Origin of the sequence: Pseudoalteromonas neustonica (assembly GCF_001653135.1) — a bacterium.
Lineage (GTDB): Bacteria > Pseudomonadota > Gammaproteobacteria > Enterobacterales > Alteromonadaceae > Pseudoalteromonas > Pseudoalteromonas neustonica.
The window spans coordinates 1-57671 of sequence record NZ_BDDS01000024.1 but is presented as its reverse complement, the minus strand read 5'-3'; the positions used below and the strand labels follow the sequence as shown (position 1 = coordinate 57671).

The following is a 57671-nucleotide window of genomic DNA, read 5'->3' as shown; positions in this document are numbered from 1 at the left end:
ATGCCTGCACTATTACGCTCAACACCGTCTTTATAAAGCGCGGGTTGTGTTTGCGCCACGGTGTATCCATTGGCATCTGAGGCAAATAAATCAGCGAACGTGTATTCACCTTGCGCGTTTGTTTGCGCGGTAAAGTTAATGTCTGAACCGAAGATATCCTTACCCGTTAAGGTAATATCGACATTCGTTAATAACGTGTCGTTATCAGCAATCGTGCCATCTTGGTTTTCATCAAAATACACACGCCCTGAAATAGTTGTTGTATCTGGGTTTTGCTCTGTGAAGTCAACAAGCTGATTGTTTGTAGAAAGCGCAACGGTAACCGTATCTGTTAGATCAGAGCCTGCAATCATGCCTGTATTGTTACGCTCAACACCATCTTTATAAAGCGCGGGCTGGGTTTGCGTTACGGTATAACCGTTGGCATCTGAGGCAAATAAATCAGCGAACGTGTATTCACCTTGCGCGCTTGTTTGCGTTGTCAGGTTAATGTCAGTCCCGAAGATATCTTTACCTATTAAGGTAATCGCTACGCCAGCAAGTAACTTATCGTTATCAGCAATGGTGCCATCTTGGTTTGCATCAAAATACACACGCCCTGAAATAGTCGCTGTATCTGGATTTTGCTCTGTAAAGTCAACTAGCTGATTGCTTGTTGAAAGCACAACGGTAACCGTATCCGTTAGATCAGAGCCTGCAATAGCACCCGAGCTATTACGCTCAACACCGTCTTTATAAAGCGCGGGTTGTGTTTGCGTTACGGTGTAACCATTAGTATCTGAGGCAAATAAATCAGCGAACGTGTATTCACCCTGCTCATTCGTTTGTGCGGTAAAGTTAATGTCAGTCCCGAAGATGTCTTTACCTATTAAGGTAATCGCTACGCCAGTAAGTAACTTATCGTTACCGGCAAGTGTACCGTCTTGGTTTTCATCGAAATACACACGCCCTGACACGCTTGCTGTATCTGGGTTTTGCTCTGTGAAGTCAACTAGCTGATTGCTTGTTGAAAGCGCAACGGTAACCGTATCTGTTACATCAGAGCCTGCAATCATGCCTGCATTGTTACGCTCAACACCGTCTTTATAAAGCGCAGGTTGCGTCTGCGTTACTGTGTATCCATTGGCATCTGAGGCAAATAAATCAGCGAACGTGTATTCACCTTGCGCATTTGTTTGCGCGGTAAAGTTAATGTCTGAACCGAAGATATCCTTACCCGTTAAGGTAATATCGACATTCGTTAATAACGTGTCGTTATCTGCAATGGTGCCATCTTGGTTTTCATCAAAATACACACGCCCTGAAATAGTCGCTGTATCGGGATTTTGCTCAGTAAAATCGACTAACTCATTATTGTTAGCCACTAACTGAACTGTGACCGAATCAGTTGTTTCAGAGCCTGCAATAGCACCCGAGCTATTACGCTCGACACCATCTTTATAAAACGCGGGTTGAGTTTGCGTGACGTTATAACCGCTGGCATCTGAGGCAAATAAATCAGCGAAAACATATTCACCCTGCTCATTCGTTTGCGTTGTCAGGTTAATGTCAGTCCCGAAGATATTTTTACCCGTTAAGGTAATATCGACATTCGCTAATAACGTGTCGTTATCTGCAAGTGTGCCGTCTTGGTTTTCATCAAAATACACACGCCCTGAAATAGTCGCTGTATCTGGATTTTGCTCTGTGAAGTCAACTAGCTGGTTGCTTGCAGTCAAATTAACAATAACCGTATCTGTTAAATCAGAGCCTGCTATAGCACCCGAGCTGTTACGCTCTACACCGTCTTTATAAAGCGCAGGTTGCGTCTGCGTTACTGTGTAACCATTGGTATCTGAGGCAAATAAATCAGCGAACGTGTATTCACCTTGCGCGTTTGTTTGCGTTGTCAGGTTAATGTCAGTCCCGAAGATGTCTTTACCTATTAAGGTAATGTCTACATTGGCTAGTAACTTGTCGTTATCAGCAATGGTGCCATCTTGGTTTGCATCAAAATACACACGCCCTGAAATAGTCGCTGTATCTGGGTTTTGCTCAGTAAAATCGACTAACTCATTATTGTTAGCCACTAACTGAACTGTGACCGAATCAGTTGTTTCAGAGCCTGCAATAGCACCCGAGCTATTACGCTCGACACCATCTTTATAAAACGCGGGTTGAGTTTGCGTGACGTTATAACCGCTGGCATCTGAGGCAAATAAATCAGCGAAAACATATTCACCCTGCTCATTCGTTTGCGTTGTCAGGTTAATGTCAGTCCCGAAGATATTTTTACCCGTTAAGGTAATATCGACATTCGCTAATAACGTGTCGTTATCTGCAAGTGTGCCGTCTTGGTTTTCATCAAAATACACACGCCCTGAAATAGTCGCTGTGTCTGGATTTTGCTCTGTGAAGTCAACAAGCTGGTTGTTTGTAGAAAGCGCAACGGTAACCGTATCTGTTACATCAGAGTCTGCAATCATGCCTGCACTATTACGCTCAACACCATCTTTATAAAGCGCGGGTTGAGTTTGCGTGACGTTATAACCGTTGGCATCTGAGGCAAATAAATCAGCGAACGTGTATTCACCTTGCGCATTCGTTTGCGTTGTCAGGTTAATGTCAGTCCCGAAGATGTCTTTACCTATTAAGGTAATGTCTACATTGGCTAGTAACTTGTCATTATCTGTAATGGTGCCGTCTTGGTTTGCATCAAAATACACACGCCCAGACACGCTTGCTGTGTCTGGGTTTTGCTCTGTAAAATCATACGTTTTTGTAGTGCTATCTGTGATAATGATTTTGCTGATCTCATCCGTTGTATCAGAATCTTTGATCGCACCGTCACTATTTCTCTCTACACCATCTTTATACAAAGCAGGATGTACTTGCGTTAATGTGTAACCTGTTACGTCTGATGTAAGTACATTTTCAAAACGATAGTTACCTTGCGCATCTGTGGTGGTGGTTAGGGAAACACTCGCCCCTCTTGCATCTTTACCAGTGAGGTTGATAGCAACGTTTTTCAGCAATTTATCATTGGTATCGATTACACCATTTTGTTCAATATCAAGGTAAACCATTCCTTGAATAATCGCAGAAAGCAGCGTCGGAACCTCAGCAAAGTTTCTTTGTAAAAAACGTTGATTATTATTCAAACGCCCTAGAGTAATCATGTCTGTTGTGCGGCTATTTTCAAGTACCGCACCATCTTCACTTTCTAAGCCATCACTAAAATCAACGGGTTGAACTGGTTGCCTTAACGTGTAGATACCAGCACGTAAGCCATTAAATGAATAAAGACCTTGCTTATTACTTAGCGTGTTTAAAGAAACGTCTAAACCGGCTTCATCTGTACCAACTAATTCAAATTCAACACCTTCAAGACCTACTACCTCTGTAACCTCTTGCACGCCATTGTCATTTAAATCAGACCAAACAAGGCCAGCAACTTCACTCGAACCGATCTCAGCAAATAAGTGATTATCTGAGTTTCCTTGGCCTGAAATAGTAATACCTGCGATAATATCTGACTGCTCACTGTTAACAATCAACACACCTGCACGACTATCTTTACCATCTTTAAAGTTGATCAGTTCGCTTTGATCTACTTGCGACAACTGATAAACACCCGGTTCAAGATCAATGAAAGTAAACTCACCGCTGGCTGTCGTTTTTACTGTTTGAGTACCTATAATAGAGTTATCACTACGTACACCTGAAAGCGCAATAGTAATACCGCTAAGCCCTGCATCAGTTGCAGCTTGTTGAACACCATCGTTATTTAAGTCAAAAAACACTTTACCTGATAACGCTGAATCAACGGCTCTAACTGTCTCTGTATCTTCGTTATTAGTTTTATCAATATCAAAACCTTTTGTCTCAACCCAAGCATGGTTAGTTATTAGCTTAGAAGTCGGAATTTCAACTACTTTCACAGGGATTGTAACTCGCACAGAGTCACCCAAAGCAATTTCATCAACTAGGCATATTACGCGTTGTTTAGATACTGATTCGCCGCTTTTTACAGCGTTATCAACCAAGCACAGGCCATTTTCGACTGTTGGTGTACCGTTAACTTCTACCTCTGTTGGTAAAAAGTCATAAATAACATTTTCAGCACTGTCACCTGGACCCGCATTAAATACATCAATATAAAAATCAAATTCACTACCAAGCGCTACACTCGCTTGAGATGCCGTTTTTGTTAACGCTAAATCAACGGCTACGCGAATTGATGTTTGCTCTCTCTCCTCGTTATTACCCAAGACAGGATCGCGCTCATTTGAATAAATAACTGCGTTTGTTGCACTTACTTCACCTGCTGTACTTGGACGAGATAAGACTTTAAAAAACAAATAACGGGTATATATGTTTTCTGTACTACCATTGGGGTTTTCTTTTAACTCAAGCGGCTCAAGATTATTATTTTCATTTTCTGGGCCATCACATTTTATTGTGTACTTTTGAGTAATAACCGCATTAATACTGTCACAACGTGCTGTTTGCGCCGTACATGATTTATCATTACTGCTGTCACATAAAAATTGGATACGCCTATTCGCACCGGATGGAGTCATGTTAAAGTCATAACGCACACCGCTGGCTACTGACAAATCACCTTTATTATCAAATAAATACTCTAGATCAACCTTATAAACTACAACATTATCAAGTGATACGGGGAAATCACGAGGAGACGGCACCCATGCAATTGGATCTAGCACATCATTATTTTCTATTTTTAAATTTGCATCTCGTGCTTCAACAAGTAGTTCTGCTGTTTGAGTATTGTTAGATGAGTTAAGGTCTTGCGCCATATTATCTGCATAAATGGTGCTAATACTTGGTAATCTCCAATCCTGTCCGCTAATATCACTTTTTGGTATAAAACGTAAAGTCACTGTTTGTACTTCATTACTTGCAAGTACACCTATTTCGCATCGTAACTGTAAGGTAACGTCATTAAAGACACACACATTACGCTGACCCAGGCGCGAAAAATTACTGCTTAAAAACTGTATTTTACGGCTAATATTTGGTTTAAATTGATGCTCTAAGACAACCCCATTGGCTTCACTCGACGCGGGATTATGGATCTCAATAGTCAATAATGATTCATCACCTGTTAAAACTGGATTAGCAGCATAAGTTACTGCGTTAACCGCCACATCAAACCTAGGCTGTAAGGTCGTTGTTACCGCTGATTGGTTATTACTAGGATCTGTATCTGCAAACGAAGACGAGCTTACATTTACCCTGTTTGTAAGCTGATTATTAACCGTTGTAAATGGACGACTTGCTGTTATATCAAGCTCAACAAAATCACCTACTTGAAAAATTTCACCCGATGCCAATACGCATTTAATAGTGGATACCGTTTGCTCATATAAGCCACTATCGCTTCGTGAACAAGTAAATTGACTATTGCGATTACTAGTGATTGTAGTAGGGAAATCTATCGTGGTGGCAATTACACCTTTTCTCGCGATAAAAGTACCCGCAAAAGTATCAGTGATCACTAATGTATTAGCGCCATCGCCAATAATTGTGCTACCAGATAGATGTTCTGCTTTTATTGTATATGTAATTAAACGTTGATCGGCACTGAGTTGAGCTGCTTTTGTTACTTTTAAATCAGCACTTAACACTGAATTAATTGTCGCTGATGCCCGTGCAATACCAGGGAACCCACCCTCATCAATCAATGTTGCATTATTAGTTAACCCCCCTAAACCTACGGCACGAGTCGTTATAACCAACAAAGGTGCAACGCCAGATAGCCCCTCTACTGGATTGGGGGTATATAAACAACTTACCTTACCTCCAGTACCGTCACTCAACGCTTCAGAGAGTGAGCATTGCCAATCTGTACCATATTGATTATTAGCAATAAATTGCTCACCTTGAGGTAACACATCATCAACCCTGATAGTACCTCCCGCTGCTCTTTCGCCATTATTTGCAACGGTGAATTCATTTAATATTTCAGCATTTTGTGTCACTAACTGAGTATTATCTGTTAAGCGAGACTTTTTAACTTTCGTTAAACTTAATCTAACAGGATTACTAGGTTGAAACCCCCATCCTTCATATGTAAATGAATTTGCGTTAGTCAAACCATCATATGTGACTGATGCGGTATTCCTTGGCATTGCTTCACTGAATGGCGTTTTCGCTGGGATTATTACACTTATCGCATCCCTACTTGCCATGCTAGCGCTTTCACAAACAACTTGGGTATTCCCACTTACAGTACAGGACCAGTCTGAGGCGCTCGCACTCCCTCGGTTTACAGTAACAGGTCCAGCAATGGTGTAACCGTTTATTAATGTGTCAGAAATAACTACATTATTAGCCGCACCTAAACCTACATTACTTACGCTAATAATAAAGTTAAAGACTTTGCCCATCTCATTTTTATTATTCCAAGCTAAGTCTGACGTTTTTGTAATTCGAACATCGGCCTCAGAAGATAAAATTGTAAAACTAGCTGAATTAGATATTGGTGAACCTGTATCAAGGGTAAGTGTAGCGGTATTCGTATAAGGACCAGCCTGCTTTGCCTTTGTTTTTAGGGTGATTTTAACTTCTTGATCTTTCTTAAAAGATCCATTTACTGGTAAACACGTTACCGTTGGCGACTTAAAAGTACAGTTGAAGTCACTAGATACAGCACTGACAAAATCAAGGCCTGTTGGTAAGTCATCAGAGATTCGAGTAATTTGTACTTCATCACCATTGTTAATCGCGCTCAGATTAAAAGTGATCTCATCACCGATTTTAAATTGTGTAGCTCTTCCCTCTAGCGTTTTTGAAAAACTAACAAGATTAGTTTGATTACCTTGTTGCGCAGTAAACGTATGTGTAATCGTATTATTATTGGTATTTCTATCTATCGTAGATGATTCAACACTCAAAGTAGACTGATAAGCAGCAGCAATCGATGGAGTCGTTGCTGAAATAGTAAATGGAACGCTCGCATTACTCGCCAACTCACTTGTTGAACTACATCTCATTTCATTTTGGTTATTAAATGCAGAACAATTCCAATTAGGGATTTGTACAGCAGCAATATCTGTCACGCCAGCCGGTAGCCTAATAGTAAATGCAGGGTTAACCGCCTTATTTGGGCCATTATTAACAACGTTTACTCTGTAACTAAAACTATCACTGACAGTTAACCATCGCGATTCGTATCCGTCTTTATGGTATGACACAATTGACCCAGTCAAATCTGCATGCTCACTGACGCTGGTATTGACTGCTCGCTGGTTATTTTCAGGCTTGATTTCTGCGGTCAAACTCTTAACGCTTGATGTAGCAGTTACCGTGCCGCTACCTACTCCTGAAAGTCGAGCATGAATTTCAAGATTTTGGCGTTCATTAGGTTCAAGCTCATCTTTTAAACAGCGAATCGTTTGCGTGCCAGAACACGCCCAACCTTTTTGGGCATTAACAGACTGATTAACCCAACGTGCTGTACTAGGTAAAACATGGGTAAACTCAACCCCTTTAGCTATATCCGGGCCATTATTCTGTATCGTGATTTGGTATTTGTAGTTCTCATCCACATACACAGTGGTAGGTAACGAAACTAAATTTGTTATGGCAACATCTACACCTGCAACAATAGATGTATTTTGCGTTTCGCTGTTATTTAAGAGTTTGCCAGCATCTTCATTACTAGCTTCGATACGAACTTGAGAATCAACGATATTACCGGTCTGCGCTGATGTCTTTATCGTCAAAAGCAAGCTTTTACGTTTATCTGTAATCGATGTGCCATCAATAGTCGCCCAATTACAGATGACTTCTCTAGTCGTCAAAGTATAAGAACATGCAGTAACGTCATTTACGCTAACAAATGTGGTGCTATTGGGTAGAGGGAATATTAATTTAACGTTAGTTGCAACGGTTTGCTCTGCATTTTCAAAGTCAACCTGATACCGTATATCAGCCCCCCTTGGGACTGTGGTATCAATATCTTTAAAAGTAGATATTTGTAAATCCGCAGAATATGCAAACATTGAATTAGCAAATATAAGAAATGCCAACGCCGAGTATATTATTTTTTGTAACGCTATTTTTAATAACACTAAAGCAACCTGTACCCTAAACAACCACAAAGGAAAGGTCGAAGATTGTACACATTAACGGAACTCAAATCCAGTTTAATACAACTTTATACGTAGTTTTCTAATAACGAACTTAGTTTTACTTTGTTTAGATTGATACAAATGAAATTACATAGTCGATTGTGATTACTTAGTGGACTAGTCTAAGGCTGGCAAATATTAATTTAACTATACTAAGAATCGAAAGGAGGGGTATATTTAGTATTTAACCTGAACTCTGGTTAAGATATTTATACCCAAATTACTTCAAGATGCAGAATTCAATATCTATAAAAAACAGTCTGAAACACCTCTAATGGAATAATCCAAAAACAGCCTTACGGTTGGATTTAGATGTAAATTTTATGGAACAAAAAAGCTTTGTAAATAACGTTATAACCAGCCTTTTTGTTTGGCTATACGCGCTGCATCTACTCGGTTTATGGCATTTAATTTAGCAATAGCGTCCGATAAGTAATTACGTACCGTGCCTTCACTTAAATATAATTTTTCGGCGATGTCACTTGTTTTCAACCCGTCTCCAGCAAGTTTTAATGCTTTTCGCTCCTTATCAGATAACGGATCACTGTCTTCAAGTGCATTTAAAGCAAGCTCAGAATCAATTACTTTTTGCCCTGCCATCACTTTTTTTAATGTGGCAATTAAGCTATCACTGGGTGCTTCTTTTAGCACAAATCCTTTAACACCAGCGGCCATAGAGCGGCGAATATACCCAGCGCGAGAAAACGTGGTCATGATCACCACTTTTATTTCAGGGCATTTATCACGTAACTGTTCAGCAAGTTCAATACCTGTCATTATTGGCATTTCAATATCACTGAGTACAATATCTGGTTTCAACTGAGGGATTTCTTGCATTGCAATTTGCCCATTCGCGGCTTGACCTATGACCTCAATGCTTATATCTAAGCTAAGTAATGCAGCGACAGCACCAAGAACCAACCCTTGATCTTCAACTAAATAAACTTTAATCATAACGTCACCTCATACTCTCTAACCAAAGGTAGAATAATATTCAAACTAAAACATTCCCCAGTTTCTATATTAATTAAACCACCAAGCTGTGATGCTCGCTCCTTAATACCATTGAGGCCATTGCCCTTGTTTACTTTTTCACACAGGTCATAATTTACAATATTAATTTCTAACTGCTCCTCGCTTTGCTTTATGTATATAGCACAACGTTTATTTTTACTATGGCGTAGAAGGTTGGTCACCGCTTCTTTGATTATCAAACTAGCAATACCCTCAACTTTAACTGGTAACTTATTTATATCTATATGTAAATCAACATCAAAACCTTGCTCTTTTAAACGCTCCATCAATGTAGCTACCTGATTGCTTATATTTAGTTGCTTTAAATCACTCACCGCACTTCTTACATCACTTAATAATTGCCTTGCAAGCTCAGCAACTTGTTCAATTTCGCTATTTGCTTGGGGATACCGCTGAGCTTGATTGAGCTTACTGGCAAGTTCAGCTTTTAGCGCGATAGAAGATAGTGAATGACCTAAAATATCATGTAAATCTCGGGCAATTCGTTCTCGCTCAGCAATAGCGGCAAGCTGCTCTAGCTGCTTCGCGCTTTCTTGTTCTCGCTGCTTGTAAGTACGCTCTTTTTGCCCTGCAAAACCAAAGGTAAATAACGCGACACTTAAAATAATTGCAACGCCTAGAAAATATTCAGGGCCATGTAAATCAATTATATAGGCACTGCATATAACACCAACAATGACAGATAAACCCGCAGCTAAGCGAGACGTTTTTGTAAAACAAAACCCGGCAATATAAGCTGTAAATCCAAAAAGTGTAGATGTGCCAGATGTAAAAAAACTGGCTCCGACACATGCCGTAAGCATAGCGATAAACAAGGCAGTGACGTTAGTGTTCGCACAATTAATTGCCTTAATATACAAAACTATAAATGCGCAATAAAAAAGCAATGTTGCCGTAATATTCAATACACTTAATTGCTCAAAATTAAAAAATGTGGGTAATAGATAAAAACCTGTAAATAATAGTGGCCCCCAATTCCAAAACTGTTTGATTCTACTTTGCAAAGCCAAGCTTGTATGTGTACTCATAAATGTCCTTTATAATCCCTAAAACCGCACCACATAATATTACTTAACCTGAACTCGGGTTAAGATATTTACTAACGTATTGATTTAATATTATAAAAACTTACTCAACTCTCCAGTCGGAGATTTTCAGGGATAACAAGGCGAATTTACGCGTCAATAGCTGGTCTATTGCAAGTAAATTCAACGTAGTTAGCGTTGAAAATAGCCACTGGAGATAGATTTATTATCCCGAGTTTAGGTTACTTACAGGTTTTATACGGTGTGAATTTTTAACCCAATAATACCTATCAATATTAGCCCTATACATCCTAACTGAATCAACGATATTGACTCCTTTAGCCACAACACACTAACAATACTTACACCCACAGCACCTATTCCAACCCACATTGTATAACTTATGCCTAAGGGCAGTGACTTTAAAGCAAAGGACAAAAACGCAAAGCTTGCCCACATCGCTGCAAATGTAATAATACTGGGCCATAATTTGGTAAAACCGTTTGATTGTTTCATGGCTAAAGCCCAAACAACTTCGAAAAGACCAGCAATAAATAAACTAAACCATGCTGCATTATTCATAGACCCCCCTTGTATACATTACAAAAATCTGACGCTTTAACTATCGCTATTAATACACAGCGAATATAGTGTAAATTGTCATGAAATAACCTGACATTTGTCACTAAAACAAAAAAGGAGTTATATGCAGCCCCAACAACAAAGCTTGATCTATTTACATATTGCGGTTCTATTGTTTGGAGGCACTGCACTCTTTGCTCAACTTATCAACCTTAACGCATTAGACATTACGGTTTACCGCGCTGCGATTGCTGGCGTTGCCATTTTGTTATTATTGCTGTGGCAAAAAAAAGCCATCAAACTAAATGCAACTAAAGATTATGCTATTGCCCTTTTTTTAGGTGTTGCCGTCGGGCTACATTGGGTTACCTATTTTGCAGGAATGCAAATGGCAGGTATCGCGATAGGTATGATTGCATTTTTCACTTACCCAGTGATTACCGTCTTTATTGAACCTTTTTTCAATCAATGCAAACCAAAATTAACCGACCTACTCAGCGCCTGCGTAGTTATTTTTGGTATTTATTTACTTATTCCTGATGCTGATATGGGGGGGGATATAACACAAGGAGTCTTAACAGGTGTTGTATCTGCGTTTTTCTTTGCAATTAGAAATATCATACATAAGCGTTATTTTAGTCAATATGGCGGGCCACAAACCATGTTTTACCAAACATGTGTAGCGAGCATTTTATTGTGTGCTTTTATAGAAGTGCCAGTGATAGAAATACCATCTTATGATTTAGGGTTATTATTAGTAGCTGGGGTAATCTTTACAGCGACCCCACATTCATTATTTGCAGCCAGCCTGCAATACTTATCAGCTTCAACAGCAGGGCTGATCTCGTGCTTGCAGCCTTTATATGGCACATTTTTAGCTTTTCTATTATTACATGAACAACCTTCATTGCTGACCTTGCTCGGCGGAGCTTTAGTGATCAGCGCGGCGTTTTGCGAAACATGGTCTGTTACACGGAAACACACATTATGATAAAAGTTTTTGCCCACCGTGGCGCCAGCGGGAGCTACCCTGAAAATACCAAAAGTGCTATTCAAGCAGCTGTTGAAATAGACGTCGATGGCATTGAAATTGATGTACAAAGTTGTCTTGATGACTATTTGATTATTCACGATACCTGGCTCGATCGAACCACTGACGGCAATGGTAAAGTAAATAAATTAACTCGCGAACAAATACAAAAATTTGATGCCGGTAACGGTCAACAGGTACCTACATTACAACAGGTAATTGATTGGGTTAACAATAAAACGCTACTCAATTTTGAGTTAAAACACACCTTTTCTCTCGATAAATTTGTTGATCTTATTGAAGGTAGTATTGCCGCAAATAAACTGTCTCAAGACAATATATTAGTCTCTTCGTTTGATCATCATCAACTCATGTGGCTTAAACAAAAATTGCCTTGGATAAAAATAGGCGCTCTAACAGCCTCAATCCCTATTAATTACGCTGAATTTGCTCAGCGTTTGGGTGCATCAAGTATTCATATTGATAAAAATTTTATTAATCATACCTTTGTTGCAGATGCCAAGCAGCGAGGGCTGCTTGTTTACGCATATACTGTTGATAAGCAAGAAGATATAGAGCTTATGCTCGAATATGGCGTTGATGGCGTTTTTACTAACTACCCATGTAACACTAAAATGATTTTAAATTCCCTCTAAATTAGAGGTATTATGGACTGCTATTCGTCCTATATTCTTGAATTATAGCCGATTTGAACGATACTGAGTAAAACTCCATGCAACAGCCAAACGGACCATTGATGAGTGGGTATATGCGCATTTATAACTTTCTAGAACAAACTTTCTTTTTTACCTTAACACGTAAGATCATTGGTAACCTTAGTTTTGTCTTTGCTTTCCAAGCTATTACATTACTTTGGCTGTATAAAAGTCTTACTACGCAAGACGCAGATCAAGGAGCATTCTGGCTGCTTACCTGCGTTATTGTTGCCGGATTTACATTCACTATCTTTTATATGCGTTTTTTAATTGTTCGCCCTGTTACGGCCATGCGTGATACGTTAAAGCAAATAAACCGTCAAGATGCCAACTTAACTGAGCAGTTGCCACATTTTACATACGATGAATTTCGCGAAGTCAGTGAGCAATATAATATGTTTACGGCACACTTAAGTGAATTACTCGCAACCACCTACGAAAGCTCACAAGCGAGCGCGCAAAGTAACACGCAAGTAACTAAATCAATGCAACATACCGTACAGTTAAGCGAACAACAGATAGACTTTAGCCAAACAATTACCGCGGCAAGCAATCAGATAACAGATAGCTTACAAAGCATAGTGACAAACACTGACAGTGTTCATCAAGTAAATGCCGAACACTTGAATTTCGTTACCCACTCCGCTCAAGAACTCACTGAGCTTGTTACCCAAGTCAAAGCAATTAGCCATGTATTGGGCAGCTTTTCTAAAACCATTTCAGGATTAAAACAAAACAGCGATAATATTCGTAGCATATTAAAAATGGTCGAAGAGTTTTCAGATCAGACCAATTTACTGGCACTAAATGCCGCCATTGAAGCCGCTCGCGCAGGCGAAGCTGGCCGTGGTTTTGCAGTAGTAGCCGATGAAGTGAGAACTTTGTCTGTTAAAGTCAGTGATGCTACCCGTCAAATCAGCGATTTTATTAATCAAATGGATGCTTTAGTAGGCAAAACAAATAAAGAATCTGAGCAATTGGTTGGTTACTCTCATCATGCTGAAACAACAATAAGTAAAACGTCTCATGGATTTACTGATCGACTCGTTGAATTTGAACACAACCAGCAACAATTGCAGCAAATTGTCAGTGCCGTGCACTCACTGGAGCAAACACAAAACGAAACACACCAGTCAGTTGAGCAAATTGTTGAATTAGGCTCTCAAGCTAAAGCGCAAATTGATGTAGCTTTAGGTGATTGCAAATTATCACAACAACTGAGCGAACAAACTCAACACCAGCTAAAGCGCTTTGTTTAATCTGTCGTGATGTTCTCACACAAATGTGCTAAATTACGCGGCCATTTTACAACCATGACTATACTCACGTGACGAGCCAATCTCCAGATTACAATGAACTTGCACAGCAGATTAAGCTTTGGGGCCAAGAACTTGGTTTTAGCGAGGTCGGCATTACCGATGTAGACCTAAGCAAGCATGAGGCACAACTGCAACGCTGGCTTGACTTGGGTTATCACGGCGATATGGAGTATATGGCTGCCCATGGCATGAAGCGCGCGCGTCCTGCCGAGCTTGTTCCTGGTACACAGCGAGTCATTTCAGTAAAAATGAATTATTTACCTCCCGATGCCAGTTTTGCAAAAAACCTTAAAAATACCGATAAAGCATATATTAGCCGCTATGCACTTGGCCGTGATTATCATAAGTTAATGCGCAACCGCATTAAAAAATTGGGTCAAAAAATAGAGCAGCATATTGGTCAATTTGGTTACCGCCCTTTTGTTGATTCAGCCCCAGTATTGGAGCGCCAACTAGCTGAAAAAGCAGGGTTAGGTTGGCAAGGAAAGCACAGTTTGTTGATCAACAAGGAAGCTGGTTCGTGGTTTTTTTTAGGGGAGCTATTTGTTGATATTCCTTTACCCATAGACAAACCGAATGAGATCGAAGGCTGCGGAAAATGCGTGGCATGTATCACATTATGCCCAACAGGCGCCATTGTAGAGCCGTATGTTGTTGATGCACGTAAATGCATATCGTATTTAACAATTGAGCTACAAGGGCCTATCCCTGAGCAATATCGTCCACTGTTAGGTAATCGTATCTATGGGTGTGATGACTGTCAGCTGGTGTGTCCATGGAATCGCTATGGCCAAATTACCGATGAGGCCGACTTTCATCCTCGCACACAACTTAAAGACCAAGACTTAGTTAGCCTATTTAGCTGGGACGAAGTAACTTTTCTAAAAAACACAGAAGGCAGCCCAATTCGTCGTATTGGGCATGAACGTTGGCGTCGTAATATTGCCGTAGGGTTAGGTAATGCACAGTTTAACCAAGCGATAATCGACATACTCTTAATAACTCGCGAAACGTCCAGTGACTTGGTCAAAGAGCATATTGATTGGGCGCTTACACAACAAAAATCAAAACAAGATAAGCTATTAAGAAAAACAGCACGCCTTATACGTATTGTAGAAAAAGGCCTACCAAGAGATGCCTAAGCCAATATCAAAAAAGCAACGTGACACTCATAAATTAGCCACATTAGATTTAAGTTCTGTTTGTATTATCGAGTAACTGTGCTAAATCCTGCTCTATTTCTTGAAATGCAGCTTTAACATTTTTTACTGAGTCTTCTCGTGCAACTGAGTTCTGAATCGTGCGATCTACTTTTTGATAAATAAAGATCTCTTGATCCTCATCCAACCCCATTGTCGGGATACGCTCTTCAAGCTCTTCTTGCAAGCGTTTAAATACCGCTTCATTACTTAAGCGGTTTTCGTTCAGTAAATCCATTAAACCATGAAATTTACTATGTACCATATCCACAACTTCATTTAATTTGGTTTCTTGTTGCTCTAATTTCTTACGTGTAAGAATCGCTTTTAGTTGTTGCTCAGTAACACTTACTAAAAAGCAAACATGATCTCGAATACGCCCATGCTTATCTTGATCATGATCCGGCATGTTTAATATTAATAAGCTTATAAATTCGTAATTAACTAATATCCTGTGGGAGAACTCATGTAAGCGCCCTTTACTTTTAAGCATATCGAATAGTTCAATAACAATAGGGGAGCAAACACCTCTTAAAGCAAAGTGCTGAGGGTCATCATTTATAAATCTAAATTCAATATTACTCTGTAAGTCAAATGAACTTAAGCAACTAACCAAAGCCTGGGCGAGTATATCAACCTCATTGATCAGCGCAATATTCTCGATATAGTTAACTATCTGGCCCATTTCACTGCTATTAGCCATGGCATTAAAAGCTGTTGAAGTGGCCTCTTCGACTTGTTGTTCTAAGTTTTCTTTATCAATAATTATTTGGTTTAGATTTTTTAACTTTAACCGCAGTTCCTCATGCCCAAAAGGCTTAACTATATAATCTTCAGCCCCGACAGAGTAACCTTCCATTCGCTCCTCTACGGTGCCTCTAGCCGAGACAAACATGACAATTATATGTGCAGTATTCGGATTCTCCTTTAGCTTAGTACATACTTCATAGCCATTCATTTTTGGCATGCTAACATCGAGTAAGATCACTTGAGGGTCATAATCTTCGACCACACTCAAGCACTCTGGGCCGCTGCTTGCCATCTTTAAATCAAAGTCATTTTCCAACAACTCCTCAATAATCTCTAGATTAAATGGCTCATCATCAACAGCCAAAATTCTTGTTAATGGCATAGTGTGTCATCCTTCTCAAAACTGATATTAATAGTTTAGTCGCAAAAAAAACACTTACCAGTAAGTAAAAGTAATTTATTTATTCTGCATCTCAGGAATACTAATATTTAAAGGCAGCGCGATTCGAATTGTTGTTCCATCCTGCTTATTTGAATGAGCAGATATAGTACCTTGATGCAACGACACAAACTCACGGCACAAAGCAAGTCCTAGCCCTGTTCCTCCAGCGCCATGATTCGTCTTACTACTTTGTACAAATTTTGCAAAAACATGCTCCAATTCATCTTCAGGTATGCCTATACCGCTATCCACAACATTAATAATAGCCTGATCATCTTGATTAATTAATGTTACTTCAATACTACTTAGAGGCTCACTAAACTTTAATGCATTGCCTAATATATTTCGCAATAGCTGATTTATTTGTTCTTCGTCACACTGTGCAATTACAGGTGTTTTTTGCGGGTAAAATAAGATTTCAATATCTTTTTCTAAAGCTGTACCTGAGACATCATCGATACTGGTTTTAATAATATTACTCAAATTATGAGGTCGGGGATTAAAGGGAAATTTACCAACATCTAATTTCGATAAATCGAGTAAATTATTTAGTAATGACAACAGCCTTTCACCACTGCGCTCTATACGCGATAAATATTTTTGCAGCTTCTCTTTAGCGAAATCCCCAGAGGTGAGTTTATCTAGTCCAAAGCGCGAAAAACTTAAAATAGAATGCATCGGAGTACGTAATTCATGCGACATATTAGCAAGAAACTCTGATTTACTATGATTGGCTGCTTCTGCGACATTTTTTGCATGTTCTAATTGTGAGGTTCGTGCTCGCACTTCTTGCTCTAGCGTATCTTTAGCTTCAAGTAATAAGTCTTCTTTCTCTTTAAGGTGAGTAACATTTTTAAAGATCACAGCAAGCGCGATTTCACCATGATGATCAATTTCATTGAACGAACCTACTAAAGGAATTTTTCCTCCTTCTTTTTGCGGCAAACTCAAGTCACAACTAAACTGACGATTTTGATTTAAGGTAGCTATTTTAGTTTTAATACTTTTACTTGATGACTCGCCAAGCATTTCAAATAACGAACGGCCTTGAAAGTCTTTTAACTGCATTTTAAATAACTTAGAGCATGCATCGTTCGCTTCTATCACGCTCCCATCACGCTCAAACAACATAATCGCGTCAGGAGTGTGTTTATAAATCACTCGTAATAAACTATCTTTTTCGATCAATGCATCAACAGTGTCTTGCAAACGCTCAACTAATTCAGTGTTATGGCGCTTTAATAGCTCTGTTTGCCATAATTTATGCAGTGATTGAAGTAACACATTTTCATTTATTGGTTTTACAAGTACATCTTCCACCCCACCTCGAATTGCTTCAATCATCGATACTTGATTGGGTTTTGAAGTAAATAATAAACAACGGCATTGAGGTTGAATTAATTTTAAATTAGAGAACACCTCTAGACCGGTTCCATCAAGCAAGCTGAAATCACTTAATAAAATATCAACTTCCTGCTGTTTAATTTTTAAAGCGGCACTGTGTAAACTATCCGCAGTGATCGTTGTAATATGAGCACCAATAAGACTTTTTTCAATTTTAGCTAACCGTTCAGGGTCATGATCAACTAATAAAACAGTGGGCAATAGCAATATGTTGTCGGAACCAAGATCTAAAACACTTTCAAGTAAAGTGCTGATCTCTTTGTTTGCAAAAAAAGGATAAATTACGATCGCATTTGGTACTAAATTATTGAGCTCGCTAAAAGCATTAAGTTGTTCCCCATACTCCGCTTTGGGCGCTAATAATACAACTTTATCTTGATGGAACTCTTTAACCAATGATTGAGCCGTTGCTATAGGTACCCCATGGGCTATCGTGACCAAATCATATTGATTGTAAGCGACCTCTTCACTTAACATCGAGAAATGAATTAATTCTATTTCACAACCTATGAGCTCCAACAATACTTTTACGCGCATTGCTAGCACACTACTACTATCTACGATTAATATTTTGCGCACTGTGCCTAGCACTCCCTTAAAAACGTTAGCGTTTTAAAAGAGTAGTTCAAATTTTTAGCATTAGTAACAAGCTAAAGAACTTTCCTCAAACTTAAATAGCATTAACCTAAATGCTTACCTAAAATGGTCAAGCTATAGTACTTGCTGTCCATGACCGCTACGTTTGGTAATTCTCCCCATTTTTGATAACCAAATTTATTAAATAGCTTTATGCTTGGTATGTTATGGCTAAAAATAAAAGCGAGTAATACTTCAATGTTTAAAAATTTTGCTTGCTGCTGTGCAAAGTGCAATAATTTTTTACCCAACCCCTGCCCTTGCGATAACGACGTTATATAAATGCTAATTTCAACAGTTCCATCATAAGCGGGGCGGCCATAAAACGATTTATAGCTCAGCCAAGCAAGTACTTTTCCGGCTTGCTCATATACATAAAGTGGTCGCTGCTGCGTATGACTTTCAAACCAAGTACGCTTTTGTTCAACACTGACGGTCTCGGTATCCGCGGTGACCATTCTGCTCGCTATGGTTTCATTATAAATTGCGACAATGGCTGGTAAATCATCAATGTTTGCTAAACGTGTCGTCATAATATTTTTTAACTGTTGTTGATCAATTAATAGCATAGTAACGTATGAGCTAAGGAAATCACCAGAGAGGAAATCTAGGTATGTTAAAAAAAATTATGTTATGTGCGATGATATTCAGTAGCAACGTATATGCACAAGTTAAAGCTCCAGCAGCTGTTAATGCGCTAGTAACACAAGATTGTGATGACTTCACAAACGTAAGCTTACGAAAGCTTCGCTCTAAAGACAGCATCAATTTATGTCAATTTAAAAACAAACCTATGCTCATCGTTAATACAGCCAGTAATTGCGGGTTTACTTCACAATTTGAAGGCCTTGAAGCGCTAAACCAAAAGTATAAAGATCAAGGCTTAGTTATTATTGGATTCCCTTCAGATGATTTCTTTCAAGAAGAAGATGACGAAAAAGAAACAGCCAAAGTATGTTTTATAAATTATGGCGTAACTTTTACCATGCTTGCCACCAGCGAAGTACGCGGAAGTGACGCGAACCCAATTTTTAAACATTTAAATGCACAAACAAGCTCACCAAACTGGAACTTTTATAAATACCTTGTTTCTGCAGATCGTAAGCATGTAGAGCGTTTTAACAGTAAAACCAAGCCTAATTCTGACAAGCTAATTAAAGCAGTAGAAAAAGCAATTTCAGATATTTAAATTTATGCTGGTATAATCCGTTGGTAGTAGGCTAGAATACTATCAAAATCGATTAAAAAAACACCAACTTTAAACGGGAGATTTTATGGCAGTGGCAAGTGCACGACACATATTAGTAGATAGCGAAGCTCAGTGCTTAGATTTAAAAAGCAAAATTGAGCAAGGTGAAGATTTTGCAGAATTAGCTAAAGCACATTCAAACTGTCCATCAGGTCAAGATGGCGGTGCATTGGGTGAGTTTGGTCCTGGTATGATGGTACCAGAGTTTGATAAGGTGGTTTTTTCTGCACCTATTAATCAAGTACAAGGCCCTGTACAGACTCAATTTGGTTACCACCTTCTTGAAGTTACTAGCCGTACGGAATAAAGTAACCTGCAAAGTTAACAATAAATAAAGCCGCTTTTGCGGCTTTATTCATTTTTATGGAAGATTATCATGAAGCTAATCGGTTCGACCACCTCTCCATTTGCTCGACGTATTCGCATTTGGGCACTTAAAAATAATGCCGATATCCAGTTTGAAAACTTAGATATTTTTTCTCCAGCAGACCGACAAGTTATGATTAATAATAACCCGGCTCGTAAAATTCCTATTTTGGTTGATAACCAACACACAATCACTGACTCCAACACGATTATTCGGTACTTGCTTAATAAAAATAAATTGCCGAGCCTAAGCTGGCAGCATGAAAACTTGCTCACCACCATCAACGCATGTAATGATTCTCTCGTAGAGGTTTTGCTATGCCAGCGCTCAGGTTTTGATACTCATTCTGATAAATTATTTTTTAATCTGCAAAATGAACGCATTGTTGAAACATTAAGCTATTTAAATAACCATTTAACTGATAATGAATTTAATAGCTGTGAATACCTCAGCATCAGTTTATACTGCTTACTTGATTGGATTTACCTTCGCGAACTGATTGACCTAACTCCTTTTAATAAGTTAATTGAGTTTCATCAGGCATATAACCTGCAAGAAGTAGCAAAGCAAACCGATCCACGAATTTAACATTAAGGGTAAACACATGAGTGATATCGAGATTGAATCGGAACTAATCAGTTTTGTAGAGAAAGTACGCCAAAGTGAGCAATTATGGGCGCTAGGCGCTGACGACGGTGGTTTTGTTGTTTGTGATTCAAACCAATTTGAAAACGCCGATGTATTACTCCTGTGGGAAAGTGAAGCTGCAGCAAAAGCCCAATGTAAAGAAGAGTGGGCAGACTATAGCCCTGTTGAAATCAACCTTGATGAATTTTTAGACGAATGGGTTGAAGATCTAAAAAGCGATGATGCACTAGTTGGCCTAAACTGGAATGATGACCAAGTTTGCGTTGAAATAGAGCCCGTAGGTCTTGCCCGCGCGTTAAGCGAATAAGCATTATTTAGCATTGCGTTACTGTGCTGGTTTATTTCCTAAACACTTGGGTATAAACTAGCGCAAGTCTTTACTTTCAAGGTACTTACGTTGAAATCCCATCTTGGTCGCCGCCCCTTTTCCACTATGGAGTTACACACCCTTTCCCATGGCTATATTTATGGGGATATTCGCTTACCTCGAGAGCAAGCTAAGCATTGGCACTTTTGGTTACCTTTGATTGCATATTACAGCGGCGCCTATAGCGATGAAATTGGCCATTTGCAGCTAAGTGATATTATTGTTCATCAGCATATTCTATGTTTTCATTTCCACACTCATGGAAAAATAAAAGCCCGTATTGTTCCCGTACACCAAGCACTATTTGATGCCGGTTTAGACGACTATATCACCTTGGTTAAACAGCAGGGGCATACTCGCTTACTATTTGACTTACCAGCAAAGTCAGGCCGATATAGCGAAAAAGTACGTATCTGGTTCTCTGGTGAAGGAGATCGCGCTGGCTACTTACAAAAGTGTGATATTCCCAGTATCGACCAACTCGGTATGAAAACAGCAATTAGTAGCCTACGCCTCAATTTTGAGCAGCAAATTCGCATTTACGCTATCCAAGCTGATAACAAAGCTGCATTTAATTACCTGCTCGGCTTTAATGAATATGAGCCTACTGATTTTGCAGATGTAGCAACCCTTAGTAATATCATCCAACAAATACGCGTAATCAACCCCCAAGCTCACTGGCAACGGTTCTTGCAGCGTCACACTATTTGATAAACCTTGTTACCAACTACTTCATTACTCACCGAGAAAAAGCTGTTAGGATGATTTGTACGCTACTAAAATTCTTTTTCTATATTTTTAGTACATAACTTCTAACAAGAAAAATCAGGATCCCCTTATGTTTATTAAAAGCCTACTGACGCTCAGTGTCGCTATTGCAGTGAGCTCAGCTCACGCTAATGAATATGTTATTGAAAAGCTGGCAAAACCAAGCTCTCAACACGTATCTTTAACCCTTGATCCAGCTCAAGATACTTTCAGTGGTATGACTGAAATTAGTCTTGAAGTTCTTAAGCCAACAAAATATATTGAGCTTAATGGAGTTGATTATGCAACTCAAATGGTCAAGCTGCTCGGCACAAAAAACTGTGATTTAAGCACTGAAATGCTAAAAACAGGTAAAGTTAAATTTAGCTGTGACGAGCAAATTCAACCTGGTAAATACACCTTAAAAATAGACTTTACTGCCCCTTATAATCGTCAAAGTGTCGGCTTATATAAAACATTAGATCAAGGGGTACCTTATCTATTTACACAATTTGAAATGAGCGATGCTCGCCGCGCCTTCCCTGTTTTTGATGAGCCAAGTTATAAGATCCCATTTCAATTAACGATTACAGCCCCGAGCTCACAAAAAGTCTATGCCAATACACCTGAGTTAAAAACCACTGTAAATGGTGATATGACGACCCACTTCTTTGATAAAACACCACCAATCCCTTCCTATTTAGTGGCAATGGCTGTTGGACCATTTGAAGAGCGTGAAGTCAAAGACATGCCAATACCTGGGCGTATTATTACTCCTCAAGGTAAAATTCATTTAGGTGAATATGCAGCACAAGCGATGCCTAAAGTGCTAGCGGCTCTTGAAGATTACTTTGGTATTCCTTACGTTTATAAAAAACTTGATTCAGTAGCTGTTCCAGAGTTTCCATTCGGCGCAATGGAAAATTCAGGCTTAGTAACATACCGTGAAGATATCTTGCTACTTGATTTAGCAACCGCTACTCGCAGTAAAAAACAACGTAACATCTCTATCATAGCGCACGAGCTTGCACACCAATGGTACGGTAATTTAGTGACCATGAAGTGGTGGAATGATTTATGGCTAAACGAAGCATTTGCAAGCTGGATGGCGGCTAAAATTACAACACAGCTAAACCCAGAATTTGAATCACACCTAGATCTACCGCAAAATAATGTAATGGCATTAGACGCTCGTTTAAGCACTAAACCAATCCGCAAACCAATTAAAACCGAAGCCGATATAATGGATGGTTTAGGCCTAGCTTACAGCAAAGGTAGCGCTGTTTTAGCTATGGTCGAGAATTGGATTGGTGAAGAAGCATTCCAACAGGGCATTCGTGCTTACCTGAAAGAGTTTTCCTATAAAAATGCAGAAGCGGCTGACTTATGGCAAGCCCTTGGTAAAGCCTCGAATAAAGACGTTGCAGGGGTTTTAAAATCGTTTATAGAGCAATCTTCTTTCCCACTCGTAAAAGTAAGCCAGCAAGGTAAAATGGTTACTATTAACCAAAGCCGCTTCACTAACGCAGGTGTTGATGCCCCCGCACAGCTTTGGAATGTACCTGTTGCAATAAAATATGGTGCTGGCGACCAAGTAAAAACTGCTAGCATACTTCTAACCAAAGAAAATCAAACCATTGAGCTTGAGTTTGAACCTGAATGGATTTATCCAGATCAAGGCGCTCTGGGTTACTACCGCTGGGTATTAGACGATAAACAGTTTGCAGCACTAATCAATAAAGCCGCCGATACATTGACTGTACGCGAACGTTTAGCGCTATTATCTGCCGCTGATGCACTGCTAGATGCCGGTGTTATTTCAGCTGCGCATTTAATGCAAACACTAGAGACCTTTATAAGTGACAAGCACCCACGTGTAGCAAATACCGCTTTGGCTTATCTAGCTTCGCAAAAGCGTACCTTTGAAGATGCAAGCAATCAGCACCTTTGGCCTGAATTTATCCGAAAGAGCATCACACCTGCAGCTAAGCAATATGGTTTAACAGCAAAAATAGGAGAAGATGCCGCAATTTCGCAATTACGCACACAGGTTGTTTCTCGTTTAGGGTTTGATGGCGAAGATCAAAGTGTGATCAATACAGCGAAAGCCCAAGCACGTGTTTATTTAAATAATCCAAGTAAAGTAGACCCATATTTAGCATCTACCTACTTAAATTTAGCTGCATTTCATGGCGACAAGAACTTACTTGACGCTTACATGAATACATTTAAAACCACTAAAGACCCACAAGTTCGCACTAAAATGCTCGCTGCGATGAGTTATTTTGGAAAACCTGAGCTACAAAAAGCAGTACTAGATTACAGCCTTACGGATGATGTGACCGCGTCAGATATGCGAACTATTTTATCTGGTCAAAAATATACACCAGAACGTGAAGCGCGATTGATCAAATGGGTTTATACCAATTACGATAGTGTGGCCGCTAATTTACCGCCATTCGCACTGCCGAACTTACCGTATTATACAACTGCCGGTTGTGATGCCAGCAGTTTAAAAACCACTCAAGCTTTCTTCACTGATAAAATATCTGAAGTGCCAGGTTATGCCCGCTCATTAAGCAAACTAGCAGAAGGCATTAACACGTGTATTGCATTAAAAGAACGTGAGTTAGCATCCGTTAATAGCTTCTTAAAGCGTTAACCTTCGCTGTAAACTAAAAAACGGCAAGCCAGTAGTTTGCCGTTTTTTCATGGGTCTGAAGATAAACAACCTAAAACTACCATTCACCGAGTTTAATAACCGATAACACCTGCTTAGTACTATTTGGCAGCTGATAATCTAGATGAGTAAATTTAACTAAAACGTTATCACAACTGCCCGACATACTACCTTCAGTGCTTCTTTCACATACCTTCAATTGATAGCTATGAGTGGGGAGTATTTTTTCAATACTATATGTGATCAGTGTTTCATCTCCACCAGGGTAAGGGTAGTTAGCTGCATTACAGCCACGTAAATTTGCAGACTCAATAAATACCGCTGCGGTTGTATTATCACCATTTAGGTTTGTCATTAATTGTGCAAAGCAACCTGCAGGTATCGGTTCATTGTTACTAACAAACTGGTTGTGCTTTATTGCATAACCCAATCCATTAATTTTTATTAAATAATCATACCTGCGGTTACCTGAAAAAAGCCTAACCATTCATAATTTTAAGCAATAATTCAATAAACTCTTTTGCCGATTTTTCAGTGCCTATTTTAAACGCAACACCATAATGTATTGGATTCGCACTTTTATAAATTCGAGTAGGAAAGCGGGTCATCTCATTATTATGAAAAACATCGCTGATCCGTGAAACCCCATCAAGTGCAGAAAAATCATCACTAAACACTTCAAAAGCTGGGCGAATGACAATTTTAGGTTGGCCGCCTTCAATATGTAAATAAATGGCTTCTTTTGAACTTGGTAGCATAAACTCGGTAATATTCTTTATTTTAAAATTGCTACGACACTTAAGTGCTATTAACTGCTCTGTTACTTGCTCTGCGCTGACTGGCATAATGATCCTTGTTAATTCATTACAATAACGTGATGGCTTACACTACAGTAAAACCATTTAAATAGGTTTAATTAACCACTGCTATGATTAATTAAACCAGCCTTTACTTTGTGCAGACAAAAGCAAGTTGATTATTTAAGTAGCTCATACGAGTAATTTTCGTCTCGCAGTAAGGTGTTAAATCTAGCCACAGGGATACAATCTCAGGTTCACTCAGGTTGCGTTGATAAACGCGATTATCCACAGCATAAATTACAGTGTCTGCACCTTTAAATGCATAGTCTTGCACAGATTTCGGTAACCTAAATAAATCCGTTACTTGATTTTGTTTTGCATCAAAACTTGCCAGCCACTGCTGTTGCTGCTTTGTATAGTTAAAAGTATAAGCACCAAGCTGTTTATTGAACGTAAGCGTGCGGCCAATGTCACTCGCAACTACTTCTGGTTTCGCAGCAGCTACATGGGTGTACTGCAGTGTATGAGGTTTACCTAGAATAAACATCACCACGTCATTATTAATACCCCACGCATGATAACCAACGGGTTCTACCCACTCAAAAATACGCCTTGGCGCAACGTTTTTATCAAACGGATATTGCCATAACTTTTGCTTACCATTAGCTTCAACAACAATTGCAGAAAGAGCGCTGCCGTCAGGTGTTAAGGTAGGCGAATACTCGCTCACAGCAGTATTCGTTAAATTAGTTGTTTGCTGATCGGCGAAATTATAAAAAACGAGCTCTGTTTGGCTTTGCTCATTATTTTGCACTTCTTTAGTGAAATAAATACCACTTTTGGTAAGTAGGGGCTGATTATTGTAAACATCGCCATCAGTAATACGACTAACCTGTAAACCATACTCAGTATTAACATCAGCGAGTAAGATTTCGCTTTTTGGCATAGCCGCTAAACTCGAATACGACGTTATTGCTAAAGTGGCCATTAAGCCCAGCAAAGGTGAAATCAATTTCATATGAATCTCTCATTATTATTCTTCCTCTATAATAGCGCTAATTAAGTGCGCCTGTCACTTGACCTAGCCCCTAACTAACCCTTATAACTAGGGTGCTACTTAAAATGAGAACAACTATGTCAGCTAAACATCCTATTATTGCAATCACGGGTTCATCGGGTGCGGGTACTACCACCACTACAAATGCTATTAAGCATATATTTCGCAGTCTTAATATCGAGGCCGCGTTTATAGAAGGTGATAGCTTTCACCGCTATACACGCCCAGAAATGGATAAAAAAGTACGCGAAGCGCAACAAGAAGGTAAACACATTAGCTACTTTGGCCGTGAGGCAAATGACTTTGCGGCACTGGAAGGGTTATTTAGTAATTATGGGGATACTGGCGCCGGCAAGTTACGTCGCTACTTACACACATTTGATGAAGCTGTGCCATATAACCAACTACCCGGTACGTTTACTCCATGGCAAGAGCTTGAAAATAACACTGATATCTTATTTTACGAAGGGCTTCATGGTGGCGTAGTCGATCAAGATCATGATGTTGCTAAACACGTCGATTTATTGATTGGCATGGTGCCAATCATCAACCTTGAGTGGATCCAGAAATTAATTCGCGACACATCTGAACGAGGTCACTCTCGTGAAGCTGTGATGGGCTCAATAGTTCGCAGTATGGATGATTATATTAATCACATTACACCGCAGTTCTCGCGTACCCATATCAACTTTCAACGCGTACCAACGGTTGATACCTCAAATCCTTTTAGTGCAAAAGATATTCCATCCCTTGATGAAAGCTTTGTTGTTATTCGCTTTAGAGGTATTGACGATGTTGATTTTCCTTATTACTTACGCATGATTGAAGGCAGCTTTATGTCGCGTATTAATACACTTGTAGTACCGGGTGGAAAAATGGGTCTTGCGATGGAGTTAGTTTTAACCCCACTCATTAAAGATATTATCTTAAAAAAACGCGCCCTTGCCGAATTAGCTCCTGTTGACTTACCTATTTAAAAAAACCGCTTGCTGAAATAAATAGCTTATGTATACCCAAGCCACCTCAAGATACAGAATTCAGCGTTTCACAGGGGCTTAATATCAAGGCGTTACTTTGCAGCAATGGCAATCCCTTTTAAGAAGGAACAACGATGAGAGTAAGTTCCTGTGAAACGCCCAAAGGGTTAGTTTAAAAGCGATTTATACTGCGTTATTGATTTTAACAAGGGAACAACCATTATTTGCAATCAATGCCTTGTCTAAATCGCTTTTAATTCCAACGACGCTCGCATCTTGAGGTGGCTTGGGTATACACTACTGACTTCATCATAAAAGGAGAAGTCAGTATGACAGAGTCACTTCGCATTATTGTGGGATCAAAAAATCCAGTGAAGATAAGTGCGGCACGCAGTATCTTTCATCTCTTTTACCCTAACATAGCTATAGATTGCCAAGGTGTTAACGCTCCATCAGACGTACCGGATCAACCTATAGGTGAAGATGAAACCCGAATTGGCGCACAAAATCGCGTATTACATTGCCAACAGCACTATCAAGCCGATTTTTACGTAGCAATGGAAGGTGGTGCAGAGCAATTCAGCTACGGGCCTGCGACCTTTGCTTATGTTGTTATTGCTGATAACCAACAACGTGCAATAGGCCGCAGCAGTAATTTACCACTTCCGCAGAGTCTTTATAACGCATTACTGCAAGGTAAAGAGCTAGGTGATGTTATGGACAATGCGTTTAATACAACCAATATAAAACAACAAGGTGGGGCTATTGGCCTACTTACTAACCATCATGCCACACGTGAAAGCACATACACACAAGCCCTGACCCTCGCTATGGCACCTTTTTTACACCCGGATCTATACAGTAAGGAAGTTTAATGAAGTATACCCACGTTTTATTTGATGCAGACGAAACCCTATTCAGCTTTAATGCCTTTGCAGGTTTAAAAAGAATGCTCGCCACTTATGGCGTGGATTTTAATGAGGCCGACTACCAGCATTATCAAGTGACCAATAAATCATTATGGCTTGCCTACCAAGACAATAAAATTACTGCCAGTCATTTACAAGTAACACGCTTTAGTGAGTGGGCAACAAAACTCAACGTGCCAGCGCAGCAACTTAATGATAATTTTTTAACCGCGATGGCCGAGATCTGCCAACCACTTCCAGGTGCTGTCGAATTACTTAATAGATTAAAGCCTCATGCCAAACTTGGCATTATCACCAATGGTTTTACACAATTACAAGCCCGTCGCTTAGAACACACAGGCCTAAAAGACATGTTTGACTGGTTGGTTATATCAGAACAAGTAGGCATTGCAAAACCGGCCGTTGCAATTTTTGATCACACCTTTAACCTAATGGGTAACCCTAACAAAGAACATATTTTAATGGTCGGCGATACTGCAAACAGTGATATTTTGGGTGCACAAAATGCGGGGATTGATAGCTGCTGGTTGCAGCATCCAGGGGTTGTGTTGCCTGAAGGAATAAAACCAACTTATCACGTTACCGAGCTTGTACAGCTGCAAAATATTTTAGGCTTGTAAAAACTTAGTATTAAAGGCTAGGCAAAAAAAATGACGCTAAATAGCGTCATTTTTTATAACTGTTTTTTAAGCGCTACTATTAAGCTGTAGCTACTTCTAAGCCTGGTGCTGGCATAGTAACTGGGTTTTCAAACGTAGCCCATTCCCATGCTGACTCGGTCGCCATAATTTTACGAAGTAACTTGTTGTTTAAGTCATGACCTGACTTATAAGCGGTAATTTTGCCTAAGATGTTGTGGCCTGTCATAAACATGTCACCAACACAGTCTAAAATTTTATGCTTAACAAACTCATCGCTATAACGCAGACCGTTAGGATTAAGTACTTTAAACTCATCCAAAACTACGGCGTTATCCATGCTACCACCTAGTGCTAGGTTATTTGCATGCATGTATTCTATATCTTTCATAAAGCCAAATGTACGTGCACGGCTAATTTCTTCAGTGAAGCTTTGCGTAGTAATATCTAAACCGATACGTTGGCGGCTTTCATTGATTGCCGGATGATCAAAAGCGATTTCAAAGTCGATATGAAAACCATCATATGGTTCTATCTCAGCCCATTTATCACCTTCTTCAATGCGTACTTTTTCTTTAATACGAATAAAGCGCTTAGCGGCATTTTGCTCTGCTATGCCGCCTTTTTGTAACAAGTAAATGAATGGTAATGCACTACCATCCATTATTGGTACTTCTGAGCTATCTAATTCAACAATTAGATTATCGATACCCATTGCCGCTACTGCTGCAATTAAGTGCTCAGTCGTTGATAAGCGAACACCATCTTTATTTGTTAAACAGGTACACAATTGCGTATCACCAACGGCTTCAGGTGTTGTTTCAAAATCAACAACCGGATCAAGGTCGACACGACGAAATACAATCCCAGTATTTGCGCTCGCAGGTCGGAGAGTTATTGTGACCTTCTCACCTTTATGAAGTCCAATTCCTATGGCTTTGACTATTTCTGCAATCGTACGCTGTTTAATCATAGGTTCGCTCACTTATAGTTACAGTTAGACGGCGGATTATATCACAGATACGACCAGCTGCCAAATTCGTTTGTTTTTTAATCAGCACTTTTACATTTTGATTAGTCTGCTTGTTTTCTTAAAAAAGCAGGAATGTCAAAATAATCACCACCATCCGATTTGTCTGATTTTTTACTACCATTCTCAACAGTTTTACTTGCGCTTGTTTGTGGATTCATCGTCGAATCATGCTTTTCAGCTTTAGCTGCAGAGCTTGTTTCTTCACTGCTGCCTTGACTTGCAAAGCTTGGCACGTACATGCCACTTGTTTGACTGCTTGAACCACTAACATCAGAACCTGACGCTTTCTTAAAGCCATTATCAACAATACCAAACTGTGGACGACGATCGCCGCCTAAACCCGTAGCAACAACTGTAACACGTAGTTCGTCTGTCATTTCAGGGTCGATTACCGCACCCACAACCACCGTTGCGTTTTCAGATGCTAATGCTTTAACGTGATTACCGACAATTTCAAACTCTTCAATCGCAATGTCCATACCTGCGGTGATATTAACCAAGATACCTTTAGCACCCGTTAAATCAACATCTTCAAGTAATGGGCTAGAAATAGCGGCTTCAGCTGCTTCTTGTGCACGATCAGGACCCGATGCCGACGCTGTGCCCATCATCGCAGTACCCATAGCAGACATAACTGTACGTACGTCGGCGAAATCCACGTTAATCAAACCAGAGCGTGTAATTAACTCCGCAATACCTTGAACCGCACCAAATAATACGTCATTTGCTTTAGCGAACGCATCTAGAAGTGTAGTCCCTTTACCTAAAACTTTAAGCAATTTATTGTTAGGAATTGTAATAAGTGAATCTACAATTTCTGACAATTCGTTAATACCTTGATCAGCGGCTGCTGCACGTTTCTTGCCTTCAAAATCAAACGGACGCGTTACAACTGCCACTGTTAAAATACCCAGTTCTTTCGCTATTTTTGCAACCACGGGTGCTGCGCCAGTACCTGTACCGCCACCCATACCAGCTGCAATAAATACCATATCTGCACCTTCAAGGCTGGCACGAATTGTATCTGCATCTTCCTCCGCAGATTGACGGCCAACATCAGGATTTGCCCCAGCACCTAGCCCAGATGTGATCTGAGTACCAAGTTGCACCGTAATATCAGCTGAAGAATTACGTAATGCTTGCGCATCCGTATTTGCAGCGATAAAACGCACACCTTCAATTTGCTGTTTAACCATGTGCTCAACCGCGTTACCGCCGCCACCGCCCACGCCTATTACTTTTATGACAGCTTCTTCGCTGTGTTGTTCCATAATATCAAACATGTTTACTCTCCGACTTGAGCATTAAAACTCGCCTTGAAACCACTTAGTTATGCGGCTCCACAAATTGTTATCACCTTCAGGTTTCGACTTTTGTGCATTCATCGATTGCATTGTGCGGCCGTACTGCAATAAACCAACCGCGGTTGCATATGAAGGGTCATCTACATAATCAGTCAAGCCAACTATCCCGATTGGCTTTCCTACTCTTACTGGCATTTGGAAGATATCTTCAGCTACTTCCATCGCGCCCGCCATTTTAGCACTACCGCCTGTAATGACGAGTCCTGCTGCAATTTGGTCTTCTAACCCTGAACGACGGATTTCTTCCATCGCCAGTTCAAATAATTCTCTAAAACGTGGCTCTACAACCTCAGATAAGGTATGACGCGACATTAAACGCGCTGGCCGACCACCTACACTCGGTACTTCAATCGTATCTTCACTGCTGGCCATTTGGCTGCTCGCACACGCATATTGTACCTTGAGTGATTCAGCATGCGAAATCGGTGTACGAAATATTTTTGCAATATCACCCGTTACTTGATTTCCCGCAACGGGGATAACTGCAGAGTGACGCAGCGCACCATTAATATAAATAGTGATGTCCATTGTGCCACCACCAATATCCAATACAGCAACGCCTAGCTCTTTTTCGTCATCGGTTAATACTGAGTAACATGACGCTAAAGCAGTAAAAATGAGTTGATCAACTTCAAGCCCGCAACGCTCTACACATTTCTCAATATTCTTTGCCATGTCATTAGAGCAGGTAATGATGTGAGCACGAGCTTCCATTCGTACGCCGCTCATACCTAAAGGATTTTTTATCCCTTCTTGCATATCAATACTGTATTCTTGTGGTAATGCATGCAACATTTTGCGTTCAGCAGAAATTGGTACTGAACGTGCTATATGAATAACATTATCAATGTCTTCATCTGTCACTTCGGTATTATTAATTGCAACAACACCATTTTCATTTTGACACTGAATATGCTTTCCTGAAATCCCCAAGTAAACTGAACTAATACGGCAATCAGCCATTAATTCTGCTTCATCGATAGCCCGACGTATTGATTCAGACACTAAATTGAGATCGTTAACACCGCCTTTATCCATACCATGAGATACTTGGCTGCCAACCCCAACAATGCTGAGTTTGTTATCTGCGGTGATTTCACCAACCGTGGCCACCACTTTTGAGGTGCCAACGTCTAATCCTATCACGAGGTTTCTTTCTGCTGACTTAGTCATGCCTTACTCTTATTTTGTATTTGCTCTTCTTCCAGGAGCTTCCAGCTCACAGCAAGACCGGTATCATACCGTAAATCCACAACATCTACTTGTGCATCTGCACGTTTTTCCATGCGTGGGTAAATATCTATAAACCGTTGTACCCGTTTAGCTTTTTCTTTGCGCCCTAAATTAAGACGGATACCGTTTTCAAGCCATAACTGCCATGAAAAACGCTCTGACAAAGCTAAACTTGTTAACTTAAAATTATTTAATGTGAGCATTTCATCAAACTGTTTAAAGGCAACCCATGCTTCAAACTCACTACCTTCGGGGCCATACAGTTGCGGTAACTCAACACTGAGCTTTGAACTTGCAGCCTGAAATACTTCACCTTTTTGGTTTATGAGTAAATCACTATTCCAAACAGCCACGGCTTGATGCTCAACTACATATACTTGTAGTGTATCTGGCCATTGCTTACGTACTGATGCGGTTGCGACCCAAGGTAACTCTTGCACCAAATACTGTACATGCTTAACATCTAAATCAAAAAAACTCGATAAGTCAGCTTTTTTTATTGCGCCAATAATAGCTTTTTCATCGGTATATTCGGGTTCGCCTAATACCGTTAAGTGCTTTATTTGCGCATCTTTATTTTCTACCAGCCACTGCCTTACGCCACTCGTTATTTGCACTAAGCCAAATACAACGATTAAAAAAAAGCTAACACCAAAAATTAGCGACCAATTTAGTTGCTGTTTTAATTGTTGCGCTTTTTCTAAAAAGGCATGCATATTAAAGCGTTTGCTCCAAAATGCGAACAACTAATTGCTCAAAGCTTGCGCCGTTTGCTTTAGCCGCCATTGGCACCAATGATTTCTCAGTCATTCCGGGCACTGTATTCACTTCTAATAGGTAAAAATTACCATCCGCATCTTGCATGGCATCAACACGCCCCCAGCCACTGGCGCCCACTAATTCAAATGCAGCAAGTGCCATTGCCTGTAAATGCTCAGTATCACTAGCAGATAAATCTGCCGGACAGTGATATTGCGTCGTATTTGATTGATACTTTGCTTGATAATCATAAAAGCCATTTGGTGTGGTCATTTCAATTACCGGCTGTACGTCATCACCCAATACTGTAATGGTAAATTCACGCCCTGTTATCCATTGCTCTACTAATACTTGGCTATCGAATTTAAATGCCTCAGCTAAAGCAGCATCCAGTTCTTGTGCATTGTTTGCTTGCGCCATACCAATACTAGAACCTTCATGTGATGGTTTAACCATTACTTTTTTTAGCTCATTCATTATCGCGGTTGTATCAAAGCCATGTTTGCTATCAACCACCGCGTAAGGTGCTGTGCTTAAGCCCGCTGATTTAAATAAGTGCTTACAGCGGATTTTATCCATTGCCAACGCTGATCCTAATACGTTACTGCCTGTATATGGCAACCCCATAAATTCAAGCGCGCCTTGAATAGTGCCGTCTTCACCACCGCGGCCATGTAGAGCAATAAATACACGTTCAATACCTAATTCTTTTAATTGCCACAAAGGCTGCTCTTTTGGGTCAAACGCAATAGCATCAACGCCCGCATTTTGTAATGCGTTCAATACAGCCTGCCCTGATTTTAGTGATACTTCGCGCTCTGCTGAGTGACCACCTAACAACACGGCAACTTTGCCAAATTGCGTATTTAATTGCGTCATACTTTTACCTGTTTCAATTGCTCTATCGACAACGATGTTGCTGCGAGTGTTTTTACTAATTGGCCAATATTACCAGCGCCTTGCGTCAATACTAAGTCATTATCTTGTAATATGTTTGCTAATACACCCGCTAACTCCGAGCTGCTAGCAATATGCAATGGCTCTTTGCCTCTTTGGCGCAAACTACGACAAAGGCTTTTACTGTCAGCACCTATAATCGCCTCTTCGCCAGCGCTATATACATCTAAGAGTAGAAGCTGATCAACATCAGCCAATACTTTAACAAAGTCTTCATACAAATCACGCGTACGCGAAAAGCGATGTGGCTGATAAATCATGACTAGGCGTTTATCAGGCCAACCTTCTCGTACTGCGGCAATAGTGGCGGCCACTTCAGATGGATGATGACCATAATCGTCTACCAGCATCACATTACCACGCTCATTTTCAAACTCGCCATAGTGCTGAAAACGACGTCCGATGCCTTCAAACTGTTGTAAAGCTTCTAAAATTGCGTGATCGGCTATCTTTTGATCTTTTGATACTGCAATAGCGGCCGTTGCATTAAGTGCGTTATGTTTGCCTGGCATATTTAACTTCACGCTCAGCTCATCGCCTTGCTTATTACGCACTTTAAACTGACTTGTATTTGCTGTTTGGCTAAAGTCAGTCATACGGTAATCAGCATCAGCAGCCTCACCATAGGTGATCACAGGGCGACCAAAGCGCGGTATCAGCTCAGCAGCCACTTCAGAATCAATACAGACAACGGCAAGACCATAAAATGGTAAGTTATGAATGAAATCGACATAGGTGTCTTTCATTTTTTCCAAACTACCACCGTAGGTATCCATGTGATCTTCTTCTATATTTGTGATCACTGAAACCATTGGCTGTAAATGTAAAAATGATGCGTCACTTTCATCCGCTTCAGCGATTAAAAAATCACTTTTCCCCACTTTAGCATTGCTACCAGCACTGTTAAGCAAGCCACCAATAATAAACGTTGGATCAAGCCCTGCTTGGCCATATATACTGGCGATTAAACTCGTTGTTGTCGTTTTACCATGCGTACCAGCGATGGCAATACCATGGCGAAAACGCATAAGCTCAGCGAGCATTTCAGCGCGACGTACAACAGGTATACGCGCCGCTTTGGCCGCTATTATTTCTGGGTTTGTTTCGTCAATCGCACTTGAAACAACAACCACATTGGCATCTTTTATATTATTCTCGTGATGACCTATAAATACTTCGGCGCCAACTTTAATTAAGCGCTCAGTCATCGCACTGTGCGCAATATCAGAGCCCGTAATTCGGTATCCTTCAAATGCAAGCACTTCAGCAATACCACCCATGCCCGCGCCACCAATGCCTATAAAGTGAATAGTATCTATTCGTCTCATGGCTGGACGATTAGTTTTTTGAGCGACGTTTGTCGATTTATTAAATTCGTTCACACAGTTCTCTTTTTATTTGTTACTTGCTCACAATGTTTGGCAACCTGCGCCGTCGCATTTAGCACAGCAAGACCTTTAGCGCGGCTTGCCATTTCATTAATTAACTCAGGCTCATTTAAATACGGGCTCAATAACAAGGCAAGTGCCTGTTGATTAAACTGCCCCTGCGGCATGAGTAATGCCGCATTGCCTTCAACTAAAAATTTTGCATTTGCGGTTTGGTGATCATCCACCGCATGAGGATAAGGCACAAACACCGCCATTTTACCTGCGGCAGCTATCTCGCTTACAGTTAACGCACCAGCACGACAAATAACAATATCAGCCCAACTATAAGCAGCATCCATATCATCTATAAATTCAGCAACTTTAACTTGCTCGGTACTCATTTTTTGCTCTGTGTATGCTTCACTCACAGCGCCTAAATGCCCTTTCCCAGTTTGATGCCAAACATTTATTTCACATACACTAGTAAGCTGCGCAAACGTTGTTGGTAGTGTGATGTTAAGTACCTGAGCACCTAATGATCCCCCTACCACCAGCATATTGATTGGATTGCTAGCATTGCGAACTGGTACATGAGCAACGCTTTCGCGTACTGGGTTACCCACCACTTCACATGCACCTTTAGCAAACGCGCTCGGAAAGGCAGCCAACACCTTATTCGCAAATTTTGCTAGCCACTTATTACTCATTCCGGCCACCGCATTTTGCTCATGGATCACCAGCGGAATACCTAAACTTTTTGCCGCAATACCGGTCGGTCCTGTTACATACCCCCCCATTGCTAACACAACATCAGGGCGCTGTTTTTTCAGCACTTTGCGCGCTTGTAAAATGGCATTAATAACCATAAAAGGCGCTTTAATTAACCGTGCGAAGCCATTGCCACGTACGCCTTTGACATTTATAAAATCAATATCAATATTGTGCTTAGGGACTACTTGCGCTTCCATACGATCAGCGGTACCAATCCAGCTTACTTGCCAGCCTTGCTGTTTAAGGTAATCAGCCACAGCAATCCCTGGGAATATATGCCCTCCCGTACCACCAGCAACGACTACTAATTTTTTACTCATCGTTTACCTCCTCGGGATGTTGCTTGTTTGGTTGCCATTTTTGTTTCAAAATCTACTCGCAATAGAATTCCCGCTGCGATTGTCATAATTAATAAACTAGAGCCGCCATAAGAAACAAACGGTAAAGTGAGTCCTTTGGTTGGTAAAATACCCGCACTTGCGCCGACATTTACCATGGTTTGAAACGCAAACCAAATACCAATCGCAAACGCAAAGTAGCCTTCGTATTCTTTGCCACATTTTAATGCTTGTTGACCAATTAATAATGCTCTAAATACCAAGGTGCCGAACACCAATAAAATACTTAATACACCAACAAAACCGAGCTCTTCGCCAATCACTGCAAAAATAAAGTCATTATGTGCCTCAGGTAAATACTGCAACTTTTGAACGCTATTACCTAACCCTTGACCAAACCAACCACCTTGACCATATGCCATTAGCGATTGCACCAACTGATAGCCTTTACCAAACGGATCGTCCCATGGTTCTAAAAAGCCAACCACTCGCGCCATCCTATATGGCTCTACAATGATCAACAGCACGACTAAACCAATACCAGTTAAAATCAGTGCGAAAAACTGCCATAGCTTAGCGCCAGCTAAAAATAATAAGCCAACGGTGGTAACAAACATCACCACCACAGTCCCGAGATCTGGCTGTAATAAAATTAATGCGGCATACACAGCAAACACTGCAATAGGTTTAGCAAAACCTTTGATGTTCTCTTGTACTTCAGCGCGTTTACGCACTAAATAACCCGCTATATAGCTAAAAAAGTACAACTTTGCAGCTTCAGCAACTTGAAAACCCACTGGCCCAATAGGGATCCATCGTTTGGCGCCATTTACTTCTCGCCCAACAATCAGCACCACAATCAATAACACCATACCCAATAATAGTAAGTATGGGTTAGAGCGTTTCCACCATGTCATAGGCACACAACACGTAATCCAAAAGAGCGCTAGACCCATAGCTAAAAACATACTATGGCGAATAATAATATGATACGGATTGTCAAATAGTCGCTCAGCGGCAGGCATTGAAGCACTTGTAACCATGACAAAGCCCAAACCAATTAACATAATCACACAATACAACAGTGGAGCATCATACAACTGTGCTGATTGCTTGGGGGTTAATGCATCACGAATATCAGCAAATGTTGTCATAGCGACACCCGCTTTACACATTCGCTAAAATGATCGCCGCGTTGCATGTAATTATTGTACATATCAATGCTGGCACAGGCTGGGGCAAGTAACACAATGTCTTGGGCAACAGCAAGTTGCTTAGCAAGCTCAACTGCTTGTTCCATATTTTGCGTTAAATGGCTTTTGTTTGTTAGCGCTGCTAGTGCATTGGCATCTTTACCAAAACAAATAAGCGCTTTTACTTGCGCTTGTAAATACGGTTTTAAGCTATTGAGATCTGCGCCTTTAGCATCCCCTCCAGCAATCACAATTAGCTGCTTAGCTTGATCTGATAAACTATCTATTGCTGCGATAGTTGCACCGACGTTCGTTGCTTTAGAGTCATTAAAATATTTAACTCCTGCAAGTTCTGCTACAAATTGGCAGCGATGAGCCAAGCCATTAAATTGGCTAAAAGCTTCATGGTAGGCAGTTTTACTAATCGAAAATGGGCTCAATAATGCCATTACTGATAAAGCATTTAAGTGATTATGACGCCCAACTACCTTTAAACTATCTACAGGTAATAACGCTTGCTGCATTGCACTAAACTGGGCGCAACCGTCTTTGTAGGTAATCGAGTAATCAGCATCACTAATGCCAAAACTCAACTGTGGTTGCTGTGTGGTATGTGTTGCACTATCAGCAGCATTTACCACTGCAAGTTCTGTATGTCGGTAAATTGTTAGTTTTGAGTCAATATAAGCGTGATAATCAGCATAACGATCTAGGTGATCTTCAGATATATTCAGTACTGTTGCACTCGTTGATTTTAAACTGTGTGTAGTGTCTAGTTGAAAACTCGATAGCTCTAATACATACACATCAAAGTCAGCACTGAGTAAATCCAGTACGGCAGTTCCAATATTTCCACCTAAACCAACTTTGTACCCTGCAGCTTTAAGCACTTCATAAGCCAAGGTAACAACGGTTGATTTACCATTAGAGCCTGTCACCGCTACAACGGGTTTTGTATTTAAGCGGGCAAACAGTTCAACATCACCAATCACTTCTACGCCCGCAGCCATTGCGGCGACAACTGCGGGTGTCGTCAAACTCAAACCAGGGCTAATGATGATTATATCAGTGCTGTTTAGATTTGCAGTTGCCAAGTCACCAAAGTGAGTTTCTAAATTAGGCGCATGCTGTTTAAGCCAATCAGCGCCAGGTGGACAACTGCGACTATCAACAATATAAGGAGTAAAAGCATGAGACATTAAAAAACGCACAATGCCCAGACCGGTAACACCGAGTCCGAGCACTGTTATATGTTTGTTTTTTATCTCGTTTAAATACGTCATTTACCTAATCTTTAATGTAACTAGACCCGCTAACACGAGCACGATCGAAATAATCCAAAAACGTACGATAACACGAGGCTCTGGCCACCCTTTTAATTCATAGTGATGATGGATTGGCGCCATTCTAAAAATCCGCTGGCCACGTAACTTATAGGAACCAACTTGCAAAATAACCGACAAGGCTTCCATTACAAATACTCCGCCCATTATCACTAATACCAATTCTTGACGGACTAATACCGCAATAATTCCCAGCGCTCCACCTAAAGCAAGAGATCCTACATCACCCATAAATACTTGCGCTGGATAAGTGTTAAACCATAAAAAACCAAGCCCTGCCCCGACGATCGCAGTACATACCACAACTAACTCACTGGCTAATGGTAAGTGTGGAATGTGTAAATAAGCTGAGAAGTTTACGTTACCGGTTAAATAAGCAATGATTGCCAATGCCGCAGCCACTAAAATTGTTGGTACAATCGCTAAACCATCTAAACCATCGGTAAGGTTTACCGCATTAGATGTTCCAACAACGACAAAATACGTCATTACGATGTAAAACAAACCCAGTTGCGGTAATACATCTTTAAAAAATGGCACAACTAACGATGTTTCATTTGCATGATTTGCTGTAAAAAATAAAGCGCAAGCAACCACCAATGCAATTACTGACTGCCAAAAGTATTTCCATCTGGCGATCAAGCCTTTTGGATCTTTGCGGATCACTTTACGATAATCATCAACAAAACCCACCAGACCCAACGAACCAATCACAAATAATGTAGCCCACACATACTTATTGGCTAAATCTGCCCATAATAATGTACTGGTAAAAATAGACGCTAAAATTAATAGGCCACCCATTGTAGGTGTGCCCTTTTTAGATAAATGCGACTCTGGGCCGTCATTTCTGACAACTTGGCCTATTTGCATTCTTTGCAAAGCGCGGATCAGTTTAGGACCAAAATATAATGAGATTAATAACGCCGTTAAAATACCAAATACAGCGCGTACAGTAAGGTATGAAAATACATTAAATGCACTGTAATATTGGGTTAAATACTCTGCCAGCCAAACTAACATTCAGATACTCCATTGTGGCCACTTTGCTGGCTATTAACTAAATCTTGTACAAGTAATTCCATTCGAGAACTGCGCGATCCTTTTACGACTATGGTGGTTTTTTGTGATGTGTTAGCTAAGCCAGCTTGCAATTGTAGTAGGAGTTGATCACGGCTTGAAAAATGACGATTCGGTTTTTCAAATTCATCACTCGCATATTTGCTCAGTACACCAAGAGTATAGAGTTCATCAATACCTTTTTGCTTAGCATACTCGCCGACTTGTTGATGATACATACGAGCGTCTTCACCAAGCTCACCCATATCACCAAATGCTAAAATACGTTGACCTTGTATATCGCTCAATAAATCGATTGCTGCTTTTACCGATTGCACATTCGCATTGTACGTGTCATCAATGACGGTTAATGTATCGCTAACTTTTATGATATTGACACGCCCTTTAACTTCTCCCATTGAGCCAAGCGCAGCTGCAATATTTTCAAAGCTAACTCCAAACTCACTGGTAAGTGCTGTAGCAATCAATGCGTTTGCAACGTTATGTCGCCCAGGTAAAGCAAGCCTTACTGGTACTCGTTTTTCTTTAGTGCAAATAAAGAAAGAGGCGTGAGCCTGCTCATCTAAGCTGATATCCTCAGCCCAGATATCCAGCTTTTCACTGCTTGAAAAGCACTTAATATTGCGTCCTTGTAATTTATTAAGCCAACGGTCACTAAATTCACTGTCGCAATTAACAATGGCTACGCCGTGCTCTTTCAAACCATCGTAAATTTCACCTTTGGCAGTGGCAACGCCCTCCAATGAACCAAACCCTTCAATATGTGCAGCAGCCACATTACACACCACAGCCACATCCGGTTTAGTCATCGCCGCAGTATAGGCAATCTCACCGATGTGATTGGCGCCAAGCTCAATAACGGCGTATTGATGATGAGGCTCCAAACGTAATAAAGTCAGAGGTACGCCAATATCGTTGTTAAAATTACCTTTTGTTGCAAGCACGTCACCATGAGAGGCTAAAATAGCAGCACACATTTCTTTTACAGTAGTTTTGCCAACACTGCCTGTAATTGCAATTGTTTTTGGTGCAACGCTAGCCATTACCGCTGAGCCAATTTCACCCAAAGCAATTCGTGTATCTGCCACTACAAACTGAGGCAAATCACATTCAATAGCATGATCGACAATAGCTGCGATAGCGCCTTTTTCTTTTGCTTGCTGAATAAATTTATGGCCATCGAAATTAGGCCCTTTTAATGCTAAAAACACCTCACCATCACATACTGTGCGGGTATCCGTGTTAATATTTATAATCGTTTGATTACCACCTTGGTAATCGGTTGCCAGCACATTTGCTAGCCAATCAAAATCCATAGGGATCATAACTGCGATCCTCTTCGTTGTTGTTCTTTTAGATGTTGTTGTACAAACTTACGATCACAAAAATCAAGGCGCTGAGTACCGACAATTTGATAGTCTTCATGCCCCTTACCTGCAATCAAGATCACTTCACTTGGCTGTGCATTATCAATCGCATAAGCAATAGCTGCCGCGCGATCAGCTTCTAAATGAATAGCCTTGCCCTGTGTAAACCCTACTGCTACATCGTTAATGATCTGCCACGGATCTTCGCTGCGTGGGTTATCACTGGTCACAATAACCTTATTAGCATGTTGCTCTGCCGCGTGGGCCATCATAGGGCGCTTACCTTTATCTCGGTCACCACCACAACCAAAAACGCAGCTCACACCACCCGGAACATGTTGTTGTAATGCTTGTAGTGCAAGAGCTAATGCATCTGGTGTATGTGCATAATCAACAATACAGGTTGGTTGGTTAGGTGCACTAAACGCCTGCATACGCCCAGCAACAGGCTGTAAACTTACACACCCAGCAGCAAGTCTATCCAGCGGATACCCTAAACCTAGCAGCGTCGCAATCGCGGCCGCTAAATTATATAAGTTAAATTCACCAAAGAGCGGGCTATTAATTGAGATATTACCCCAACTTGTTGTTAATGTAGCTGAAATACCTTCTTTATGGTAACTAACATCAGTAAAGTACACATATTTAGCACCTGTAGGAACAAGCCCTTTTCGCCCATAACATACTAGGTTGGTAAAATCGTATTCCTTTAGCCAATTTTGAACCTGACTATCATCTTGATTGAGTACCACTAACTGCGCGTTAAAATCACGTAAAAGCATTAGCTTTGCAGCAGCGTAGCTTGCCATATCACCATGGTAATCTAAGTGATCACGTGACAAATTAGTAAATACCGCAGCTTTAAATGTTGTTTTTGCAACACGCTGCTGTACTAAACCATGCGATGATACTTCCATGGCAACTAACGTGTTTTTCTGTGTAATAAGTTCAGATAAAATTCTCTGTAAATCAACACACGATGGCGTGGTATTAATCAGTGGCGTTAGCTGTTCAGGTTGGCCATAACCCAAAGTGCCAATAATCGCCGACGCGGTATCGCAATAATTAGCTAAGTGAGCAATCATTGCTGTAGTCGTCGACTTCCCGTTTGTACCTGTTACACCAATTAACTCAAGCTGCTTACTTGGCCGCTGGTAAAAATGACTCGCTAATGCTGGTAATTTTTTATCTAAATCAGAGACCAAGTACAACGGCTCAAAGTCACTCTCAAATTCACACAAGCGATCCGCTATAACTGCTGCCGCACCATTTTCAATTGCTTTTTGTATAAACTGACCACCATCTAATTCATGGCCTTTAATTGCAACAAATACATCACCTGGCTCTACATCTCGGCTGTCCAAGCGTAACTCGTTCACTAATAAGCTACTGGCCGCTATCTCTAAGTGCTTTAAAATTGTTTGTAAATCACGCATCATCATCTTTGCCTTTGACGTAAGCAACCGAGCCTTTATCGGGAGCCACGTTTAAAATTCTTAACGCGTTAGAGATAATTTCTGCAAATGCAGGGCCTGCTGTCGCACCACCATAATAAACATCTCCACCGGGCTCATTGATCATTACCACCACAGCTAAACGCGGATTACTCGCCGGTGCTATGCCTGCAAAATAGCCAACATATTCGTCACCATAACCACCTGCAGCGGCTTTTTTAGAAGTACCCGTTTTACCCGCTGCACGATAACCATCTACTTTAATACGGCTGGCGGTTCCGCCCTCTTCAAAAACGCTTTCCATCATATTCACAACGGCTTCAACATCTTGTTGTTGAAATACACGCTCACCCTCAGGAACTGAGTCTTGCTTTAAAACGGTGAGCGGTCGATTCACACCACCAGCACCTAACATTGCATAAAAGCGTGCCATTTGAGCCGTACTAACAGCAATATTATAACCAAATGATAATGCTGCAATTTCATGATCAGACCAGCGACGATTTGGATAAAATAAACCGCTGCTTTCACCAACCATCCCAGTGCCCGAATCAGTCCCAAAACCCACTTTTTGATATAAACCAACAAAGTAGTCTTTCGGTAGTTCTTGGCTAATTTTTGTCACGCCCATATTACTGGAGTACTTTAAGACCTCTCGCAGGCTCATTTCGCCATGATTACGGGTATCTGTAACTAAGCTACCTCCCAATCGCATCCAACCTGGAAAAGTATCAACTTTATCACCAGCTTGAATTGTGCCGTAGTCTAATCCAGCCAAAATGGCTAGAGGCTTAACGGTTGAGCCTGGTTCGAACAAATCTGTAATAGCACGATTACGGCGTTTATGAGGGGCGGCATCATTAAGGTTGTTTGGGTTAAAAGACGGGCTGTTAACCATCGCTAATACTTCGCCGGTTTTAACATCTACCACCATCGCTGAGCCTGAGCTCGCTTTGTATGTCAATACCGCTGACTTAAGGGCTTTGTAGGCAATAGCTTGAATACGCTGATCAATACTTAATTGGATATTTTCAGGCTCAACGCGCTCACGCTCATCAAGCACTTCTACTTCACGTCCTTGAGCATCTTTACGAATAGTCCGGCGGCCTTCTTCGCCAGTCAGCGCATTTTCATAAAGTTTTTCAATACCTTCAATGCCTTTACCATCAATGTTAGTAAAGCCTAAAACATGGGCGGTTACTTCACCTGCAGGGTAATAGCGTTTTGATTCATCTAATAAATGAATACCTGGCAAGCGTAAGTCACCAATGTAATTTGCAACCGCTGGCGTTACTTGGCGTTTTAAATAAACAAAACGCCGAGTTGCATCATCACGTAATCGGCTTGTTATTTTTTTCGGCTCAATACGTAAAACATCTGCAAGCTCACGCCATCGTAAATCGTTTTTATAATAAAGCGCGACTCGCTGTTGTAGTAACGGTTTGTTCTTAGCAAGGGCTTTGTGATCTTCACCCTCTTTTTTAGCTTGTTTAAGTACTTTTGCAACCAAAGATTTATGTAATGCTTTAGGATCTGCGTATACACTCACAACAGGTACACTCACAGCAAGTTCTTTACCATGGCGGTCAAAAATCATGCCTCGCTGTACATGTAACTTCTCAACACGCACAGTTCGTTTGTTGCTCTCAGAGCGAGCTTTGTCTGGCTCAATAACTTGTAGATACGCAGCACGAGAAACTAAGGTTACAAATACCAACAGCACCACAGAGCACACCAGCATAAAACGCCATGTGCTCAATGTATTCGCTGGTTTTTTTCCTCTATTTCTCATGGCAGTATAATCACCTGTTCATCTTGGCTGGTTGGCCGTTTCATTTCTAATTGCATTGTGGCAATTTCTTCAATGCGCACATGCTGTGAATAAAACTCTTCTTCAACTAATAGATAACGCCACTCTAAATCAAGCTCATCTCGTTCCTGCAAGAGCTGATCTTGTTTAATCAGTTCTTGGCGTGCTAAATAAGTGCTTTGTACGACGCTCAAACTTGAAGCGAATATCAAAACCAACAAGGCCGAGGTTAGCTTATTCGCTCCTAGGCCTTTGATTATTTCTAAAAATAAGTTGGGTTGTCGATGATTCGCTTTAGCCTTCATCCCAATCTCTGTGCCACCCTAAGTACTGAGCTGCGTGAGCGTGTATTACGTTCAACTTCAGCCGCACTTGGTTTTATCGCCTTACCTACTGCTTTTAACGTCAGGTTTTTATTTATTTGTGCGTCTGTTAAAGGCAGACCTCTAGGTAATGCTTCTCCCTTACTCTGTTTTCTAATAAATTGTTTTACAATACGATCTTCTAAAGAATGAAATGAAATAACCACTAAACGTCCACCCGGTTTAAGCACTTTAACCGCAGACTGTAATGCTGTTTGAATTTCTTCCAATTCACTATTGATGTAAATTCGAATTGCTTGGAAAGTACGCGTAGCGGGATGTTTAAACTTATCTTTTACAGGCACTGCCTCATCAACTAAATCAGCTAACTGCTTAGTCGTCGTAATCGGTGTGTGTTCACGTGTTTCAAGTATTTTGTGTGCTATGCGTTTACCAAATTTCTCTTCGCCCAGCTTTTTTATCACATGAGTAATGTCGTCTAATTCTGCCTCAGCTAACCACTGTGCTGCGCTGCGACCTGAGGTAGGATCCATTCGCATATCTAAAGGACCATCTTTCATAAAGCTAAAGCCACGCTCAGCATCATCAAGTTGCGGAGATGACACGCCGATGTCTAATAAAATACCATCAACTTTACCAATGAGATCGTTTTGCTCCGCTACTTCGTATAACTTAGAGAATCGGGTGTGAGCAATGGCAAAGCGCTTATCATCTGCAAATTTTTCTGCTGATTTGATCGCTTGTGGATCTTGATCAATTGCCTGCAGTCGGCCAGTCTCACCAAGGCGCGCCAAGATTTGTCCAGAATGTCCGCCGCGGCCAAATGTACCATCCATATAAATACCGTCTGGCTTAATTGCTAGACCCTCGATGGTTTCGTCCATTAATACGGAAATGTGTTCAAATTGCGCTGTCATTAGCTATTTTTTGCCTTTTTTATTGTGTGATCAGAGCGAGAAATTATCTAAATCAGGGGTTGATTCAAAATCACCGAGTCGCTCTATTTCGGTGTCTTGGCGCATTTGCTCATGCCAACGCTCTTCATCCCAGATCTCAAATTTATTCATCAAACCGACCAACATGATTTTTTTGCCTAAATCTGCATGAGACCGTAACGACGGTGCCAATAGTATTCGGCCATTTTTATCTAGTTGGTACTCAGTTGCATTACCTAACAACATTCGTTGCATGCGTCGTGCACGTGGATTCATATTGGAAATTTTAGCTAATCGATCTTCGATATCTTGCCACTGTGCTAATGGATACAACCATAAGCAGGGCTCATTCAATGCCACAGTACAGATCACAGTCCCCTGATCTTCAGACAATAACGAGTCTCGGTATTTAGTAGGTACCGCAAATCGTCCTTTGTCATCCAAACTCAGTGAACTCGCACCGCGAAACATATAAAACCTATTCTAATAATTTATAATTAACCGATTTCGATTACTTTGATCCAATTTGATCCACTAAAAACCACTTTTTACCACAGTGCTCCAGTTTAGGGCTTGACAAGGAGTTTTGTCAAGTCAGCAAAATCCTATAATTGACTGTTAAAGCCAGAAAAAATAAGGGCTCGCGCAAAGCTACTGAATTACGTGGGAAAATGTGGAGAACAATAAAAAAATAAATTTGATCATCAAATTCAGTAAACTTTTCACCGCTGATGTAGACTGAATAATCTATGAATAATTACAAATATTTCCCTTCTTAATCCCTCATGCTTTAATTGTTTCGATTAAAGTTTAAACAAATCAACATTATTCTCTCACTGAAGTTGTGAATGTCTGCATTTGTAATCACTTTGTAAAATTTACCATTACAGTGAAACTGTTACTCACTCATAATTTTAAATATTATGTATTTGTCTGAACGAAAACCGTAATACACTGATTTTAAATAATAATATAAAAATAATATGGCTGGTCTAAAGCTTGCTTATTCTATAGCACGATTAATTTATTAAGGAATAATGATGACTACATCAGCAACTAACTCAACAACGGCAACCAATAGTAAAGCAACTGTAAACTCAGCAGTGCCTGAAGCACCATTAACAGAGAAAGCAACGTCAGCAGCTCATCAAGCTGTTGATACATTGTCTTCAAAAGCAGCTGCTGCAGAATTAAACATTCGCAAAGGCGCATCTACTTCAGCAGAAACTTTATCTGAAAAGCAAAAACTAGCGCAAGATAAGATCACTGAATACAGTGGTAAAACACGCAAGTTAGCGTCTGAAAACCCGTTAGCGACAGCAGGTATTGCATTTGCTGCTGGTATGTTAGTAACCGCGCTAATTCGTCGTAAGTAGCCGTTATGGACCAAGATACCGATACGGTAAATAAGCAGCATCGTGCCACTGATCCAGCCGCTAAAAGCGCTGATCAGTGGCAAGATCACCTTGTTAAACTTTCGCAGTATGGTGAGCAAATTTATCAGGACTATCGCCAACAAGCTGGTACGTGCAAAGAGCTAGCAAGTGCAGAATGGCGACTATCTACACGCTCATTAGCGTTGACCATTATTTTATTGGTTAGCTTTGCTGGAGGCTTAGTATTACTGTGGGCTGGTTTATTGGCAACAATCGGGCTCGCTATTTTTGCATTCAGTCAATCTATTTGGCTCAGCGCGGCTTGTTTAATTGTTTTACAGTTACTGTGTTTAGCATGGCTGTGGAAAAATATTGGCTACATTAGTGAAAAAATTGGATTTGACAAAACAGCACGTAGTATCAAACAGCTGCTTAACATCAAATAAGTAATAAATTTCTTGGAGCTTGTTATGATCATTGATTACTTCATTCAAAAGCCGAACCGTAAAGTCACCCATTTAAGTCAAAAAATGGATGCTCTCGATGGCTTGAAAAAGCAACATCAGCAAGCATTTAACTACCGACTAAAGCGATTTTTAGTAAGCAATGTAGGTATTGGAAGTGCATTTACAGCTGGTGCTGGGTATCAAGCCCTTAAATCTAGTGAGAAGCACAAAAGTACCGCTAGCAAAATAAGTAAACTAACGTGGCTACTGCGTTTACTATAATAAAGTACGCGCCATCAAAATACCTTATTGAATTTCAATCAATGATATTACTTAATTATAAAATGGGTAATAACACATCAACTATACGATTATTTAAATTCAACAATAACTTATCATTATTTAAAGGGCTTTGATGCACCAAAATTAGTAACATTGTATTATATAAAGTAACATCAATCATTCGTTTTAAATGAATATTCACTTAACCTTATATTATACGTGGTTATTTTTTACATTATTGGCTACAATTTTGAATTGAGTGCAAAGTTAGAAGAGTATCATCATTTTTTCGTCGTCATTAAAACATCGCCTTTACCGTTTGTTTATATTGTTAAGCTTGCCTGGTATTGTCGTGATGCTGTTTAGCCTTTGGCATGCAAAGGAAACTGCACTACAGGAGAGTCGCTTTCAGGCATTAGCTATTGCTGAACAACTTGCCACCCAACAGACTGAGATACTTAACGAAATTGAAATATTCACAACACAATTAGCCAGCTTAAAAGATTTTAGCTCACCGCTTATATCCGAATGCCCGTATTACTTAACAAAAGTCCAAGCACTTAAGCCTGAAATTGCGAATATTGGTATTACTAACTTAAAAGGTGATCCACAATGTTTATTAAAAGGCGTTAAGGAAGAGATCAACATTGCTGATCGTGAATACTTTCAAAATGCGCTAGAAACTAAAAATTTTGCGATTGGTTTTTTTCAAAAAGATCGTAGCTTAGATACATTAACTGTAAACTTTGCTTACCCACTTTTAGATGATAAACAAACACCATATGGCGCTGTTGTTACAGTAATAACATTAGATTGGTGGAGCCAAAAACTCGCAAACTTCCACTTACCACCCAATGCAATTGCAGTCATCACGGATAGCCATGGCCGAATTATTGCCAATTATCCCAATGATCCTAGTTTATTTGGCGCAAATGTTAGTCATTATGGTTTTAGTATTGAGCAACCAGCAGTAAACAACATTGTTGATTTTAAAGGTGTAAACCATGTTTTACATAGTCAAGTAATGTACCAAGATGAAGTGAAAAACACCTTAAATGTGTATGTTGCGATCCCCTTTAACAATGCAATAAAAGAAGCCAATCATCTATTTTTAAATACTATTTTTGCTTTTATTTTCATGATTTTTATATTGTGCATATTTGCCCATATACGATTAAAGCAATCAGTATTAACACCCATTGCCCGCCTAACTACGGCGATTAAAGAACTGGCATCTGGACAATTACCAAAGCAATTTAGCCTAAACAGCCCTGAGCTAAACACGTTATACACACACTTTGAAGAAATGGCACAAACGCGCCTAAACGCAGAAGCTAATGTAAAACGCCAGCATGATGAACTAAGTAGCTTATTAAACGCTTTGCCCGACATTTATATTAGGGTAAACGTTCATGGTGAAGTACTTAATTTAGGTGGCCAAATATCACAGCTCACCCCCCCAGTTTTTACTCGTTCTAAACTGCATTTACGCGATATTTTAGACGAAGAAAAAAGTAAGCAATTACTTAAAAATTTACCTGCAAAAAATGAAACCACCTATTTTGAGTTAACCGAAAATAACACCACTGCAGAGCATATTTTTGCGGTGCGTATTAGCGCAAAACAAAACAGCAATGAATACACTATAGTTTTACAAGATATTAGTGAACAAAAACAAGCTGCAAAAGCCTCTCACCTCGCCTCACTTGTTTATTCAAACAGCAGTGAAGGCATGGCGATCACTGATCCAAACGGCATGATTTTAGATGTAAATCCCGCTTTTTGTAAGGTAACCGAGTACCGTAAAGAAGAAGTACTGGGCAAAACCACCGCAATCTTAAGCTCAGGAAAACACACAAAAGCGTTTTATTATGCAATGTGGCAGGAAATACAAGAAACAGGACGCTGGCAAGGTGAAGTAATTAATCGACGTAAACATGGCGAATTGTTCACCGAATGGCTTACTATCGATACCGTATACGATGAATATCACCAACCCCAGCGCCGTGTTGCTATTTTTACTGATCTTACCGAGAAAAAAGCTGCGGATGATTTAATTTGGCACCAAACTCACTTTGATCATTTAACCAACCTGCCAAATAGAATTGAGTTAAAAGAACGACTAAATTTACGCCTCAGTACACATTGCAATCCCACAGAGCCGCTAGTGTTAATGTTACTAGATCTCGATCACTTTAAAGATATAAATGATACTTTAGGCCATTACTATGGTGATGAGTTACTTAAGCTCATTGCTACTCGGCTACAATATGCGATAGCTGATCTTGACTTTATTGCCCGCATTGGTGGTGATGAGTTTGTTATGGTGCATACCAAATTAGTAAGCGATGCTCATATTAAAAAGGTCGCCAATGATGTGCTCAAAGCGATGTCAAAACCATTCCATTTAGAGAATGAAGAAGTGTATATAGCAGCCAGTATCGGTATTGCAATTGCTCCAACTGATGGTGACACTTCTGAACTGCTGTTAAAAGCAGCCGATCAAGCTATGTATCAAGCCAAGCAAAATGGCCGAAACTGCTTTGCGTTTTTTAACTTAAATTTACGTGAGCAAGCACAAGCTAGAATGAATTTACTAAAAAACATTCGCAGAGGCCTTGAGAAGCAACAATTTGATCTTTATTATCAACCTATTGTTGATCTTGATTCTGGGACGATCCACAAAGCTGAAGCCTTGATCCGCTGGTTACACCCAAGACAAGGAATTATTAGCCCCGCACAATTTATACCTCTTGCTGAAGAGTCTCGCTATATTAATCCTCTGGGACAATTTGTTTTCACTAGAGCATTACAAACACTCAATATATTACGCGAAAAAATAGACCCTAATTTTCAGTTAAGTATTAACGTCTCACCCGTACAATTTAGCTGCCTTGATAGTGGTATTGATCAATGGCCTGCGCTACTTGAAGCAGCTAATTTACCACCTAGCGCCATTGTGGCAGAGATCACCGAAGGACTAATGATCACGCCAGAGCATTTAACCCAACAAAGGCTCAAATCGCTAGTGCGTTCAGGTATGGAGCTTGCTTTAGATGATTTTGGTACTGGTTACTCATCCCTTGCTTATTTACAGCAAATGGACGCCGATTACCTAAAAATAGACAAATGCTTTGTTGATAACATTCATGCTAATAACCAAGAGCTCGCGCTATGTAAGGCCATAATAACGATGGCGCACCAGTTTGGTTTAAAAGTGATCGCCGAAGGGATTGAAACAACCGAACAACGCCACCTATTAATGGAACTTGGCTGCGACTATGGCCAAGGATACTTATTTTCAAAACCATTACCTGAGCCAGAATTTATCGCCCTACTCAATAATTCAAAAACAAGTGATTAGGGCGTGTTGACCTTTCGTGATTGATTTTGCAGCAGTATGTTTGGTATTTAGGCAAGGCAGAGCCTATGTCGTGTGGTTGTTCCCCATAAATAGGTGATAACGCAGTATAAATACCAAACATGCGCTGCCCAAAGGGTTCTTCCTAGGGGTGATTGACTCTTTGTTACTCGGTTTTTACTTAGCCCGCTAGGTTACAAACCTCGCGCCGCGATTAAATCGCCCCTAGGTTGAACAAATTTCAATCCACAAAGGTCAACACGCCCTAATCAACCCTATTTTTCTTTTGTAAGGTGGTTAGTCTGTCAGCCACAAAAGCGCCCCGTTCACCCACATCTTTAGCGGGGCCAATAGTGCTATCAAACATTGTTTGCTGCTCTGCGCATGCATTGATAGCTGCACCAAAAATGATAATATAAGCACTGATGTACAACCACATTAGCATGATCACAACGCCCCCCAATGAACCATAAGTTTCGTTATACGAAGCAAATTTAGCAACATAAAACGAAAATCCCAACGAAGCCACTATCCACAACACCATCGCAATTAAAGAACCCGGTGTTACCCAGCGCCATTTAGCCGCTTTTCTATGGGGCGCATAACGATACAAGCATGCCAATGCAAAATTAAAAACAAGCGCCAATAATGGCCATGAGACTAATTGAATGACAATATCGACCTGTTGAGTTAACCCAACCAAATTAAGTGCTATAGGTAAAATACCGATAATGAGCAGCGCGATGACTGCAACCATAATCGCACCCACCGAAAATATAAACCGTACAATCAATGCTTGAAAAAACGCCCGTTTATTATGCTCATGGTAAGTAATATTACATGCCGTAATTAATGCTTGGCAGCCTTTACTGCTACTCCATATAGCAAGCAATAAAGTACCTATGGCGCTTATACTTAAAGTGGTATGCGACTTTTGACTCACTGCAGTCACTTGTTCAAGCACAATGTCACGACTACTAGGCGGTAACAATGTGATAAATTGGCTTAAATGTGCTGATATTTCAGCTGGTGATGAAAAGTAAGCATAAACAGATACCAACGCAGCAATCGCAGGAAAAATAGCCAACAACGCATAAAATGCGACCCCCGCAGCCACAAACGATAAATTATCTTGTGACAAACTAACATAAACTCGCTTAGTAATGTCCCACCAACCAAGTATAGGTATAGAGGTAGGCGTACGAGCTTGATGACCTCTTTTATTTTTCGCAGTATGCATTTTATACCTCATCACATTTTAAATTGTGGTTAAAGTTAATACGTTTAACCTGCAACAAACTTGCCATTAAATTATGGTCTATTATTTGCACTTACACATCAACAATCAGACCTGCCACCGCAAGGGATTTGTATCAATGAATAATTTTTTTATATTTATAAATCAGTTTGTTAAGTTAATAGAGAAGGACTCAACCAAGCTGAAAGTAGAGCAGCCTTGGCAGTTCACAGCCCAAGGGTTCAGCGAGCAAATAACGCACTTTTTACAGACTACGGCGCAAATGTTACCCGCACTCATATTGGGTATACTTGCGATCGTAAGCTGTTATTTTTTAGCAAAGCCCTTATCTTACTTATTACTTAAGCCTTTAGGGTACGTAAGTGAAAGCCGCTTGTTGCATGTAGTCACAAGACGGTTCATTAGTACTTTAATCATATTATTTGGCATTTATTTATTTTTAAGGCTCGCTGGTTTAACTCAATTTGCCGTCGCGGTAATGAGCGGAACAGGCCTTCTCGGTTTAATTTTAGGGTTTGCATTTAAGGATATCGCCGAAAACTTTATTTCAAGCATGTTACTAAGCGTACAACGCCCTTTTAAAATAGACGACGTTATTGAGGTAGACGGTCGCCTAGGTGTTGTAAAAAAAGTAACTGCGCGTGCAACAACCCTTGTTGATTTTGATGGTAACCATATACAAATACCTAACGCGAGCGTTTATAAAAATGTTATTAAAAACTTAACAGCAAACCCCAAAATGCGAGGTCATTTCTCAATAGGAATTGGCTACGATAATGATATTCGCACCGCACAAAGCCTTGCTATTAGCACAATATCAGAGCAAACCGCAGTGCTTAGCGATCCACCCCCTCAAGTATTAGTTGATAACTTAGGCTCAGCCACCATCAACTTTACCGTGTACTTTTGGGTCAATAGCGAACAACATAGTGTTGTAAAAGTAGCTTCACAACTCATGCGAGAATTAATCAATAACTTTACTCAACATCAAATAAGCATGCCTGACGATGCCAGAGAACGCGTACTGCTTAATAGCCAAGGTGAAGATATTTACCCCCCAGCAATAGCACCTAAAACAGCGGCAACAGAAACCACAAACACGAAACCCCACATTAAAAAACGTGCAACAACACAGCATGAACACGGTATTGACGATGTAAGCAGTGATACTGATGATATTCGCGAACAAGCCGATGAATCTCGTGATCCCGAACAAGGTAATAATATTATTTAAATTTTAAAGGATTAAAAAATAGCGGTACTTCACTATAAAACAACAGACACAAAAAATGGACGTAGGTTATTTACTTTCAAAACCAATAGCGGAACAGGCGTTTTTGGCACTTGCAAAAAGCGCGCAATCCTTGAATAAAAAGCCGTTGAATACGAATTGAATGGACGCAAAAATTAGATTCAGGTTGTGTAATAAATAACGAACTGATAGGTTATTTATACACTCATTTTAATATAACTATTAACTGTGATTTCAAAATTACCTCGTTGGGTAGAGGCTGGATCTTTTTTACTTGCTCTGGTTGCAGGGCTTGTCAATTCGATTGGGTTATTAGGCTTCAAACATCAATCAATTTCGCACCTATCTGGCACCGCAACTCAACTTGGCACCAGCTTTGTTATCACTAATGTGGCTGACACCTTACATTTAATCTTTATTTTGCTTAGCTTTATTATCGGTGCAGCATTATCAGGCGCATTTTTACCAAGTGGCGCACTTAAACTCAGCCATAACTACAGCGGCTTACTATTATTTGAAGCACTATTACTGGCCGGTTCAGTGTATTTTCTATCTGATAGTTCAATGATCGGCCACTACCTAGCATCAGCAGCATGTGGGTTACAAAATGCATTAGCCACAACTTATAGCGGCGCAGTTATTCGTACCACTCATGTTACCGGCATATTTACTGATCTAGGGTTAATGCTTGGTGCAAAATTAAGAGGCGAATCATTTGATAGCCGAAAAGCTCGATTATTCCTACTGATCATCTCAGGGTTTATTTTCGGCGGCACGTTAGGAGCCTATTCATTCCATTTTTATAAATTTAACGCACTCTTTATCCCAGCGACCATCTGCCTAGTATTAGCCGTCAGCTACTCAGTGTTTAAAGCTATCAATAGTAAAAAAACTTAAGTCATGTGCAGAAAGTAAATTAACGTTAATATGTATTAACGTTAGTTGGTTATTTATCATAAGCTTAATCAGCATATCAATATACGGAGTAAAAAAAATGCCAGCTATTAATAGGTCACTGACAAGAGTTATGCACGGATAAACTTTACTAAGTTTGTTATCTGCTCTTGTAAATCATAGGGGGTGCAATGAAGTTTAGTTAATTTTTCAGAAACTGCTTTAGCAATCGATACTTTTTTCCCTGCGTAACTCAAAGCGATATTATTAAGTGTGCTTTCATCTAATGGTGATTTATCAGCAAATTGATAGCAATTTGCAATTGCTTTATCAAATGAATCAAATTGGTTAAAAATAAAGTCAGAGGAGTTTGCTGCCTTTAACTCCAACAGTTTGCGACAATCTTTTTTACCTACTACATCCCGCTTAAAGCCTTTGGCAATTAAAATATCAAATAGAAGATCTTTGCATAAGTAGTTTTCAATCTCTCGTCCTCCGGTAATCCAAACTTTAAAGTAATTATCCAAAGATGACTCTGTTCCTATGCACCCTGCATCTGCTTTGTTAACCCTCTCTAACATAGATTCTAAATAGCGTTTAAAACCTTCATTATCTAGTTCGGTTTGTGAAGAACAATCTGAATCTGTGATTAAATAAGCTTTTCTGCTAGTACTTAACATATTTATTAGGCTTGGATCGATATCTTCCAAAACAGTAAAAGAAGCTAAATTCGTTCCTCCAAAGTATAAAAATGAATAATCTTTACCCTCTTTAAGTTCTTCGTTTGAAAAAATATCAATCCACTTTTTAAGATAAATCCTATCACTCGGCCCCTCTACCCATAACACTGTATTGGCTTGAAGAATTTGAGAAGCTTTAACTCCCAGAGAATCTAATGTCTCATAGTATTTTATTACATTATCATTAGGTGTAATTTGACTTGCACCTTCATCAGATTTTAAAGTCCTATAAACAGCCCAATTTTCATTGAGGCAATCAATAAGCGATGGGGAATGTGTAGTGATAAAAAACTTATGATTTTTTAAGTTTTTTTCAAATATATTAACAAGTTTGATGACAGCCTCAGGATGAAGATTTGCTTCAGGTTCTTCCAGAAAAACATTTAAATTCATATCTCTGTTAATCCAAAGGTGTGATAATAACATTACAATTTGAGAAACACCTGTGCCTAATTGCTCTAACGAAAACGATAAACCTGATTCAAATTCAAGACTTAAATCATCTTCTACCACTTCAATATTAATTACTTTTTCAGAGAGAATGTCAGTTAGCCATTGCTTTACTTGAGATTTATAATCAGCCCAATTTGAGGGAGTTGCCTTATCACGCCTTAATTTGTCTAGTTCTTGGATAATTTCCGCACCATCAAAATAATAATCTTGTACATTATCTGACTGGCGTGAGTGATGACGAATAGGATCAACAAACACTAATGAATCTAAAAAGCATTTCCAATAATGTTTTAGATCGCAATAACCATTTATAGAATCAGTTGGATCGACTCGCTTACAATTATCCAATGATTCAAGTATTTGCCCTCTGTCATCAAAGAGCTTATTATTATTGATCTTTAAATTTAAAATTGATGAGTCAGATTTAACATCATGAGTACAGTCTAAGGCTATTTGATGCTCATTGGCTTTATAGCCAACCTTATGATCTTCTGACAAGCTATTATCATGTGAAAGTGAAACCTCACATTTTATTATGCTCTTCTCCCATCCCCATGTATGGCTTTCATTGAGCTCCGCGGCAACTGAAATTACTTCCCCATTTGGTAGTTCTTGACCTGCTATGCCTTTTAAATAATTAAAGTACTTTGATAAATTAGATTTTCCAGAGTTATTAGGCCCAATAATTAGGTTTATAGACTTTAAGCCCTCAATATGGATTCCATCTAAATCATATGAACGCCAACCACTTAACTTTATAGCATCTATTTTCATTTAGACTTATCTCGTTTATGCCATGAATCAACCAATGATTTTAATGAGTAACTTGAAGGCTTTCCTGATTTCCAAGATATGTGATACCTAACATCATTACTTCTAGGCATAGGGCTTGGTACTTTAAATTGAACTTTTCTCGGAAGATTTATTGAATCCCCAGAAACAAATGCTTCACCGTCGCGAAGACTTGGTAAGAAGTCAACTTGTCCAGCTAAGGTATCAGGTAGTAGCCTCTTAATCTTATTCTGATCTAGATCATTGGTTAGTCTAAGGGCTATATAAGTGCCGCATTGAGATAAAACTGTTGTAGAGACATTTGAGGGGCGCTGTGTTACTACAGTTAAACCAATTCCGTATTTCCTTCCTTCTTTTGCTATTCTTTCAACACGCTCTTTTGCTATATTGAATTTAGAATCACTTTCTTCTGGTATATATGTATGGGCTTCTTCTAAAACCAAGTTAAGAGGAATACTTTCAGGATCTAAATCCCAATATTTAAAATCAAAACATAACCTTGAAATTACACCAACACACACGGCTCTTACTTCGGCAGGAAGACCACTTAAGTCAAGTATATTTAAGTAATTCTCGCTCTTAGATAACCCCAGAATAAACTCAAAATACTCTGCGACTGAAGGTAAGCGTCTAGCAAAGTGCACCTGCCAGTAATTCGTCAAACCGATTAAGCTATTTCTGAATTTCAATTAGGAGATAGCCATGAGAAAAACACGTAGCCTTGAGCAGTGGCGTAACATTATCGAAGA

At 40.0% G+C, this 57671-nt stretch carries 48 protein-coding genes (1 of these 48 running past the window's edge); 19 read left to right on the top strand and 29 right to left on the bottom strand.

Annotated elements, in window-relative coordinates; translation table 11 throughout:
* The 4 genes from A7967_RS19970 to A7967_RS19955 all read right to left on the bottom strand — a co-directional run.
* Window positions 1-8012 carry part of the coding region annotated (locus tag A7967_RS19970) for an SdrD B-like domain-containing protein (protein WP_157756429.1) on the bottom strand (this coding region is incomplete at its 3' end). 2546 nt of the annotated region lie to the left of the window's left edge, so 8012 of the 10558 annotated nt are shown.
* A 480-nt stretch (window positions 8013-8492) separates the two neighbouring features.
* Complete coding sequence (locus tag A7967_RS19965) at window positions 8493-9095, bottom strand: response regulator transcription factor (protein WP_054452699.1); 603 nt, start codon at window positions 9093-9095, stop codon at window positions 8493-8495.
* The gene (locus A7967_RS19960) at window positions 9092-10204 is read right to left on the bottom strand and encodes a sensor histidine kinase (protein ID WP_064436030.1); all 1113 of its coding nucleotides are present in this window, start codon (window positions 10202-10204) and stop codon (window positions 9092-9094) included. Before A7967_RS19960 ends, A7967_RS19965 begins: the two co-directional genes overlap by 4 nt.
* Window positions 10205-10456: 252 nt before the next feature.
* On the bottom strand, window positions 10457-10783 hold the full coding sequence (locus tag A7967_RS19955; protein WP_054206614.1) for a DMT family transporter: 327 nt from the start codon (window positions 10781-10783) through the stop codon (window positions 10457-10459).
* Window positions 10784-10907: 124 nt separating this feature from the next.
* On the opposite strand from A7967_RS19955, the gene A7967_RS19950 reads away from it, so the two are divergent.
* The 4 genes from A7967_RS19950 (at window position 10908) to queG (ending at window position 14990) form a co-directional block, all read left to right on the top strand.
* A complete protein-coding gene (locus A7967_RS19950; RefSeq protein WP_064436029.1) occupies window positions 10908-11774 on the top strand; it encodes a DMT family transporter in 867 nt (288 codons plus the stop codon).
* The gene (locus A7967_RS19945; protein ID WP_064436034.1) at window positions 11774-12469 is read left to right on the top strand and encodes a glycerophosphodiester phosphodiesterase; all 696 of its coding nucleotides are present in this window, start codon (window positions 11774-11776) and stop codon (window positions 12467-12469) included. The genes A7967_RS19950 and A7967_RS19945 overlap by 1 nt, the downstream gene beginning before the upstream one ends.
* Before the next feature lie 101 nt (window positions 12470-12570).
* Window positions 12571-13788 carry a methyl-accepting chemotaxis protein gene (locus A7967_RS19940; RefSeq protein ID WP_054206616.1) on the top strand — a complete coding sequence of 406 codons (1218 nt, stop codon included), beginning with the start codon at window positions 12571-12573 and terminating at the stop codon, window positions 13786-13788.
* 68 nt (window positions 13789-13856) lie between these two features.
* Window positions 13857-14990 carry a tRNA epoxyqueuosine(34) reductase QueG gene (queG, locus tag A7967_RS19935; RefSeq protein ID WP_054206617.1) on the top strand — a complete coding sequence of 378 codons (1134 nt, stop codon included), beginning with the start codon at window positions 13857-13859 and terminating at the stop codon, window positions 14988-14990.
* A 49-nt stretch (window positions 14991-15039) separates the two neighbouring features.
* Here the strand turns inward: queG and A7967_RS19930 are convergent, their stop codons facing one another.
* The 3 genes from A7967_RS19930 to A7967_RS19920 all read right to left on the bottom strand — a co-directional run bounded on the left by A7967_RS19930 (window position 15040) and on the right by A7967_RS19920 (window position 18812).
* Window positions 15040-16179, bottom strand: coding sequence for a response regulator (locus A7967_RS19930; RefSeq protein ID WP_054206618.1), 1140 nt, complete (start codon window positions 16177-16179; stop codon window positions 15040-15042).
* Between the two features lie 75 nt (window positions 16180-16254).
* Window positions 16255-18180 (bottom strand): hybrid sensor histidine kinase/response regulator, encoded by a 1926-nt coding sequence (locus tag A7967_RS19925; RefSeq protein ID WP_064436033.1) that lies wholly within the window; start codon window positions 18178-18180, stop codon window positions 16255-16257.
* 143 nt (window positions 18181-18323) lie between these two features.
* On the bottom strand, window positions 18324-18812 hold the full coding sequence (locus A7967_RS19920) for a GNAT family N-acetyltransferase (protein ID WP_054206619.1): 489 nt from the start codon (window positions 18810-18812) through the stop codon (window positions 18324-18326).
* Between the two features lie 80 nt (window positions 18813-18892).
* Here A7967_RS19920 and A7967_RS19915 point away from each other — a divergent pair, with 80 nt between their 5' ends.
* From A7967_RS19915 to A7967_RS19890, 6 genes are all read left to right on the top strand, one after another.
* Window positions 18893-19468: a glutathione peroxidase gene (locus A7967_RS19915; protein WP_054206620.1), complete on the top strand. Its 576-nt coding sequence runs from the start codon at window positions 18893-18895 to the stop codon at window positions 19466-19468.
* Window positions 19469-19553: 85 nt separating this feature from the next.
* Complete coding sequence (locus tag A7967_RS19910; RefSeq protein WP_054206621.1) at window positions 19554-19835, top strand: peptidylprolyl isomerase; 282 nt, start codon at window positions 19554-19556, stop codon at window positions 19833-19835.
* 69 nt (window positions 19836-19904) lie between these two features.
* Complete coding sequence (locus A7967_RS19905; RefSeq protein ID WP_064436028.1) at window positions 19905-20483, top strand: glutathione S-transferase family protein; 579 nt, start codon at window positions 19905-19907, stop codon at window positions 20481-20483.
* Between the two features lie 16 nt (window positions 20484-20499).
* Complete coding sequence (locus tag A7967_RS19900) at window positions 20500-20850, top strand: DUF2750 domain-containing protein (RefSeq protein ID WP_054206623.1); 351 nt, start codon at window positions 20500-20502, stop codon at window positions 20848-20850.
* A gap of 90 nt (window positions 20851-20940) precedes the next feature.
* Complete coding sequence (locus A7967_RS19895; protein WP_054206624.1) at window positions 20941-21621, top strand: site-specific integrase; 681 nt, start codon at window positions 20941-20943, stop codon at window positions 21619-21621.
* A 127-nt stretch (window positions 21622-21748) separates the two neighbouring features.
* Window positions 21749-24319: a M1 family metallopeptidase gene (locus A7967_RS19890; RefSeq protein WP_064436027.1), complete on the top strand. Its 2571-nt coding sequence runs from the start codon at window positions 21749-21751 to the stop codon at window positions 24317-24319.
* A 76-nt stretch (window positions 24320-24395) separates the two neighbouring features.
* Here A7967_RS19890 and A7967_RS19885 read toward each other — a convergent pair whose 3' ends face one another.
* The 3 genes from A7967_RS19885 to A7967_RS19875 form a co-directional block, all read right to left on the bottom strand.
* Window positions 24396-24692, bottom strand: coding sequence for a hypothetical protein (locus A7967_RS19885; protein WP_157756427.1), 297 nt, complete (start codon window positions 24690-24692; stop codon window positions 24396-24398).
* Between the two features lie 124 nt (window positions 24693-24816).
* On the bottom strand, window positions 24817-25182 hold the full coding sequence (locus A7967_RS19880) for a hypothetical protein (protein WP_054206627.1): 366 nt from the start codon (window positions 25180-25182) through the stop codon (window positions 24817-24819).
* A gap of 103 nt (window positions 25183-25285) precedes the next feature.
* A complete protein-coding gene (locus tag A7967_RS19875) occupies window positions 25286-26155 on the bottom strand; it encodes a TolB-like translocation protein (RefSeq protein WP_064436025.1) in 870 nt (289 codons plus the stop codon).
* Window positions 26156-26271: 116 nt separating this feature from the next.
* Here A7967_RS19875 and A7967_RS19870 point away from each other — a divergent pair, with 116 nt between their 5' ends.
* From A7967_RS19870 to yjjG, 3 genes are all read left to right on the top strand, one after another.
* Window positions 26272-27171: a phosphoribulokinase gene (locus A7967_RS19870; RefSeq protein ID WP_054206629.1), complete on the top strand. Its 900-nt coding sequence runs from the start codon at window positions 26272-26274 to the stop codon at window positions 27169-27171.
* Between the two features lie 329 nt (window positions 27172-27500).
* Window positions 27501-28046: an inosine/xanthosine triphosphatase gene (gene yjjX / locus A7967_RS19865; RefSeq protein WP_054452713.1), complete on the top strand. Its 546-nt coding sequence runs from the start codon at window positions 27501-27503 to the stop codon at window positions 28044-28046.
* Window positions 28046-28720 carry a pyrimidine 5'-nucleotidase gene (gene yjjG / locus A7967_RS19860; protein ID WP_054206631.1) on the top strand — a complete coding sequence of 225 codons (675 nt, stop codon included), beginning with the start codon at window positions 28046-28048 and terminating at the stop codon, window positions 28718-28720. The genes yjjX and yjjG overlap by 1 nt, the downstream gene beginning before the upstream one ends.
* 79 nt (window positions 28721-28799) lie before the next feature.
* Here the strand turns inward: yjjG and lpxC are convergent, their stop codons facing one another.
* The 16 genes from lpxC to mraZ form a co-directional block, all read right to left on the bottom strand.
* Window positions 28800-29711: a UDP-3-O-acyl-N-acetylglucosamine deacetylase gene (lpxC, locus tag A7967_RS19855; protein WP_054206632.1), complete on the bottom strand. Its 912-nt coding sequence runs from the start codon at window positions 29709-29711 to the stop codon at window positions 28800-28802.
* Window positions 29712-29812: 101 nt separating this feature from the next.
* On the bottom strand, window positions 29813-31054 hold the full coding sequence (gene ftsZ, locus A7967_RS19850; RefSeq protein WP_054206633.1) for a cell division protein FtsZ: 1242 nt from the start codon (window positions 31052-31054) through the stop codon (window positions 29813-29815).
* Window positions 31055-31075: 21 nt separating this feature from the next.
* Complete coding sequence (gene ftsA, locus A7967_RS19845; protein ID WP_054206634.1) at window positions 31076-32308, bottom strand: cell division protein FtsA; 1233 nt, start codon at window positions 32306-32308, stop codon at window positions 31076-31078.
* Window positions 32305-33084, bottom strand: coding sequence for a cell division protein FtsQ/DivIB (locus A7967_RS19840; protein WP_054206635.1), 780 nt, complete (start codon window positions 33082-33084; stop codon window positions 32305-32307). The genes ftsA and A7967_RS19840 overlap by 4 nt, the downstream gene beginning before the upstream one ends.
* Before the next feature lies 1 nt (window position 33085).
* A complete protein-coding gene (locus A7967_RS19835) occupies window positions 33086-34006 on the bottom strand; it encodes a D-alanine--D-alanine ligase (protein WP_054206636.1) in 921 nt (306 codons plus the stop codon).
* The gene (gene murC, locus A7967_RS19830; protein WP_054452929.1) at window positions 34003-35412 is read right to left on the bottom strand and encodes a UDP-N-acetylmuramate--L-alanine ligase; all 1410 of its coding nucleotides are present in this window, start codon (window positions 35410-35412) and stop codon (window positions 34003-34005) included. Before murC ends, A7967_RS19835 begins: the two co-directional genes overlap by 4 nt.
* A gap of 50 nt (window positions 35413-35462) precedes the next feature.
* On the bottom strand, window positions 35463-36545 hold the full coding sequence (murG, locus tag A7967_RS19825; RefSeq protein WP_054452715.1) for an undecaprenyldiphospho-muramoylpentapeptide beta-N-acetylglucosaminyltransferase: 1083 nt from the start codon (window positions 36543-36545) through the stop codon (window positions 35463-35465).
* Window positions 36542-37717, bottom strand: coding sequence for a cell division protein FtsW (ftsW, locus tag A7967_RS19820; protein WP_054206638.1), 1176 nt, complete (start codon window positions 37715-37717; stop codon window positions 36542-36544). The genes murG and ftsW overlap by 4 nt, the downstream gene beginning before the upstream one ends.
* Entirely contained in the window at window positions 37714-39039 is a 1326-nt protein-coding gene (gene murD / locus A7967_RS19815; protein WP_064436024.1) for a UDP-N-acetylmuramoyl-L-alanine--D-glutamate ligase, read from the bottom strand. The genes ftsW and murD overlap by 4 nt, the downstream gene beginning before the upstream one ends.
* The gene (mraY, locus tag A7967_RS19810; protein ID WP_054206640.1) at window positions 39040-40122 is read right to left on the bottom strand and encodes a phospho-N-acetylmuramoyl-pentapeptide-transferase; all 1083 of its coding nucleotides are present in this window, start codon (window positions 40120-40122) and stop codon (window positions 39040-39042) included.
* Window positions 40116-41504, bottom strand: coding sequence for a UDP-N-acetylmuramoyl-tripeptide--D-alanyl-D-alanine ligase (locus A7967_RS19805; protein ID WP_064436023.1), 1389 nt, complete (start codon window positions 41502-41504; stop codon window positions 40116-40118). Before A7967_RS19805 ends, mraY begins: the two co-directional genes overlap by 7 nt.
* Complete coding sequence (murE, locus tag A7967_RS19800; protein WP_064436032.1) at window positions 41501-42982, bottom strand: UDP-N-acetylmuramoyl-L-alanyl-D-glutamate--2,6-diaminopimelate ligase; 1482 nt, start codon at window positions 42980-42982, stop codon at window positions 41501-41503. The genes A7967_RS19805 and murE overlap by 4 nt, the downstream gene beginning before the upstream one ends.
* Entirely contained in the window at window positions 42975-44792 is a 1818-nt protein-coding gene (locus A7967_RS19795) for a penicillin-binding transpeptidase domain-containing protein (RefSeq protein ID WP_054206642.1), read from the bottom strand. The genes murE and A7967_RS19795 overlap by 8 nt, the downstream gene beginning before the upstream one ends.
* On the bottom strand, window positions 44789-45115 hold the full coding sequence (gene ftsL, locus A7967_RS19790) for a cell division protein FtsL (RefSeq protein WP_054206643.1): 327 nt from the start codon (window positions 45113-45115) through the stop codon (window positions 44789-44791). Before ftsL ends, A7967_RS19795 begins: the two co-directional genes overlap by 4 nt.
* The gene (rsmH, locus tag A7967_RS19785) at window positions 45112-46050 is read right to left on the bottom strand and encodes a 16S rRNA (cytosine(1402)-N(4))-methyltransferase RsmH (RefSeq protein ID WP_054206644.1); all 939 of its coding nucleotides are present in this window, start codon (window positions 46048-46050) and stop codon (window positions 45112-45114) included. The genes ftsL and rsmH overlap by 4 nt, the downstream gene beginning before the upstream one ends.
* A 30-nt stretch (window positions 46051-46080) precedes the next feature.
* Window positions 46081-46539: a division/cell wall cluster transcriptional repressor MraZ gene (mraZ, locus tag A7967_RS19780; RefSeq protein WP_054206645.1), complete on the bottom strand. Its 459-nt coding sequence runs from the start codon at window positions 46537-46539 to the stop codon at window positions 46081-46083.
* A gap of 566 nt (window positions 46540-47105) precedes the next feature.
* On the opposite strand from mraZ, the gene A7967_RS19775 reads away from it, so the two are divergent.
* The 4 genes from A7967_RS19775 (at window position 47106) to A7967_RS19760 (ending at window position 51536) form a co-directional block, all read left to right on the top strand.
* The gene (locus A7967_RS19775; RefSeq protein WP_054206646.1) at window positions 47106-47444 is read left to right on the top strand and encodes a hypothetical protein; all 339 of its coding nucleotides are present in this window, start codon (window positions 47106-47108) and stop codon (window positions 47442-47444) included.
* Window positions 47445-47449: 5 nt separating this feature from the next.
* The gene (locus tag A7967_RS19770) at window positions 47450-47890 is read left to right on the top strand and encodes a phage holin family protein (protein ID WP_064436022.1); all 441 of its coding nucleotides are present in this window, start codon (window positions 47450-47452) and stop codon (window positions 47888-47890) included.
* A 24-nt stretch (window positions 47891-47914) separates the two neighbouring features.
* Entirely contained in the window at window positions 47915-48172 is a 258-nt protein-coding gene (locus A7967_RS19765) for a hypothetical protein (protein ID WP_054206648.1), read from the top strand.
* A 355-nt stretch (window positions 48173-48527) separates the two neighbouring features.
* Window positions 48528-51536, top strand: coding sequence for a bifunctional diguanylate cyclase/phosphodiesterase (locus A7967_RS19760; protein WP_209438568.1), 3009 nt, complete (start codon window positions 48528-48530; stop codon window positions 51534-51536).
* A gap of 262 nt (window positions 51537-51798) precedes the next feature.
* Here A7967_RS19760 and A7967_RS19755 read toward each other — a convergent pair whose 3' ends face one another.
* Window positions 51799-52773, bottom strand: a complete 975-nt coding sequence (locus A7967_RS19755; protein ID WP_054206650.1) for a YihY/virulence factor BrkB family protein — start codon at window positions 52771-52773, stop codon at window positions 51799-51801.
* Between the two features lie 136 nt (window positions 52774-52909).
* Between A7967_RS19755 and A7967_RS19750 the strand changes: the two genes are divergently transcribed.
* Window positions 52910-54025: a mechanosensitive ion channel family protein gene (locus A7967_RS19750; protein WP_082916352.1), complete on the top strand. Its 1116-nt coding sequence runs from the start codon at window positions 52910-52912 to the stop codon at window positions 54023-54025.
* Between the two features lie 246 nt (window positions 54026-54271).
* Window positions 54272-54940 carry a YoaK family protein gene (locus tag A7967_RS19745; RefSeq protein WP_064436021.1) on the top strand — a complete coding sequence of 223 codons (669 nt, stop codon included), beginning with the start codon at window positions 54272-54274 and terminating at the stop codon, window positions 54938-54940.
* 128 nt (window positions 54941-55068) lie between these two features.
* On the opposite strand, the gene A7967_RS19740 is transcribed toward A7967_RS19745, so the two are convergent.
* Complete coding sequence (locus A7967_RS19740) at window positions 55069-56904, bottom strand: AAA family ATPase (protein WP_064436020.1); 1836 nt, start codon at window positions 56902-56904, stop codon at window positions 55069-55071.
* A complete protein-coding gene (locus tag A7967_RS19735; RefSeq protein ID WP_064436019.1) occupies window positions 56901-57611 on the bottom strand; it encodes an ATP-binding protein in 711 nt (236 codons plus the stop codon). Before A7967_RS19735 ends, A7967_RS19740 begins: the two co-directional genes overlap by 4 nt.
* Window positions 57612-57671 lie beyond the last annotated feature (60 nt).

Excerpts from the sequence above, each read along its gene's own strand:
- A7967_RS19875 (WP_064436025.1), bottom strand. The coding sequence starts at position 26,155 with ATGAAATTGATTTCACCTTTGCTGGGCTTAATGGCCACTTTAGCAATA.
- A7967_RS19750 (WP_082916352.1), top strand. The coding sequence starts at position 52,910 with ATGAATAATTTTTTTATATTTATAAATCAGTTTGTTAAGTTAATAGAG.
- A7967_RS19955 (WP_054206614.1), bottom strand. The coding sequence starts at position 10,783 with ATGAATAATGCAGCATGGTTTAGTTTATTTATTGCTGGTCTTTTCGAA.
- murE (WP_064436032.1), bottom strand. The coding sequence starts at position 42,982 with ATGCGTGATTTACAAACAATTTTAAAGCACTTAGAGATAGCGGCCAGT.
- murC (WP_054452929.1), bottom strand. The coding sequence starts at position 35,412 with ATGAGACGAATAGATACTATTCACTTTATAGGCATTGGTGGCGCGGGC.
- A7967_RS19765 (WP_054206648.1), top strand. The coding sequence starts at position 47,915 with ATGATCATTGATTACTTCATTCAAAAGCCGAACCGTAAAGTCACCCAT.
- A7967_RS19805 (WP_064436023.1), bottom strand. The coding sequence starts at position 41,504 with ATGATCCCTATGGATTTTGATTGGCTAGCAAATGTGCTGGCAACCGAT.
- lpxC (WP_054206632.1), bottom strand. The coding sequence starts at position 29,711 with ATGATTAAACAGCGTACGATTGCAGAAATAGTCAAAGCCATAGGAATT.
- A7967_RS19890 (WP_064436027.1), top strand. The coding sequence starts at position 21,749 with ATGTTTATTAAAAGCCTACTGACGCTCAGTGTCGCTATTGCAGTGAGC.
- A7967_RS19910 (WP_054206621.1), top strand. The coding sequence starts at position 19,554 with ATGGCAGTGGCAAGTGCACGACACATATTAGTAGATAGCGAAGCTCAG.
- yjjX (WP_054452713.1), top strand. The coding sequence starts at position 27,501 with ATGACAGAGTCACTTCGCATTATTGTGGGATCAAAAAATCCAGTGAAG.
- mraZ (WP_054206645.1), bottom strand. The coding sequence starts at position 46,539 with ATGTTTCGCGGTGCGAGTTCACTGAGTTTGGATGACAAAGGACGATTT.
- A7967_RS19870 (WP_054206629.1), top strand. The coding sequence starts at position 26,272 with ATGTCAGCTAAACATCCTATTATTGCAATCACGGGTTCATCGGGTGCG.
- yjjG (WP_054206631.1), top strand. The coding sequence starts at position 28,046 with ATGAAGTATACCCACGTTTTATTTGATGCAGACGAAACCCTATTCAGC.
- ftsW (WP_054206638.1), bottom strand. The coding sequence starts at position 37,717 with ATGACAACATTTGCTGATATTCGTGATGCATTAACCCCCAAGCAATCA.
- rsmH (WP_054206644.1), bottom strand. The coding sequence starts at position 46,050 with ATGACAGCGCAATTTGAACACATTTCCGTATTAATGGACGAAACCATC.
- A7967_RS19905 (WP_064436028.1), top strand. The coding sequence starts at position 19,905 with ATGAAGCTAATCGGTTCGACCACCTCTCCATTTGCTCGACGTATTCGC.
- A7967_RS19775 (WP_054206646.1), top strand. The coding sequence starts at position 47,106 with ATGATGACTACATCAGCAACTAACTCAACAACGGCAACCAATAGTAAA.
- A7967_RS19965 (WP_054452699.1), bottom strand. The coding sequence starts at position 9,095 with ATGATTAAAGTTTATTTAGTTGAAGATCAAGGGTTGGTTCTTGGTGCT.
- A7967_RS19950 (WP_064436029.1), top strand. The coding sequence starts at position 10,908 with ATGCAGCCCCAACAACAAAGCTTGATCTATTTACATATTGCGGTTCTA.
- A7967_RS19755 (WP_054206650.1), bottom strand. The coding sequence starts at position 52,773 with ATGCATACTGCGAAAAATAAAAGAGGTCATCAAGCTCGTACGCCTACC.
- A7967_RS19840 (WP_054206635.1), bottom strand. The coding sequence starts at position 33,084 with ATGCATGCCTTTTTAGAAAAAGCGCAACAATTAAAACAGCAACTAAAT.
- A7967_RS19930 (WP_054206618.1), bottom strand. The coding sequence starts at position 16,179 with ATGCCATTAACAAGAATTTTGGCTGTTGATGATGAGCCATTTAATCTA.
- mraY (WP_054206640.1), bottom strand. The coding sequence starts at position 40,122 with ATGTTAGTTTGGCTGGCAGAGTATTTAACCCAATATTACAGTGCATTT.
- A7967_RS19900 (WP_054206623.1), top strand. The coding sequence starts at position 20,500 with ATGAGTGATATCGAGATTGAATCGGAACTAATCAGTTTTGTAGAGAAA.
- A7967_RS19880 (WP_054206627.1), bottom strand. The coding sequence starts at position 25,182 with ATGCCAGTCAGCGCAGAGCAAGTAACAGAGCAGTTAATAGCACTTAAG.
- ftsL (WP_054206643.1), bottom strand. The coding sequence starts at position 45,115 with ATGAAGGCTAAAGCGAATCATCGACAACCCAACTTATTTTTAGAAATA.
- A7967_RS19835 (WP_054206636.1), bottom strand. The coding sequence starts at position 34,006 with ATGACGCAATTAAATACGCAATTTGGCAAAGTTGCCGTGTTGTTAGGT.
- A7967_RS19940 (WP_054206616.1), top strand. The coding sequence starts at position 12,571 with ATGAGTGGGTATATGCGCATTTATAACTTTCTAGAACAAACTTTCTTT.
- A7967_RS19885 (WP_157756427.1), bottom strand. The coding sequence starts at position 24,692 with ATGACAAACCTAAATGGTGATAATACAACCGCAGCGGTATTTATTGAG.
- A7967_RS19920 (WP_054206619.1), bottom strand. The coding sequence starts at position 18,812 with ATGACGACACGTTTAGCAAACATTGATGATTTACCAGCCATTGTCGCA.
- murG (WP_054452715.1), bottom strand. The coding sequence starts at position 36,545 with ATGAGTAAAAAATTAGTAGTCGTTGCTGGTGGTACGGGAGGGCATATA.
- A7967_RS19960 (WP_064436030.1), bottom strand. The coding sequence starts at position 10,204 with ATGAGTACACATACAAGCTTGGCTTTGCAAAGTAGAATCAAACAGTTT.
- A7967_RS19770 (WP_064436022.1), top strand. The coding sequence starts at position 47,450 with ATGGACCAAGATACCGATACGGTAAATAAGCAGCATCGTGCCACTGAT.
- ftsZ (WP_054206633.1), bottom strand. The coding sequence starts at position 31,054 with ATGTTTGATATTATGGAACAACACAGCGAAGAAGCTGTCATAAAAGTA.
- A7967_RS19795 (WP_054206642.1), bottom strand. The coding sequence starts at position 44,792 with ATGAGAAATAGAGGAAAAAAACCAGCGAATACATTGAGCACATGGCGT.
- A7967_RS19915 (WP_054206620.1), top strand. The coding sequence starts at position 18,893 with ATGTTAAAAAAAATTATGTTATGTGCGATGATATTCAGTAGCAACGTA.
- A7967_RS19740 (WP_064436020.1), bottom strand. The coding sequence starts at position 56,904 with ATGAAAATAGATGCTATAAAGTTAAGTGGTTGGCGTTCATATGATTTA.
- murD (WP_064436024.1), bottom strand. The coding sequence starts at position 39,039 with ATGACGTATTTAAACGAGATAAAAAACAAACATATAACAGTGCTCGGA.
- ftsA (WP_054206634.1), bottom strand. The coding sequence starts at position 32,308 with ATGACTAAGTCAGCAGAAAGAAACCTCGTGATAGGATTAGACGTTGGC.
- A7967_RS19925 (WP_064436033.1), bottom strand. The coding sequence starts at position 18,180 with ATGCGCGTAAAAGTATTGTTGGAGCTCATAGGTTGTGAAATAGAATTA.
- A7967_RS19760 (WP_209438568.1), top strand. The coding sequence starts at position 48,528 with ATGCTGTTTAGCCTTTGGCATGCAAAGGAAACTGCACTACAGGAGAGT.